Annotated in this window: 49 protein-coding genes and 1 tRNA gene (2 of these 50 running past the window's edge); 34 read left to right on the forward strand and 16 right to left on the reverse strand. The window is 59.0% G+C overall.

From position 1 onward, the window contains the following. The 3 genes from B3527_RS08310 to B3527_RS08320 form a co-directional block, all read left to right on the forward strand. On the forward strand, positions 1-655 hold the 3' portion of the coding sequence (locus B3527_RS08310) for a DUF805 domain-containing protein (protein ID WP_290478978.1). The gene continues 47 nt to the left of window position 1, outside the view; only the last 655 of its 702 coding nucleotides appear in the window; the start codon falls outside the window, past its left edge; it ends in the stop codon at positions 653-655. A gap of 190 nt (positions 656-845) precedes the next feature. Then, positions 846-1,340 carry a MarR family winged helix-turn-helix transcriptional regulator gene (locus B3527_RS08315; RefSeq protein WP_233347660.1) on the forward strand — a complete coding sequence of 165 codons (495 nt, stop codon included), beginning with the start codon at positions 846-848 and terminating at the stop codon, positions 1,338-1,340. A gap of 128 nt (positions 1,341-1,468) precedes the next feature. Beyond that, complete coding sequence (locus B3527_RS08320) at positions 1,469-2,155, forward strand: hypothetical protein (RefSeq protein WP_290478977.1); 687 nt, start codon at positions 1,469-1,471, stop codon at positions 2,153-2,155. A 10-nt stretch (positions 2,156-2,165) separates the two neighbouring features. Here the strand turns inward: B3527_RS08320 and B3527_RS08325 are convergent, their stop codons facing one another. Next, the gene (locus B3527_RS08325) at positions 2,166-2,717 is read right to left on the reverse strand and encodes a c-type cytochrome (protein WP_290478976.1); all 552 of its coding nucleotides are present in this window, start codon (positions 2,715-2,717) and stop codon (positions 2,166-2,168) included. A gap of 176 nt (positions 2,718-2,893) precedes the next feature. Here B3527_RS08325 and mutL point away from each other — a divergent pair, with 176 nt between their 5' ends. Both mutL and B3527_RS08335 read left to right on the forward strand, forming a co-directional pair. Further along, on the forward strand, positions 2,894-4,804 hold the full coding sequence (mutL, locus tag B3527_RS08330; RefSeq protein ID WP_290478975.1) for a DNA mismatch repair endonuclease MutL: 1,911 nt from the start codon (positions 2,894-2,896) through the stop codon (positions 4,802-4,804). 5 nt (positions 4,805-4,809) lie between these two features. Next, entirely contained in the window at positions 4,810-5,469 is a 660-nt protein-coding gene (locus tag B3527_RS08335) for an HAD family hydrolase (protein ID WP_290478974.1), read from the forward strand. A 5-nt stretch (positions 5,470-5,474) separates the two neighbouring features. Here the strand turns inward: B3527_RS08335 and B3527_RS08340 are convergent, their stop codons facing one another. From B3527_RS08340 to B3527_RS08365, 6 genes are all read right to left on the reverse strand, one after another. After that, on the reverse strand, positions 5,475-6,116 hold the full coding sequence (locus B3527_RS08340) for a hypothetical protein (RefSeq protein ID WP_290478973.1): 642 nt from the start codon (positions 6,114-6,116) through the stop codon (positions 5,475-5,477). Positions 6,117-6,143: 27 nt separating this feature from the next. Further along, positions 6,144-6,449, reverse strand: coding sequence for a hypothetical protein (locus B3527_RS08345; RefSeq protein ID WP_290478972.1), 306 nt, complete (start codon positions 6,447-6,449; stop codon positions 6,144-6,146). Positions 6,450-6,514: 65 nt separating this feature from the next. After that, positions 6,515-7,924 carry an FAD-binding oxidoreductase gene (locus tag B3527_RS08350; protein ID WP_290478971.1) on the reverse strand — a complete coding sequence of 470 codons (1,410 nt, stop codon included), beginning with the start codon at positions 7,922-7,924 and terminating at the stop codon, positions 6,515-6,517. 48 nt (positions 7,925-7,972) lie between these two features. Further along, positions 7,973-8,914, reverse strand: a complete 942-nt coding sequence (locus B3527_RS08355) for an L-threonylcarbamoyladenylate synthase (RefSeq protein ID WP_290478970.1) — start codon at positions 8,912-8,914, stop codon at positions 7,973-7,975. A gap of 48 nt (positions 8,915-8,962) precedes the next feature. Further along, positions 8,963-10,162 (reverse strand): cytochrome b/b6 domain-containing protein, encoded by a 1,200-nt coding sequence (locus B3527_RS08360; protein WP_290478969.1) that lies wholly within the window; start codon positions 10,160-10,162, stop codon positions 8,963-8,965. A gap of 18 nt (positions 10,163-10,180) precedes the next feature. Continuing rightward, entirely contained in the window at positions 10,181-10,903 is a 723-nt protein-coding gene (locus B3527_RS08365) for a YceI family protein (RefSeq protein ID WP_206992675.1), read from the reverse strand. Between the two features lie 122 nt (positions 10,904-11,025). On the opposite strand from B3527_RS08365, the gene B3527_RS08370 reads away from it, so the two are divergent. Next, positions 11,026-12,798: an acyl-CoA dehydrogenase gene (locus tag B3527_RS08370; RefSeq protein ID WP_206992676.1), complete on the forward strand. Its 1,773-nt coding sequence runs from the start codon at positions 11,026-11,028 to the stop codon at positions 12,796-12,798. A gap of 7 nt (positions 12,799-12,805) precedes the next feature. Here B3527_RS08370 and B3527_RS08375 read toward each other — a convergent pair whose 3' ends face one another. Then, positions 12,806-13,981, reverse strand: a complete 1,176-nt coding sequence (locus B3527_RS08375; protein WP_206992677.1) for an MFS transporter — start codon at positions 13,979-13,981, stop codon at positions 12,806-12,808. A 126-nt stretch (positions 13,982-14,107) separates the two neighbouring features. Between B3527_RS08375 and B3527_RS08380 the strand changes: the two genes are divergently transcribed. From B3527_RS08380 to B3527_RS08440, 13 genes are all read left to right on the forward strand, one after another. Continuing rightward, on the forward strand, positions 14,108-15,124 hold the full coding sequence (locus tag B3527_RS08380) for a pseudouridine synthase (RefSeq protein ID WP_290478968.1): 1,017 nt from the start codon (positions 14,108-14,110) through the stop codon (positions 15,122-15,124). Next, positions 15,121-15,612: a gluconokinase gene (locus B3527_RS08385; RefSeq protein WP_290478967.1), complete on the forward strand. Its 492-nt coding sequence runs from the start codon at positions 15,121-15,123 to the stop codon at positions 15,610-15,612. Before B3527_RS08380 ends, B3527_RS08385 begins: the two co-directional genes overlap by 4 nt. A 48-nt stretch (positions 15,613-15,660) precedes the next feature. Continuing rightward, positions 15,661-16,725 carry an MBL fold metallo-hydrolase gene (locus tag B3527_RS08390; protein ID WP_206992680.1) on the forward strand — a complete coding sequence of 355 codons (1,065 nt, stop codon included), beginning with the start codon at positions 15,661-15,663 and terminating at the stop codon, positions 16,723-16,725. Positions 16,726-16,833: 108 nt separating this feature from the next. Next, a complete protein-coding gene (lepB, locus tag B3527_RS08395; protein WP_206992681.1) occupies positions 16,834-17,688 on the forward strand; it encodes a signal peptidase I in 855 nt (284 codons plus the stop codon). Positions 17,689-17,814: 126 nt separating this feature from the next. Beyond that, complete coding sequence (locus B3527_RS08400) at positions 17,815-18,417, forward strand: histidine phosphatase family protein (protein ID WP_233347658.1); 603 nt, start codon at positions 17,815-17,817, stop codon at positions 18,415-18,417. A 78-nt stretch (positions 18,418-18,495) separates the two neighbouring features. Next, positions 18,496-18,741 carry an exodeoxyribonuclease VII small subunit gene (locus B3527_RS08405; protein WP_034813920.1) on the forward strand — a complete coding sequence of 82 codons (246 nt, stop codon included), beginning with the start codon at positions 18,496-18,498 and terminating at the stop codon, positions 18,739-18,741. A gap of 12 nt (positions 18,742-18,753) precedes the next feature. Continuing rightward, positions 18,754-19,650, forward strand: a complete 897-nt coding sequence (locus B3527_RS08410) for a polyprenyl synthetase family protein (protein WP_290478966.1) — start codon at positions 18,754-18,756, stop codon at positions 19,648-19,650. Positions 19,651-19,693: 43 nt separating this feature from the next. After that, positions 19,694-21,616 carry a 1-deoxy-D-xylulose-5-phosphate synthase gene (gene dxs / locus B3527_RS08415; protein WP_206992683.1) on the forward strand — a complete coding sequence of 641 codons (1,923 nt, stop codon included), beginning with the start codon at positions 19,694-19,696 and terminating at the stop codon, positions 21,614-21,616. Positions 21,617-21,671: 55 nt separating this feature from the next. Continuing rightward, positions 21,672-22,283, forward strand: coding sequence for a hypothetical protein (locus B3527_RS08420; RefSeq protein WP_290478965.1), 612 nt, complete (start codon positions 21,672-21,674; stop codon positions 22,281-22,283). Positions 22,284-22,381: 98 nt separating this feature from the next. Then, a complete protein-coding gene (locus B3527_RS08425) occupies positions 22,382-23,035 on the forward strand; it encodes a hypothetical protein (protein ID WP_290478964.1) in 654 nt (217 codons plus the stop codon). Between the two features lie 199 nt (positions 23,036-23,234). After that, positions 23,235-24,977 (forward strand): class I adenylate-forming enzyme family protein, encoded by a 1,743-nt coding sequence (locus tag B3527_RS08430; protein ID WP_290478963.1) that lies wholly within the window; start codon positions 23,235-23,237, stop codon positions 24,975-24,977. Between the two features lie 11 nt (positions 24,978-24,988). Continuing rightward, entirely contained in the window at positions 24,989-25,999 is a 1,011-nt protein-coding gene (locus tag B3527_RS08435) for an aldo/keto reductase (protein ID WP_206992687.1), read from the forward strand. Then, entirely contained in the window at positions 25,996-26,688 is a 693-nt protein-coding gene (locus tag B3527_RS08440) for a DUF938 domain-containing protein (RefSeq protein WP_290478962.1), read from the forward strand. The genes B3527_RS08435 and B3527_RS08440 overlap by 4 nt, the downstream gene beginning before the upstream one ends. Here the strand turns inward: B3527_RS08440 and metG are convergent. Beyond that, complete coding sequence (gene metG, locus B3527_RS08445) at positions 26,679-28,409, reverse strand: methionine--tRNA ligase (RefSeq protein WP_290478961.1); 1,731 nt, start codon at positions 28,407-28,409, stop codon at positions 26,679-26,681. The two genes, B3527_RS08440 and metG, sit on opposite strands and share 10 nt — an antisense overlap. A 225-nt stretch (positions 28,410-28,634) precedes the next feature. Beyond that, positions 28,635-29,108, reverse strand: coding sequence for a hypothetical protein (locus B3527_RS08450; protein WP_290478960.1), 474 nt, complete (start codon positions 29,106-29,108; stop codon positions 28,635-28,637). A gap of 241 nt (positions 29,109-29,349) precedes the next feature. On the opposite strand from B3527_RS08450, the gene B3527_RS08455 reads away from it, so the two are divergent. Continuing rightward, a tRNA-Thr gene (locus B3527_RS08455) sits at positions 29,350-29,425 on the forward strand. A gap of 358 nt (positions 29,426-29,783) precedes the next feature. Next, a complete protein-coding gene (locus B3527_RS08460; RefSeq protein ID WP_290478959.1) occupies positions 29,784-30,314 on the forward strand; it encodes a redoxin domain-containing protein in 531 nt (176 codons plus the stop codon). A gap of 10 nt (positions 30,315-30,324) precedes the next feature. Here the strand turns inward: B3527_RS08460 and B3527_RS08465 are convergent, their stop codons facing one another. Continuing rightward, the gene (locus B3527_RS08465) at positions 30,325-31,188 is read right to left on the reverse strand and encodes an enoyl-CoA hydratase-related protein (RefSeq protein WP_290478958.1); all 864 of its coding nucleotides are present in this window, start codon (positions 31,186-31,188) and stop codon (positions 30,325-30,327) included. A gap of 290 nt (positions 31,189-31,478) precedes the next feature. Here B3527_RS08465 and B3527_RS08470 point away from each other — a divergent pair, with 290 nt between their 5' ends. Next, on the forward strand, positions 31,479-33,926 hold the full coding sequence (locus B3527_RS08470) for a TonB-dependent receptor (RefSeq protein ID WP_290478957.1): 2,448 nt from the start codon (positions 31,479-31,481) through the stop codon (positions 33,924-33,926). 27 nt (positions 33,927-33,953) lie between these two features. Beyond that, complete coding sequence (locus B3527_RS08475; protein ID WP_051607714.1) at positions 33,954-34,367, forward strand: nuclear transport factor 2 family protein; 414 nt, start codon at positions 33,954-33,956, stop codon at positions 34,365-34,367. Positions 34,368-34,395: 28 nt separating this feature from the next. Here B3527_RS08475 and B3527_RS08480 read toward each other — a convergent pair whose 3' ends face one another. Further along, positions 34,396-34,935, reverse strand: a complete 540-nt coding sequence (locus B3527_RS08480) for a MarR family winged helix-turn-helix transcriptional regulator (RefSeq protein ID WP_290478956.1) — start codon at positions 34,933-34,935, stop codon at positions 34,396-34,398. 224 nt (positions 34,936-35,159) lie between these two features. Between B3527_RS08480 and B3527_RS08485 the strand changes: the two genes are divergently transcribed. Next, positions 35,160-36,407, forward strand: coding sequence for a cytochrome P450 (locus B3527_RS08485; protein WP_290478955.1), 1,248 nt, complete (start codon positions 35,160-35,162; stop codon positions 36,405-36,407). 416 nt (positions 36,408-36,823) lie between these two features. Then, positions 36,824-37,813 carry a LysR family transcriptional regulator gene (locus tag B3527_RS08490; protein ID WP_290478954.1) on the forward strand — a complete coding sequence of 330 codons (990 nt, stop codon included), beginning with the start codon at positions 36,824-36,826 and terminating at the stop codon, positions 37,811-37,813. A gap of 12 nt (positions 37,814-37,825) precedes the next feature. On the opposite strand, the gene B3527_RS08495 is transcribed toward B3527_RS08490, so the two are convergent. The 3 genes from B3527_RS08495 to B3527_RS08505 all read right to left on the reverse strand — a co-directional run bounded on the left by B3527_RS08495 (position 37,826) and on the right by B3527_RS08505 (position 44,388). Beyond that, positions 37,826-38,194 (reverse strand): helix-turn-helix domain-containing protein, encoded by a 369-nt coding sequence (locus B3527_RS08495; protein ID WP_206992697.1) that lies wholly within the window; start codon positions 38,192-38,194, stop codon positions 37,826-37,828. A gap of 246 nt (positions 38,195-38,440) precedes the next feature. Next, entirely contained in the window at positions 38,441-42,553 is a 4,113-nt protein-coding gene (locus B3527_RS08500) for a translocation/assembly module TamB domain-containing protein (RefSeq protein ID WP_290484266.1), read from the reverse strand. Then, on the reverse strand, positions 42,553-44,388 hold the full coding sequence (locus B3527_RS08505; RefSeq protein WP_290478952.1) for an autotransporter assembly complex protein TamA: 1,836 nt from the start codon (positions 44,386-44,388) through the stop codon (positions 42,553-42,555). The genes B3527_RS08500 and B3527_RS08505 overlap by 1 nt, the downstream gene beginning before the upstream one ends. 220 nt (positions 44,389-44,608) lie before the next feature. Here B3527_RS08505 and B3527_RS08510 point away from each other — a divergent pair, with 220 nt between their 5' ends. Together B3527_RS08510 and queF are read left to right on the forward strand one after the other, a co-directional pair. Further along, positions 44,609-45,631 (forward strand): calcium/sodium antiporter, encoded by a 1,023-nt coding sequence (locus tag B3527_RS08510; protein ID WP_206992700.1) that lies wholly within the window; start codon positions 44,609-44,611, stop codon positions 45,629-45,631. Position 45,632: 1 nt separating this feature from the next. Beyond that, positions 45,633-46,100: a preQ(1) synthase gene (queF, locus tag B3527_RS08515; RefSeq protein ID WP_290478951.1), complete on the forward strand. Its 468-nt coding sequence runs from the start codon at positions 45,633-45,635 to the stop codon at positions 46,098-46,100. On the opposite strand, the gene B3527_RS08520 is transcribed toward queF, so the two are convergent. After that, the gene (locus tag B3527_RS08520; protein ID WP_242517504.1) at positions 46,097-46,684 is read right to left on the reverse strand and encodes a nitroreductase family protein; all 588 of its coding nucleotides are present in this window, start codon (positions 46,682-46,684) and stop codon (positions 46,097-46,099) included. The genes queF and B3527_RS08520 overlap by 4 nt on opposite strands. A gap of 177 nt (positions 46,685-46,861) precedes the next feature. Here B3527_RS08520 and B3527_RS08525 point away from each other — a divergent pair, with 177 nt between their 5' ends. The 7 genes from B3527_RS08525 to B3527_RS08555 all read left to right on the forward strand — a co-directional run. Beyond that, positions 46,862-47,572 carry a TetR/AcrR family transcriptional regulator gene (locus B3527_RS08525; protein WP_206992703.1) on the forward strand — a complete coding sequence of 237 codons (711 nt, stop codon included), beginning with the start codon at positions 46,862-46,864 and terminating at the stop codon, positions 47,570-47,572. Next, positions 47,569-48,753, forward strand: a complete 1,185-nt coding sequence (locus tag B3527_RS08530) for an efflux RND transporter periplasmic adaptor subunit (RefSeq protein ID WP_290478950.1) — start codon at positions 47,569-47,571, stop codon at positions 48,751-48,753. Before B3527_RS08525 ends, B3527_RS08530 begins: the two co-directional genes overlap by 4 nt. A 5-nt stretch (positions 48,754-48,758) precedes the next feature. Continuing rightward, positions 48,759-51,878 carry an efflux RND transporter permease subunit gene (locus tag B3527_RS08535; RefSeq protein WP_290478949.1) on the forward strand — a complete coding sequence of 1,040 codons (3,120 nt, stop codon included), beginning with the start codon at positions 48,759-48,761 and terminating at the stop codon, positions 51,876-51,878. A 70-nt stretch (positions 51,879-51,948) separates the two neighbouring features. Further along, positions 51,949-52,761, forward strand: coding sequence for a serine O-acetyltransferase (cysE, locus tag B3527_RS08540; protein WP_206992706.1), 813 nt, complete (start codon positions 51,949-51,951; stop codon positions 52,759-52,761). 204 nt (positions 52,762-52,965) lie between these two features. Further along, on the forward strand, positions 52,966-54,111 hold the full coding sequence (locus B3527_RS08545) for an OmpA family protein (protein WP_290478948.1): 1,146 nt from the start codon (positions 52,966-52,968) through the stop codon (positions 54,109-54,111). A 30-nt stretch (positions 54,112-54,141) separates the two neighbouring features. Then, positions 54,142-55,899 (forward strand): hypothetical protein, encoded by a 1,758-nt coding sequence (locus tag B3527_RS08550; protein WP_290478947.1) that lies wholly within the window; start codon positions 54,142-54,144, stop codon positions 55,897-55,899. Positions 55,900-56,014: 115 nt separating this feature from the next. Continuing rightward, positions 56,015-57,671, forward strand: partial view of an SUMF1/EgtB/PvdO family nonheme iron enzyme gene (locus B3527_RS08555; RefSeq protein WP_290478946.1) — the 5' portion only. The gene runs 74 nt beyond the window's last position; the window shows 1,657 of its 1,731 coding nt (coding positions 1-1,657); the start codon lies at positions 56,015-56,017; its stop codon lies off the right edge, out of view.

The raw sequence follows: 57,671 nt of genomic DNA on the forward strand, positions 1-57,671 counted from the left end.
CATCCTCGGAGACGATGGTGTGCGCTACAATTTCTCTCAGGCACAGGTGCGGGACAACAATCGGCTCGTCCAGGGGCATGTTGTCGATTTCGTCGGTATGGGTGACGAGGCGCGCGATATCTATTTGCTCCAGGCTACCGGACAACCCTCTACACAGCCAGTTCCGCCGCAGCCCGTTCGTCAGGGGTATGCGGGGGCTGCACCCTATGCGCAGCCCATGGCAGTCAAGAGTGACGGTATCTGGACGTACTTTCTCAGATGTCTGTCATCCAGCTATTTCAAGTTCAATGGCCGCGCACGCCGCCAAGAGTATTGGGGATACATATTGTTTTCGATACTTGCGCTCATCTTGGCGTTTGTTGTCGACACGATCCTTACCCTATCAATATTTGGCGTCGACGACTCCGAGGGATACTTTCTCCCTCTCTTCACCGCGCTTTGGATACTTTATACCATCATTCCGGGTATAGCTGTCACCGTACGGCGCTTCCATGATCAGGATCTGTCCGGCTGGATGTACCTGCTGAACTTGATTCCCTATGTCGGCGGCCTGATCGTTTTCGTATTCATGCTGATCGACAGTCGTGCAGAGCCGAACGTGCATGGGCCTAGTCCGAAATACGGCATTCGCGGCACGGTCGACACGTTCGCTTGAGCGAATACTTTCATGATATCCAAACCTGACAGGCCCAAATCGTTACGTAATAGTAACGGTTAATGTATTCGCGTGGATATTAACCTTCTACTCTTGAGAAAAGGGCATGCTTATCAATTCATTAGGATTGCTCGTGTATTTCTACTCAAACTACAACAAAAGTTGAGTGAATAGTTGAGTGGTGATGAAAATGATGATTGCAGAAGCGCAGGATACTGCGAACAATTCGTTGGGCGAGTCTTTCCTGAAGTCTTTGTCTTTGCTTGAGCAGGCGCACCGTCGTCTTCATGATGTTGTGAAGGACGATCTGGAGCGCGGCGGCGAGCGGTCGCTGACCGGCGTTCAGGCATTGTTGCTTTATGAAATTGGCGAAGGCGAAGCCCCCGCATCTGTTCTTCGGGCTCGTGGCGCCTTTGCTGGCACCAGCCTCTCCTACAACGTCAAGAAACTCCAGGAAGGCGGCTATCTGATCCAGACCCGCTCCGAAGATGACAAGCGCACCGTCACGCTCAGCCTGACCGAGCGCGGTCTAAAGGTTCGCAAACGGGTCGAGGCCCTGTTCGAGAAGCAGGCCGGCGCGCTTGAGCCAACGGCCAGCGTGCGTCCGGATGACCTGTCGCAACTGAACAAGACCATCTCGCGCCTTGAGCGCTTCTGGTCCGACCAGATCCGGTTCCGCCTCTAAGCGCGCGGATTACATGGACGACTAAAAAAGCCCTCGCGAATTTGGCGGGGGCTTTTTCATTTTCATGGATTCCACGCGAGACAGAAAATGGTTTTCAACCCCAGATTTCTTCACTAGGTTTCTCTGCGATGAGGGAATTTGGGGTTCTTTTTCTCGGGCTGGCATGGGCCGCACCCGCTTCGGCAGGGCCTTGGTCCCAACCGCATGAAGGTTGGTATGCCGAGGCCGTCGGCACTGAAGAGGAGCTGGAAGGCGTCCGTGGAAACCGCGTTTCGCTCTACGGCGAGTATGGCTTCGCACCGAATTGGACGGTTACCGCAAAATCAGAGGCGGTGGCCTATGAGGTCGGCAGCCAGTTCAACAAGGAGTTCTGGCGCGCCACGCTGCGGCGGCAACTGGTCACCCACAAGGGGTGGGCCGTCGGCGTTGAAGGCGGCCTGGTTCATGGCAGCTCCCTGGCCGGCGTATTCGGATGCGACGAGTGGGGCGCCGAAGCCCGCCTCAGCGGCGGCCTGTCTGGCCTGCGGGGCGGTCGTAACTTCTATGTCTTCGCGGATGCCGCTGTGATCCGTCATGAAGATGGCTGTGTCCGCCAGCGCGCCGAGTTCGGCTATGGCGTCGATATCTGGCAGGACTTCTTTATAAGCCAGCAGCTTTGGGTCGAGCGCGGGAACGAAACGGCGGATTCAAACAAGTATGAGACCAAGCTTGGCTATCATTTCGGATGGGCCGATGTGGCGATCGGGTATCGAGAGGAATTTGCCGGAGAGTTTGACGAGCATGCTGTGCTGCTCGCCCTTATCCTCCGGCATTAATCACACCAGTCTATTCCGCAGGGACGTCTTCCGGGGTAGCTTCGGCGGTGAAGCCGGTCTCACTCATCAGATAGGCGACAACCGCCAGGCGGTCGTCCGGTTTGCGTACACCCGCAAACGTCATGCGGTTGCCAGGCAGGAAAGTGCGCGGGTTCTCCAGCCAGTGATCGACCTTGTCGGGCGTCCAGATGAAGTCGGCTTCTTGCAGGGCAGGGGAATAGGCAAAGCCCTCCAGTGTGCCGGCCTCACGACCGAACAGCCCATGCAGGTTCGGCCCAACGAGATTACCGCCGCCTTCCGCCGTGATGTGGCAGGATTGGCAGAGCTTCCAGGTGCGACGACCGCGCGCATAATCGGCGGTATTGTACGGAGCGGGCAGGGCCGCGAACGGTGATACCGCATCAACCGCCGCTTCAGCGGGGGCAGCGGCGGGCGCCGCTTCTGCAGGGGCCTTCGCCGGAGGTGCTTCTGCGGCCGGGGTATCAGTTTCGGGCGCATCGGAGCCACCACAAGCGGTGAGCAACACTATTGCGGCGACGGCGAGGGAAGAAGTCAACTTCATGGAATTTCAGGCTCCGGAATGTTCCGGCGCACTTTGTGGGGTAACCGCACGGAAGGCAACCGGCCTGCGTCAACTGGACGCCGGGCGCGGGCCGGACATACCCGCCTTGGCTGGTCCCTGTTGAAACCGTGCGGGCAGGCGGGGACAAAGCGCGTCAGCCGGGGTATTGTAACCAGATGCCTGATTCCGTCCGCCCTCGCCCCGAGATTCGCAAGCTGCCACCTGATGTCGTGAACCGGATCGCGGCGGGCGAAGTGGTCGAGCGCCCGGCGGCCGCCGTCAAGGAATTGGTCGAGAATGCTCTGGACGCTGGCGCTCGCCGTATTTCTGTCTCCATCGAAGCGGGGGGCCTGAAACGGATCATCATCGAAGATGATGGCTGTGGCATGTCTGCCGACGATCTGCTCGTCGCGCTGGAACGCCATGCAACCTCCAAACTCGTGCCGGATGCCGGCGGGCGGGTGGATTTGCTGAACATCCACACGATGGGCTTCCGGGGTGAAGCGTTGCCGTCGATTGCCTCGGTCAGCCGCTGCAGCATTTCATCCCGCGCGACCGGCGAAGACGCAGCCGAAGTCTTTGTTGAGGCGGGACGGATGGAAGGCCCTCGCCCGGCGGCGTTTACCGGGCGCGGCGAGACTGGCACCCGCATCGAAGTGCGCGACCTGTTCTATGCGACTCCCGCCCGGTTGAAGTTCATGAAAGGCGAGCGCGCCGAAAGCATGGCTGTGACTGACACGATCAAGCGTCTCGCCATGGCCAATCCGCATGTTGCTTTCTCGCTGGAAAATAATGGCCGGAACTCGCTGCGCTATGCCGCTGAAGCCGAAGGCGCCTCCGGCCAACTGGCCCGGCTCGGCGCAATCATGGGGCGTGATTTCCGTGAGAACGCGCTGGAGATTGATGCCGAGCGCGAAGATGTTCGCCTTACTGGCTTTGCCGGCCTGCCGACGCTCAATCGCGGCAACGCCCAGATGCAATTCCTGTTCGTCAATGGCCGGCCCGTGAAGGACCGTATGCTGAATGGCGTAATCCGCGCCGCCTATCAGGATTTCCTGGCGCGCGACCGGCACCCGTTGGCGGCGCTGTTTGTTGATCTTGACCCGGAATATGTCGATGTGAACGTGCACCCCGCCAAGACCGAGGTGCGCTTCCGCGATGCGGGGAATGTAAGAGGTTTGATGATTGGCGCACTGCGTCATGCGCTGGCCGCGGCGGGACACAGAGCGTCGACCACGGTCGCGAATTCTGCGCTCGGCAAGGTTCGGATCGAAGAGGCCACGTCAGCCAATCTCTGGTCGTTGCCATCTGCGCCAGAGCGACAGGCTTCCCCCTCTTCCTATTATCGCCAGCCATCGGGCATTGATTTCGATCAGCCTCTTCCGCCCTCTGGCGATGTGATGGCGGGGCTGCAAGAAGCACCACCGCCTGCCTATCGACATGATGCCGCTCCGTCCGCACGGGTGGAGCCGGAAGCCGCGCCCGCGCAAGGTATGCCTTCTGACTTTCCGCTCGGCGTCGCCCGCGCTCAGTTGCACGAAACCTATGTCGTCGCGCAGACAGCGGATGGCATCGTTATCGTGGATCAGCATGCCGCTCATGAGCGGCTGGTCTACGAGGACATGAAACGCCAAATGGCTGCGGGCGGGGTAAGGCGTCAGGCGCTGCTGATCCCGGATGTGGTGGAGCTTACTGAGGACGAGGCGACCCGCGTGCTCGAGCGCGCCGACGAGTTGGCTGAGCTGGGTCTGGAAATCGAACCTTTTGGGGCCGGCGCGATCTGTGTACGGGCCACCCCCGCCCTGTTCGGGGAAATGGACGCAATGGGCTTGATCCGTGATCTCGCCGATGACTTCGCCGAATATGATGCGGGCCTCGCGCTCAAGGAGCGGTTCGAGGAAGTCATGGGGAACATGGCGTGCCGCGGTTCAGTGCGAGCCGGACGACGACTGAATGGCGAGGAGATGAATGCGCTGCTCCGCCAGATGGAAGCGACGCCACATTCCGGCCAGTGCAATCATGGGCGGCCGACCTATGTGGAGCTGAAGCTCGCCGACATCGAACGCCTGTTCGGGCGGCGGGGATAGGCTCTGTGGAAGCCTTGATCTTTGATTGCGATGGGGTGTTGGTCGACTCCGAAACAATCTCCATCGCCACTGAACGGGAAATGCTCTCTGGCTGGGGGCTCGACTATCCGTTCGAGATTTTCGTTTCGCGTTTTGTCGGCCTGCACAATCGGGACTTCCATGCGGCTCTCGCGGCGGATGCCATTGAGCGTGGACGCCCCTTGCCTCCGGATTTTGCCGACCAGTTGCAGGCGCGCATCTGGCAACACTTCGAAACGGATCTGCGCGCGATTGAAGGTGTGTTGGACATTTCCGCCGCGTTCTCTGGGGCGCAGGCAGTGGCGTCGTCTTCCGAGGCACCAAAGCTCGTCCGTAAACTTCGTCTCACTGGCCTGTACGATACTTTTGCGCCGCACATATATTCCTCAGACCTCGTGACCAATGGAAAGCCTGCGCCTGACCTGTTTCTGCACGCAGCCGAACAGATCAGTGCCCGGCCCGACAAATGTGTCGTACTCGAAGACAGCGTGAATGGTGTGACAGCCGCGCGCGCCGCCGGGATGACAGCGTGGGGCTTTACGGGCGGTGGTCATGCCGATGCGGGGCTTGGCGACCGGCTCAGGGCGGCGGGCGCGCAGGATGTGTTTGCGTCGCATGCGGAGATATCTGCAGCGCTTGCCAGCTGACCCTTTCAGGCTTTCGGGAAAACGTCACGCAGGGATGCCCACTCCGCTTCGTGTGAGCCGTGAAAATTCGGCTTACTCTCATCTGTCAGCCGACCACGCGGCGGGGTATAGCTGTCGATCTGGCGAACCGGATTTTCGCGCCACTGAATGTTCACGGCCCAGAGTTTCGGGAAGAAGTATAGCGTTGAATAAGGCAAATGGTCGTGGATCCACCAGGCCAGTTTCTGCCAGTCCCCTTCTGCGTGGAAAGCATCGTAGAAGGCTGGAATGACGACGCAGGCGGTTGCACCCATGTTTCCTTCGGCATCCCGCCGGTCCCAGATATGATGGCCGTAATTGCTTTCGTTCGAGGCGCAATTGTAGCCCTTCTTCTTGTCCCGCTGCATCTGGTTGCCAAATCCATTCACTTCAGCAGAGCGATAGGCGGACCGGATGGCGATGCGCCCGAAAACGTCCTGCAAGGGTTCCAGCAATTCCGTGCAGAGCTTCGTGCCGGCGGTAATGGCAAGGTCCGGATCATCGGGAACGTTCGAGAAGCCGTGAAGCGCGGCGATATCCGAATACAGGAAGTCGCGCATGAAGAAAGAGCGTGACAAGCGCGCACGTCCAAACTCCGCAAGTGCATCGACGCTGGACGGCCTTCTCATGGTCGTTTCCAGTCGCCGCTCGGGACGTTAGTCCTCGTCGCTGACATCGGCTGCGACCACTTCGTACATTTCCGGCGTGCATGTGCCCTGGGTGATCTGATCGCGTTTCAGCGTGAGTGTCTCTCCGACTTCCGGCAGCGTGCCCAAGTAGGAGGCCGGGACCCACAATTCTCCCTCGGGCCCATCGAACAAAGCGCCGTCTTCATCGACTTCGGTCACCGTTGCCGAGATGATTGTGGTTTCATAGCTGCACGGTCCGCCTACGATTGGAGGCGTAGGCTCACAGGCGATCAGCGGCGCGATGAGCGCGATGGCGGCAAGGTGTGTACGCATTTATGTCTCCCGCATTGGTCTGTGGACGCTACAGCGATCTGGCGGGAAGGCAACTGGGAACCCGATCAGGAATTGATGACGCGACCGGGGTTCATGATCTTGTTTGGGTCTAGCGCATGTTTGATGGCACGCATCATTTCGGTGGCTGCCTTCGGACGAATGCGTTCCAGTTCATCACGTTTCAGCCGCCCAACACCGTGTTCGGCGCTAATGGATCCGTCGAAGCTCATGACCTGATCATAGATGATACGAAAGATTGCTTCATCCTGACCACGTAGAACTGGGCGCTCTGCGCTGGCTGGCTCGCAAACAGAATAATGGAGATTGCCATCGCCGACATGACCGAAGATCACAAACTCCGCTGAAGGCACCTTTTCCAGAACAGCCGCGTTGCAAGCATCGATAAATTCGGGAATGCGGCTGACCGGTACGGAGATGTCCTGGTTCAGCGCGGTGCCATATGCTCGTTTCGACAGGGGGATTGTCTCGCGGATGTGCCAGAAGCTTTCGGCTTGCGCGACGCTTTCGGCAATGACGGCATCCTGCACAAGTTCGCTCTCATATGCTGAGGCGAGTGCGCCTTCCAGAACGTCGCGGGCATGTTCGGCGCGCGACATGGAAACTTCGATCAGCACGCGCCAAGGCAAATCAGATGGAAGTGGGTCGCGCGTGTCCGGCACGTCTGCCTGTACCATTGCGACGGCATTGGCGGGGATGATCTCGAAGCTCGTAACCGTATCGCCGGCATGGTCGCGAACCATTGCGAGCAGTTTCACGACGTCGCTTGCTGTTGTGCAGGTGACCCAGGCGCTCGCGCGCTGAACCTTGGGAAACAGTTTCAGGGTCGCAGCCGTGATGATACCGAGCGTACCTTCTGCGCCAGCAAACAAGTGTTTCAGATCGTAGCCCGTATTGTTCTTGCGCAGGCCCGACAGGCCGTTCCAGATATCTCCATTCGGCAGCACGACTTCGAGGCCAAGGATCAGGTCGCGCATCATGCCATAGCGCAGCACGGCGACCCCGCCAGCATTGGTCGATATCAGGCCGCCAATCGTGGCAGTGCCTTCCGAGCCGAGTGAAAGCGGGAACAAGCGCTGGGCGTCGTCGGCCGCTTGCTGCGCCACGACAAGGGGGGCGCCAGCCTCGATCACGAGCGAATTGTTGAACGCATCGAGTGCACGTATCGCATTCATCCGTTGCATCGACACACAGATTTCGCCATGCGGCGTGCCCGCATCAACCAGGCCGGTATTGCCGCCCTGAGGTGTGATCGCGACGCCATATTCATTGCAAAGTCGCACCAGTGCAGCGGTCTCTTCCGTTGTGGCGGGCTTTGCGAGGAAAGGCGTCTCGCCCTTGTAGGTGCCGCGCCAGGGCGACGACACTTTGGCGAGTTCTTCCGCCGCCATGCTCCACCCCCTCGGGCCGAGCAGGTTTTGGGCGGCGGTCAGGAAGTCCGGGCTAAGCTCTGTCATTGGGTAAACCTACTCATTTCCTGCGCGATTTCGAGTTTGTTGCTTCCATCAGTCATCTCGGTGCGCGGCCCGAGCGAGACGATCACTGATGGCTTCGCCAAGCCCCTCATTCGGAATGTGCGCGACGGCGATGCGGTCGGCCTCTGCATCCAGTTGCCTCAGCATGGCGAACAGGTTTGCAGCAGCCTCGGTCAGGTTGCCAGATGGCGAGAGGTTGAGCCCATTTGCCTCATCCGGGCCGAAACCCAGCCAGGCTTCCCCTGCTTCGGGGGCGCTCGCATTGAGACGCAACCGGGCATTGGGTGCATAGTGGCTTTTCAGTTGCCCAGGGGCAGAGATGCCATCGCCCTCATCTGCACGAGCGAGTGACGTGCCAAGGACTGCTTCGAGGGCGGAGGTTTCGACCGTGCCGGCTCGCAGGAGTGTTGGCTGGTCACCGATAAATGAGACAATGGTGGATTCGATGCCCTGCGTGCACGGCCCACCGTCGAGGATCAGGTCGACCTTGCCGTCGAGATCGGCTTTGACGTGTTCGGCCAGTGTCGGGCTGATATGTCCGGACCGGTTGGCTGACGGTGCGACAACCGGACGACCGAAACCCGCGATCAGGCTACGCGCGCCGGGGTGGGCAGGCATGCGTAGTGCAATCGTGTCGAGGCCGGACCGGGCCAGGTCGCAAACCGTCCCGGTCGACGCCACAGGCAAGACCAAGGTAAGCGGACCAGGCCAGAACGCATGTGCGAGTTTGAACGCTGCGTCACAAAATACGGCTTCGGCTTGCGCCATTTCCAGTGAAGCAACATGCGCGATCAGGGGGTTGAAGCTGGGACGCCCCTTGGCTGCGTATAGTCGTGCCACCGCGTCAGGGTTTGATGCATCGCAGGCGAGCCCGTAGACGGTCTCGGTCGGCATGGCGACGAGCCCGCCCTTGCGCAGGAAGCTGGCAGCCAGTTGGAGTGTGCTGGATTCGATAGGAGCGATGGCAGTCATGCGCGCGGGCTTAGCATTCGCGTCGCGGCCCCGGAAGCCATCAGCGCATTATTTGCGCGTGGCGGTTCCCGTTACGGAGATTGTGATTTCATCGCCAACCCAGCTTCCGGAGGGATCAGAGTCCTGGCCGAGATTGAAGGCTTTGCGACTCATGACCGCTTTTCCAGCCAGCATCGCGGTGTCGCCATCGATTTCAAGCGTGAAGTCGAGCGGCACCGTGACCAGCTCGGACTTCAGCGATATTGCAGCATCTGCGCTATAGCCGGTGTCTGTTTCGCTGAAGTTGCTCAGGCTGATCTGGGCGTCAGGATAGGTGGTCGTGTCGAACCATTCCGGGCCCTTCAGGCTGTCATTGTAGAGCTTCTTGCCAGCATCGGCAGTAGCTGTCCGGACCGTTACGAGCACACGAGACTCATCGAGCGCTTCAGGATGGAATTCCACATCTGCTGACCAATCGTCAAAGGTGCCGGTGAATTCGGCTCCATCATAATTACCCGTGAACCGAATTTCAGAAGCGTCGTAATCGACATCCCAATTCGCTTCGATGGTTTCGTCTGCGGGGGCGACGGCCTCGTCAGTTTGCGGTGTGGCGCTGCTGGATTGACCTGAGCCCGCAATCGGTATGATCGCGATGAGGGCAAAGGCAATGATCGCCGTTCCGAAGGCGCGGACATATCCTCGTGCGGTGGGAGGTGTCGCAGGCTTTCCGAACAAGCCAGGCAACATCTTCTTCAATACTCCGTCTTCAGCAGCGAATTCATGCTTCACCGCGCCGGCCACATGCAGGCCTAGCAGGATGATCAGAACCCAAGCGCCTTTGGAATGGATGTTCTCGATGATGACGTGCGCAATATCTCCGCGCAGAAAATCCGGCGCAGGCAAGTGGGGCCAGCTGACCGTCTCAAACAGGACGGACGGCACCTTGAATTTGGAAGTGGAGACAAGCAGCCATCCTGCCAGGGGCAGAATGATCATCAGTCCATAGAATGCCATGTGGACAAGATGAGACGCCAGCTTTTCATGGGCTGGCATCTCTTCCGGAAGTGGCGGTGGCGGGTTCATGACTCGCCAGATCACCCGGACCAAGGTGAGGAACAGAAGCAGGATCCCGATCGATTTGTGAAGCTGAAAGCGTACTTCGTTGTCGTCCATGTTCCAGCCGAGCCAGATCATGAACAGAAGAAGGGCTGCCATCACCCAGTGAAGGGTGATGGCGACGATCGTGTAACGAGACGTTTCAGTCTTCATGTCGAGGATGTTCCTGTCTTATTCGGCAGCTTTGGCGAATTCCGCCTCTATGGTCAGGTGGATCGTGTCACCCAGGTTTGGCACCATTTTCGACAGGCCGAATTCGGAACGATTGAGTGAGCCGGTGGCGGAGAAGCCGATTTTTGGCTGTTCCGGGGCCCAAGGGAAGGTCGCGGTGCCGTTGTAAGTAACATCCAGCGTCACTGGCTTGGTCACGCCAAGGAAGGTCAGATCGCCTGTGACAGTACCGGTGGTCGGGCCGGTTGTTGTGATTTCTGTCGAGGTGAAGGTGATCTCGGGGTATTCGCCTGCGTTGAAATAGGTTGGATCCTGCGCGATTTCTTCATCGAACGTGTCGTACGGCGAATCGGCGTGCGTCGCTTTGAAGTCGCCCGGATAGTCTGTTTCGACCGATGTCGGGTCGACCGTGACGGTCAGCGATGTGGCGGACGCGTCATCAGGATTGAACTCCAGTGTGGCATCCATCTTGGTGAAGCGGGCGGTATAGTTGGACAGGCCGAAATGATTCACCGTCCAGACAAGCGACGCATGCGTCGGATCGAGCACATACGTGCCTGCCGGAGCCATTTCCGGAGCCGGTGCGGTCTCTTCTGCAGCCGGAGCAGCTGTTTCACTTGTCTCAGTGGCGGGCGTCTGGGCCTCGGCTGCTGGGGCGGTGGTCTCGGCGGCACCGCAGGCGGCGAGCGCGAGGACGGAAGCGGAAAGTAGGATTTTGCGCATATTCGTGTCTCCTGGACATCTATGGGTTCGGTTCAGGTGATTATAGGGCGCAGTTGGCGTGGCACCATCCCCGCGCTAAATGCTCTTCGGGATATAACCTATTCGGATTCTGGGAGAAATACATGGCCTATGACGCTCCGCTCAACGATATGGCGTTCGCGCTCCAGTCCGTTGCGGGCCTGTCCCGATTGGAAGGGCTGGAGGCATTCGGCAATTATGACCCCGAGTTGATCACGCCGATCCTGGAAGAAGCCAACAAGCTGGCACGTGATGTATTGGCGCCGCTCAATGCATCTGGCGACGCGCACGGTGCCGTACTGACCGAGGATGGGGTGAGGGCCGCGCCGGGATTTGCTGATGCCTACGCCCAATTCCGGGAGGGTGGATGGATGGGCCTGTCGGCGCCAGAGGAATGGGGCGGGCAGGGCCTGCCGAAGGCGCTCGCCTTGGCGGTCATGGAAATGTTCCACGCGGCCAACATGTCGTTCGGGCTCTGCCCTATGCTCAGCTTCGGCGCAGTTGAGGCCCTGCTGGCGCACGGCACAGATGACCAGAAGCAGGCATATCTTCCCAACCTCGTGGCCGGCAATTGGACCGGCACCATGAATTTGACGGAGCCGCAGGCCGGTTCGGATGTTGGCGCGCTCAAGACAAGAGCCGTGCCGAAGGAAGATGGCAGCTACGCCATCAGTGGGCAGAAGATATTCATCACATGGGGCGATCATGATGTCGCCGAGAACATCATACACCTGGTCCTGGCGCGCTTGCCGGATGCGCCCGCAGGTTCGCGCGGCATCTCTCTTTTCATCGTGCCGAAGTTTATGGTTGAAGCGGATGGTAGCCTTGGCGCACGCAATGCCGTCAAATGTATCGGTCTTGAAAAGAAGATGGGCATCCACGCCTCGCCGACCTGTGTGATGGAATATGATGGCGCGACCGGATGGCTGATCGGTCAGGAGAACAAGGGCTTGGCCTGCATGTTCACCATGATGAATTCCGCACGCCTGAATGTCGGCCTTGAGGGAGTTGCTGTGGGCGAGGCGGCCTACCAGACGGCACTCGAATATGCGCAGGAGCGCAAGCAAGGCAAGGCACCAGGCATTGAGGGCCCCGCTCCAATCCTGCACCATGCGGACGTGCGCCGTACCCTGACGACCATGCGCGCTCGCGTCGCTGCAGCGCGTTCGATCTGTTATGCCTGTGGGGTCGCCGCAGACCTCGCCGAGGCGTCCCCGGATCAAACCACACGCGCTGCTGCAAAGATGCGGGAAGACCTGCTGACGCCAATTGCCAAGGCATGGTGCACGGATATGGGCGTCGATGTGGCGAGCCTTGGTGTGCAAATACATGGCGGCATGGGCTTTATGGGTGAGACACTCGCAGGCCAACTTTATCGCGACTCCCGGATTGCCCCGATCTATGAAGGCACGAATGGCATTCAGGCCATCGACCTTGTCGGGCGTAAACTGACCGGCACGAATGGTGAGTCCATGCGAGTGATGCTGGGTGAGGTCGAGGCGACGGCGGCAGATGCCCGCGCGACCAATGACCCACAGCTTGTGCAGATTGCAGACCGGTTGCGCGCTGGCGCCGAAGCCCTGCGCGAAGCCAGCGACTGGATGCTGGAAGCGATGAAGGATCGCGATCAGGACAAGGCGCTTGCGGGCGCGACGGCCTATCTCGCGCTGGCGGGAGACGTGATTGGCGGGCACTTCCTGACGCGGGCAGCTGTTGCTGCACGCGGTGAGGAAGGCAGCTTCCGGGCACGCCAACTGGCACTTGCGGGCTTCTTTTCCGAGACTGTTCTGGCCACCGCGCCGGGCCGTGTCTCCGGCATCACCGAAGGCGGTTCCCCTTTCCTCGACAATAGCGAAGCTCTGTTCGGTATCGCGTGAGTTCGGCTCAGGCTCTGAGCTTCGGCAAGGCGATCAGGCACAGGACCGAGGCGCAGGAGACTGCTGTCCCAATCGCCGCAAGTGGTACCATGCCAAATGTGACGAACGGCGCGGCGATGGCGGTGCCGGCAGCCGTCGTGGAAAGGATGGCCACGAGGACGAGTGCCGACCCGCGCGCATCATCTCCGCGCGCAGCGACAACCGCGCGATAGAAACCGGGAGGTCCCCGAAAGCCGAGGCCGAGATTGACCGGCACAAACAGGGCGGCGAGCATCAGTGGTGCTGTCCCACCCAACAGTGCGTAAATCAGAATACCAGCCAGGCCTGCGGCGGACATAGTCGATCCGAACAGGATCATCGGTTCAGGTTCGAACCGTGCGGACAGCTTGCCGGCAAAGTTCGATCCTGCAATGAAGAACGCAATCCCTGTAACCTGCATGATGATGAAGTCGCCCAGGTCGCCGCCAAGGCCCTTGGTGATCATGGCCGGTGCGCCGAACACAAAGATAAGCAGTCCGGCGAGTGTGAAGGCCTGACTCAGGGCATAGCGCAGGAAGACCGGATTGATCACGTGGCGCAGATAGCTACCCGGCGCCCGCGTCGACGGCGGCGCGGGCAGGCGATGACGCAGCATGGCGACGAGCGCCGCAACGCCTAGACTCAAGATGCCCAGGGCGAGAAAAGAGCTTTTCCAGCCGAATGCCAGCAGCAGCCAGACGCCGAGCACGGGGGCGAGGGCAGGGATCAAGGATTCTATGCTCGCCATGAAGCCAAGTGCGCCAACGGCTTTCTCCTCGGAAAACATGGCGCGGATCATGCCTGGAGCAAACACAGCTGCGGCAGATCCGGTCAGACCTTGCAAGAACCGCAGTCCAACCAGAACGGACAGGGACGGCGCGGCCATGCAGGCGAACGAGACCAGCGCATAGGCCGCAAGCGAGATGACCAACAAATTGCGCTGGTCGATCCGTGCGCCGAGTTCACCGAAGGCCAGCAGACCGATACAACCACCTGCCACGAAGGCGGCCAGCACCAGCTGCGCCATTGCCTGCGAGCCCCCCAAGGTTTCCGGCAAGGACGGAACGGCAGGTAGGACCAAATCCGTCCCGGCAAGGCCGAGAATGGTCCCGAGGACTAACAGGCCAAAGGCGAGCAGGGGCGCTGCGGTGCGGCGGTCCGTCATTATTCAATCATCTCCGTGCGGGGCGCCCGCCTATGCCGGAAATGCCCCACAATGTCGACTGAATGTTGCGAGGAACGGCCAGCGCCGATATGACGGGCCGCACTATATCAGGAGGCGCGACACGCCATGGCTTGGACCAAAACCTATTCCGGCGACGAGCCCTTGCGGATCAACAAATGGCTGGCGCTGGAAGGCGTGTGCTCACGCCGCGAGGCGGACTCCCTGATTGAGCAGGGTCTGGTGAAAGTCGACGGCGAGAAAGCGATTTCGGGCCAGAAGATCGAGACCGGTCAGACGTTGGATCTGGCGCAGAAGGCTGCACGTCGGCTCGATAATCAGCTTTCCATCCTGTTCCACAAACCGATCGGTATTGTTTCGGGCACGCCGGAGGGCGATGAAATTCCCGCTGTGCGGCTCATCTCAGGCGATAGCCTTTCGGGAAAAAGTCATGCCATTCCGGGGCGCTACAACAAGCTCGCGCCCCTCGGGCGTCTGGACAAGGATTCCCGCGGTTTGTTGATCATGTCTGAAGACGGCGTGTTGGCAAAGGCCGTGATTGGGCCGGAGAGTCAGCTCGACAAGGAATATCTGGTCAAGGTGAAGGGCGATGTTACGCCCGACAAGCTGGGCAAGTTGCGTCATGGTCTCGAGCTGGATGGTCGCCAGCTGAAACCTGCCATCGTCGAACAAGTGAAACAGCAGGAGTTGAAGTTTATCCTGAACGAAGGCCGCAACCGCCAGATCCGGCGTATGTGCCAACTGGTAGAGCTGCATGTTGTGGACCTGATGCGTGTGCGTGTCGGGCCGCTGGAGCTTGCAGGTTTGCCGGAAGGCAAGTGGCGTCCGATCAGTGGCCGTGAACGCGAAGCCTTGCTGAGAGGTGACATGCCCCGTCCCCGCAAGCCGCGACCGGAGCGGCCGGAGCGCTCAGATCGGGCAGAACGGAGTGGGCGTCCGGATCGTCCCGCGCGGGCTGAACGTCCCGAACGGTCAAGCAAGCCAGACCGGCGCCCTGACAGGACCGCCCCCCGCTCAGGCGGGAAGCCGGGACCGGCCTCTGGAGAGAAAACAGTCTCCCCGCTGAAAGGCGAGAAGTTCAAGCGCACCAAGCTCAAGCCTCGCAAGCGAACACCCATCAAGTGAGGGACCTGGTCATCATCATGGGCGTGGCGGGCAGTGGAAAAACGTCCATTGCCGAAGCCCTCTCCAAGGCCGAGGGTTGGCCGTTTGTGGAAGCGGATGACTACCACTCCGCCGCCAACAAGGAGAAGATGGCCTCCGGCACACCCCTGACCGATGCAGATCGCGCCGACTGGGTGCGCAGCCTGTGCAAAACCCTGACCGACATGCCGGAGGACCGGGTGGTCCTGGCCTGTTCGGCGCTTACGCCCTTTGTCCAGACAGGTCTGCGCGAGCAGAGCGGCCGGACATGCCTGTTCGTCCTGCTGGACGTGCCCAAAGATGAGCTTGCGCGGCGGATTTCCTCGCGCGCCGACCATTTCATGCCGGTCTCCCTGCTCGACAGCCAACTGGCCGCGCTGGTCCCGCCGGAAGACGTTATCCGGGTCGACGGTATGGCAGCTCCAATCGCTCTGGTTGAGGATATTCGCACGCGTCTTGCTGTGGCATGACCTTGCGGTACGGCTCGACGGACGCAAGAAGCTGCGTATCCTTCTGACATGGATGGTACAGAAATCAGCAAGCCGACACGGCCGCGCCTTGATTATCCGCATGGACAATCGGCGCCCGCTCCCGGCGAAATCAGGGAGATAGCGCCCGGCCTGTTCTGGCTGGCTATGCCTCTGCATTTCTCTCTCAAATTCATCAATGTCTGGCTGATCGACGATGGCGATAGCTGGACTATTGTTGACACCGGGATTCCGTATGACGAGACGCGTGACGTCTGGCGAAAGTTGTTGGCTGATCGGGTCAGTGAGCAGAAGCCTCTCAAGCGGGTTATCGTCACCCACATGCACCCCGATCATATCGGAACGGCTGGATGGCTCTGTCACAAATGGGGCGCTGAGCTGTGGATGACTCGTCTGGAATATACAACGTGCCGGATGCTGGTATCTGACACCGGGCGCAGTGCGCCAAAGGCTGGCTTGGACTTCTATTTGCGTGCCGGCTGGAACAAGACCCAGCTCGACCAGTACAAGGAAAAGTTCGGCGGGTTTGGAAAAGGTGTCATGCCGTTGCCGGATTCCTACCGCCGCCTTGTTGACGGCGATACTTTCGAAATGGGCTGTCAGGAATGGGAAGTCATCACCGGCAGTGGGCATTCGCCCGAGCATGCATGTCTTTATAGTCGCGATCTCAATATTCTAATCTCAGGTGACCAGATTCTGCCGCGGATCTCTTCCAACATATCCGTCCACCCGACTGAGCCTGCGGCGAATCCATTGCTCGACTGGCTCGAAAGCTGTGAAAAGTTGAAACAGCGGCTGCCGGAAGACGTGCTTGTCCTGCCAGCTCATAATGAGCCCTTTACCGGAGCCCACAAACGGCTGCAGCACTTGATTGACGGTCATCATGTGGGGCTCGCAAGATTGCTTCAGAGGTTGGAGCGTGGGCCCATGAAGGCGGTGGATACGTTCACCACGCTGTTCGGCCGCGCGATTTCCGACGACGAGGTCAGCATGGCCACGGGTGAGGCATTGGCGCATCTCAACTATCTCATTTATCGGGGTGATGTGTCTGTGACACGGAATGAAACCGGAATAGACCTGTACAGCCTGAGCTAAGGCGGGCATTCCCGGCTTTTGCAGCAGAGGAGGCGTTTTCGTCTTCGCAATCAGGACTTCTTTCGTCTAAACAGATCAAACGTCACGAAGACGATGGATGAGGTCCCCATGGCATCAGATGGTAACACTGCGGCGAACGATGAGGTCGCCGAGGCGCCAGGCCTTGGCGCCAAGCTCAAACAAGAGCTTCGTGAATGGGGCGCTACGCTCGCCGTCTTTGTACCCGTGTTCCTGCTGTTCTCGGGGCTCGCCTACGAGCAGCGCGTGATTCCCTCTGAAAGCATGGTCCCGACGCTACAGGTAACCGACCGGGTTGCTGTGGCAAAATTCGCCTATGGCTATGACCGCTATTCTCTGCCGTTTTCTATGGGGCGCTTCATTCCGTTGCCCGAGGGCCGGATTTTTGCCAGCACACCCAAGCGCGGCGATGTGGTTGTGTTCGAGCATCCGCATACGGGCCGCGTCATGATCAAGCGTCTGATTGGTCTGCCAGGCGATCAGATCCAGCTGATTGGCGAGCAGCTCTATCTGAATGGCGAAGCGGTTGAGAGCGAATATCTGCGCACCATCCGTTACGTTCCGCACAATGCCGTGGCGATCGATATCGCGCATGAATGGCAGGAAACGATTGGCGACAAGACGTGGATCACTCACCGGCAGGAAAAAGGTGGACGGGGCGACAATACCGACCTGTTCATCGTGCCGGAAGGGCATGTCTTCATGATGGGTGATAATCGGGACAATTCGCTCGACAGTCGCTTTCCAAGTGGGCATTGCCCGGCCATTGAAGGCGTAATTGACCGGGCAGGCTGTCAGCCGCGCGTGCCGGCGGATGTGGCATCAATTGGTTTCGTGCCGATGGATCACATGATTGGTCGCGCAGAAACGGTCCTCGTCACCTTCCACAAATGCAAGCTGCAGGACGAAGAACCCTGCCGCAAGCGTGTCTGGAAGGGGCTCTGAGCCCTTCGAATTTCACAACCTGACAAGTGAATGGGTGTACAAACGCGCCTTGCCGGGCGGGGGCAACCCCGTTAGGGCAATTTTGGAACAATGGTCACGGGGCCAGCAACAACGAGTATGATTTGTATGGCGATGCCAGACACGACATCGACAGACCGGAAGCGCGGTCCCATCATCATTTCGCGTCACGGTCGCCCGGCCCTCGACCGCACGGCGGGCCCGCGACTGAACTGGAAACAGTATCGCGACTGGTGGGAACGTTACGAGATTGGCCCTCTGGCCGATGACCAGACGCCGCCGGACGGCCTGGTCAAATCGGTGGCCGATGCTGACATTGTATTTGCTTCTGCGCGCCTGCGTGCCCAGCAGACCGCTGCACGTGCGGCGCCGCACATGCAGGCACTGTTTGACCCGGTATTCAATGAGGCGCCATTGCCTCCTCCCCTCCTGCCGGGTGTGCGTTATCTGCCGAAAACGTGGAATATTCTCGCCCGTGCTGCTTGGTTGAACGGACATGCGCTGGATGGCGAAAGCGTGAAGCAGGCACGTCAGCGCGCCGCTGCCGCCGCGTCTAAGCTCGACGAGGCGTCCAGTGAGGGCAAGGTCTATCTGGCGGCCCATGGCTGGTTCAATCGAATGCTACGTCCGGAAATGAAGAAGCTGGGCTGGAAGTGTTCGTATGACGGCGGCGACGCATATTGGAGCTACCGCATCTACGAATACCGGTAAATCTGGTCGGGAAGTGGTTGTGGACCTCAGGTCGCCGCTCTAGTGTCACGGAAATTTCAAGGAAGATGAGGCCGAAGAATGGCTGATGCGAAAGAGAAACCAGTCGACAAGCTTACCTTCGAGGAGGCATTGGCCGAACTCGAAATCATCGTCCGCCAACTGGAAGCAGGCGAAGTCGAGCTGGAGAAATCCATCGCGATTTATGAACGCGGCGCGGCGCTTAAAGCGCACTGCGAATCCCGTCTGAAATCCGCCGAGCTGAAGGTTGAGCAGATTGTCCAAGGGGCCAATGGGCCGACCACAGAGTCCGCCAATTTCGACTAAAGGGGCCTCGATATGGGCGAGGCCCAAGAGTTCGAACAGCGCCTGAAAGAGGTGGCCGACCGGGTTACCGTTGCGCTTGACCAGCTGATCCCGCCTGCAGGCGGCCCGGAAGCCAATTTGATGCGCGCGATGCGCCATGCCGCTCTGGCCAATGGCAAGCGTATGCGGCCTTTCTTCCTGCTGGAAACGGGCGCCATGTTCGATGCGCCCGAGAAGACCTTGCTGCGCGCTGCCGCGGCGCTTGAATGCGTACATTGCTATTCACTCGTCCATGATGACCTTCCCTGCATGGATGATGATGATTTCCGGCGTGGCCAGCCGACTGTTCACAAGGCTTTTGATGAAGCGACTGCGGTGTTGGCCGGAGACGCGCTGCTGACATTGGCCTTCAAGATCCTGGCATCAACCGAGACCCATGATGATGCATCCGTAAGGGCCATGCTGATCGAGCGGCTTGCCGATGCATCCGGCGCGCGCGGCATGGTCGGCGGCCAGATGATCGACATGTTGGAATCTGACAGCCCGCGGGATTTGAACACAATCACACGCATGCAACGCCTCAAAACGGGCGCGCTGATTTCCTACGCGACAGAAGCGGCGGCGATTGTCGGTCGCGCCCGGGAAGCTGAACGCAACGCACTGGCGGGCTTCTCCAATGATCTTGGCTTGGCCTACCAGATTGCTGATGATTTGCTCGATGCGACCGGCAGCGAGGACAGGGCTGGAAAGCCCCTACGCACTGACGAGGCGGCAGGAAAAGCGAATTTCGTGACCATTCTTGGCATTGAGGGTGCACGCCAGCGGGTGCGCATTCTCGCCGCACAGGCGAAGGAACACCTCGCAATCTTCCGCGAAAAGGCCCATATACTGCTGCAATCAGTCGATTTTGTGCTCGATAGAACGCATTAAGGTCTGGTCAGAATAACAATTCAAAGATCGAGCTTAAACTGGAATGACCGACGCCCGCCCCAATCGTTTGCTGGATGCAATCAATTCTCCTGCCGACCTTAAAGGCCGCTCGCGGGCGGAATTGAAACAACTCGCAGATGAAGTGCGCGACGAAGTCATCGATGTGGTTTCGGTCACGGGTGGCCACCTGGGGTCGGGGCTGGGTGTCGTGGAGTTGACGCTCGCGATCCATTCCGTTTTCGATACACCGGCAGACAAGCTGATCTTCGATGTCGGCCACCAATGCTATCCGCACAAGATCCTGACAGAGCGTCGCGACCAGATGCGCACACTGCGACAGCCTGGCGGCCTGTCAGGCTTCACGAAACGCGCCGAGAGCGAATACGACCCGTTTGGCGCTGCGCACGCATCCACCTCCATTTCTGCGGGACATGGCTTTGCGAAGGCGCGCGACCTGCAAGGCGGCGACACGCATGTTGTCTGCGTGATTGGTGACGGATCCATGTCTGCTGGCATGGCCTATGAGGCCATGAACAATGCCGGCGCGGACAAATCCCGCCTGATCGTAATCCTGAACGATAATGACATGTCGATTGCGCCTCCGGTCGGCGCGATGAGCAATTACTTGTCTAAACTCGTATCTTCGCGACCCTATCGCGGTTTGCGTCGGATCGCCAAAAAAGTGGTCACGCCTATCGGGCTGGAAAGTCCGGCCAGGCGCGCGGAGGAGTATTTGCGCGGCTTTGCCATGGGCGGCACGCTGTTCGAGGAACTCGGATTCTATTATGTCGGGCCAATCGATGGTCACGATCTCGATACGCTTCTCCCGGTTCTCGAGAATGTGAAAGCGATGAAGGACGGCCCGATCCTGATCCACGTCGTTACCCAAAAGGGCAAAGGCTATGCGCCGGCCGAAAATTCGGCGGACAAATATCACGGGGTCTCGAAGTTCTCCGTAATCACCGGTGAGCAATCGAAGCCAAAACCCAAGGCGCCAAATTACCAGAAAGTGTTTGGCCAGACCTTGGCGAAACTCGGAGAAACTGACGACAAGATTTGCGCGATCACGGCTGCCATGCCGTCCGGCACATCGACCGACATTTTCGCCAAGAAATTCCCGGACCGCCATTTCGATGTGGGCATTGCCGAACAGCATGCTGTGACGTTCGCCGCCGGCCTTGCGGCAGACGGCATGAAACCGTTCGCGGCGATCTATTCTACCTTCCTGCAGCGCGGCTACGATCAGGTCGTGCATGATGTGGCGATCCAGAAATTGCCGGTCCGGTTTGCGATCGACCGCGCAGGCCTTGTTGGCGCTGATGGCGCAACGCATGCGGGCAGCTTTGATATCGGATATCTTGGTGCATTGCCGGGCATGATATGTATGGCAGCTGCAGACGAAGCAGAACTCGCTCGCATGGTTGTGACCTCGGCGCAGATCGATGATGGCCCATCCGCCTTTCGCTATCCGCGTGGTGAAGGCACCGGCGCGGCTGTTCCGGAGAACCCCGAGCCGCTCGAAATCGGCAAGGGACGGATCGTTCGCGAAGGCACGACGATTGCGATACTGTCTTACGGCACGCGCTTGGGCGAAGCTGAAAAGGCTGCTGAAATGCTGGCTGCGCAGGGCTTGTCTGCCACGGTTGCGGATGCGCGCTTTGCCAAGCCGCTGGACGCCGAACTGGTCGAACGATTGGCGCGCGAGCATGAGGTTCTGGTCACTATCGAAGAAGGTGCGACGGGCGGCTTCGGCAGTTTTGTGCTGGAACACCTGGCCCGCGTAGGCGCGCTCGACAATGGCCTGAAAATCCGCCCAATGACGCTGCCAGATGTCTTCCAAGATCAGGATAGCCCATACCAGATGTATGAAACGGCTGGCCTTAATGCCCGTCACATTGCCGCCAAGGCGATTGAAGCTCTGGGCCGCGGTGACATTGCCGAGATCAACCGGTTGGCCCGGGCCTGATATCTATCTGAAAAGCAATTTGCGGCGCACGGCGAACCGGTCTTATGTGCCGCGCATGAGACGCTTTCCATTCTATACTTCGATCAGCGCCGCGCTATTGCTGGCTGCCTGCGCCACTGCGCCGGAAGCAGCCGATTCAGGGCCGCCACCGGAAACGGTCATTGCGCAGGCATTGGCGGATTCTAACCCGTACGACGCCGAAGCGATGTTAAGCGAATTGCTCGCTCTCAACTCGCTGACGGCCGAGCAACGCGTCCAGGCTTTGTATCATCGGGGCAGCTTGCGCCGACAGGCGGCAGATAATCGGCTGGGCGCGATTGAAGATTTCGAAGCCCTGTTGGAGATCGCGCCGGATCACGCCCTTGCGGCGAATGCGCGAACGGAACTCGATTATGTCCGCACCGATGTAGAGCAAATCAAGGTGTCGATGAACCGGTTCCTTACGCTCGCTCAATGGTTTGACGGAACTTGGACTTTGGGTGGCCATGAAGAGGCCGTTGCGCGCTATCGATCGTCAGGCTTGCCGCCGACCCCTGAGCAGGTCGAAACACTGGTCGCCGCAGGCTATATCTGTGAGGCAGGCGAGTCGGATGTCCGCTTGCACGAGTTCGGTGAAGACCGGGATGATCTCACCGGGCTGGAATGGTGTGCAGACCTGACCAGTTGAAAGGTCACATAAAATCCACATTACCGCCCTGTCAGCGCACGCCTTGAGCGACTACGACTAGGCACTGAATTTCTTCTGTTCCCTGTTGGAGATGTCCCATGATTCGTTCCGGCCTAATCGCTGCTGCTTCCGCTCTGGCACTTGCAGCTTGTTCTTCCACGTCCGGCTCGACCGAGGCAACGGGTGCCACAGTCGCACCAATGACTGAAACCATGTCCAGCTACGCGCTGGCGATGACCACGGTTGAGGGTCTGGAGGAGGCTGGCAACACTCAGACCGCCATCGACCGCCTGACCCAGCTTTCAGGCGATCCAGAACTGTCGCGAGAGCAACTTGCCGAGACACTCCTGCGCCGCGGCGAGCTGCGTGCCAGCCAGTCAGGCTATGATGTGATGGGCGCGATCGAGGATTTCGAAGAAATCGTGAACACGCTCGACGATACAGCGGTGTATGCCAAGGCAGTGCCTGCGCTCGCGACGGCGCGTGGCAAGGCAGATTCGCTGATGACGGCGTTGAACAAGCCCGAAACCACTCGCCAGCAAAAGTTCGATATACTGATGCAACTGGGCCGCCATGAGGATGCTATCGATCTCATGATTGCCAGCGACCTGACGCCTGACAATGAGACACTGATCGCCATGTACCAGATCGGCTATCTCTGTGAGGGCGATGAGCTGACCGGACGCAGCTACGATGCTGTCGAGCCGGATGGCACCAACCACGCGCTGCGTTTCTGCGATTTCGGCAAGTAACCGCTCTTAATCGATCCAGAATTTTTCGCCGTCGATACGACTGTTTCTATTTCGGAACGGGCGTGTCGGCGGCGTACTGCGCTTTGGGACATGATTTTGCCCCCGCTCTCGAAAAATTGTCGGATGAACGGTCAATTTTTCCTTCAATACTTTGGGGTGGCGTGATTGTGTGGACAAAACACACATCCAGAGGAAACCCATGCCCGCAGACACTTTGCCAAACTGGCCCGCCATGTCCATCGCTCAGGCGAATGAGATGCTCGCGGCCGAAGGTTCCCCGCTAGAGCTCATGGACGCTGTCATCAATGGCGTCGAAATGAAGATCTACAAGAATGCGCCGCCGACCATTCCACTGGTGCTTCAACTCGCCAGCATGCAATACGCCGACCGTGACTTCATTGTATATGAAGATGAGCGCGTGACATTTGATGCCCTCGCCCGAGCCGTCGTCAAACTCGCCGCCGTCATGCGCGACACGTATGGTATCGTGAAGGGTGACCGCGTCGCCATCGTCATGCGTAACTATCCGCAATGGCCCGTCGCCTTCTTCGCTGCCTCCATGCTTGGCGCCATTGCCACCCCAATGAACTCCTGGTGGACGAGTGAGGAGCTCGAATACGGTCTGTCTTTCGCCGGCGTGAAGCTCGCCTTCGTTGACCCACAAATCTATGAGCGTGTCAGGACGGAATGGGAAAAGTTGCCGGACCTGAAAAACGTCATCATCGCGCGCGACCCGGAAGGTGAGTATGGCGACCCGCGCGTGTCACGGATGGAAACATATGTTGGCGGGGCCAATGAATGGGCCAATCTGCCAGCAGTGTCGTGGCCAGCTATTGATCTGGAGCCGGAAGACAACGCAACGATCATGTACACGTCGGGAACGACCGGGAAACCAAAGGGCGCATTGGCCACCCATCGCGCGGTTGTTTCCAACATGTTCAATTCCATGACCTGCCAGGCCCGTATGTTCCTGCGCAAGGGCGAACCTGTACCTGAGCCTGATCCAAACGAACAGCGCGCGACCTTGCTGGCGATTCCGTTTTTTCATGCCACAGGGGCTTTCGCGATCCTGATCCCATCCCTGCTGCGCGGCGACAAGATTGTCTCCATGTACAAGTGGGATGCGGGTAAGGCCCTGCCGATCATCGAGGAAGAAAAGGTTACAGCTGTCGGGGGTGTCCCTGCCATTGCTTGGCAATTGCTTGAACATCCGGACAGGGATAAATATGATTTGTCCTCTATCGCCGCTATTTCCTATGGTGGCGCACCGTCGGCGCCGGAGCTTGTCTCGACCATCAAGAAGCGCTTCCCGGATGCGGCCCCTGGCAATGGCTGGGGCATGACGGAAACGTGTGCCACGGCAACGCTGAATATCGGCGAAGACTATGTGAACCGTCCGGGTAGTGCCGGCGCGCCGCCCAAAGCCGTTGAGCTGAAAATCTGCGATCCTGATGGCAATCCTGTGCCACAGGGCGAAGTTGGTGAACTCTGGTGCAAGGGCGCGATGAACTGCAAGGCCTATTGGAACCGACCGGAAGCGACTGCCGAGACTTTCCGCGATGGCTGGGTCGTGACAGGAGACCTTGCGCGTCTGGATGAAGAGGGCTTCCTCTATCTCGTTGACCGGGCCAAGGACATGCTGATCCGCGGTGGTGAGAACGTCTACTGCATCGAAGTCGAGAATGCCCTTTATGAGCACCCGGCTGTGATGGACGCGGCGGTCGTCGGCATCCCACACAAGATTCTTGGGGAGGAAGTCGGCGCTGTCGTGCAACTGAAACCCGGCATGCATGTTACCGAAGATGAGTTGAGAGCGCATGCCGCCAGTCACCTGGCTGCGTTCAAGGTACCCGTGAAGGTCCTCTTCATGACCGAGCCCCTGCCACGCAACGCGAACGGCAAGATCCTCAAGCCCGTCCTCCGGGAACAGTTCGTCTCATAAGGACCCAAAGCATGACTGCGAAACGACGTATTGGAGACCGGGAGGTTTACCCGGTTGGCCTTGGTTGCATGAACATCACGCATGCGTATGGCCCGCCGATGGATGAAGCGGATGCCAAAGGCTTGCTCGTGCGCGCGCTGGACCTCGGCTACGACTTTCTCGACACGGCAACGCTCTACGGCTTCGGGCGCAGCGAGGAGCTGATCGGGCAGGCCCTGAAGGATAGAAGGGACAGTTACTTTCTCGCCAGCAAATGTGTGTTGGGGTTTGACGGTGGCCAGCGGACGCTGGACGCGCGGCCGGAAAGCATAAAGGCCGCCTGCGAGGCCAGCCTGAAGCGCCTGCAGACAGACGTGATTGATCTCTACTACATGCACCGACCGGATCCGAATGTGCCGATCGAGGACTCGGTTGGCGCATTGTCTGACCTGGTACAAGAAGGCAAAATCCGCATGATCGGATTGTCGGAAATGGGCGAAGCCGATTTGCGCCGCGCGCACGCCGTGCATCCGATAGCCGCTATGCAGAGCGAGTACTCCCTCTGGGTTCGCAACCCGGAAATCGCCATCAAGGCGGCGTGTGAAGAACTGGGCGTGGCGCTCGTGGCCTTCTCGCCCGTGGGGCGCGGCTTCCTTGCCGATCCGCCGGTTGATCCGGCGAAATTCCATGAGTCGGATTTGCGGGGATCCATCTTCCCGCGCTTCACGCCAGAAAACTATGCCCGGAACCTGCCCCTGTTGGACGAGGCACGGGCCTGCGCAAAAGAAGTGGACTGTTCAGTGGCGCAATTGGCGCTCGCCTGGACGCTCGCCAAGGGAGATAACATTCTCCCGATCCCGGGTACGACCAACCTCGCTCATCTTGAAGAGAACTGGCAGGCAGGCAGCGTCCAATTGTCGGAAGATATGGTTGCGCGGCTGGATGCATTCTTCTTGCCGGAGAAAGCCGTTGGTCCACGCTATAACCGTTTGGGGCAGGCGGTCGTAACTACGGAAATGTATCCCTTCGAGCAAACCCGATGACAAATGGGACTGATGGGGACTACCCAAAGTCCGAAAGCGGCAAACCAGTCGCTCTGGAGGCCCGTCGCACCGAGGGAGACGGTCGGCGGTACTCGCCATCTGTTGCGCGCAATCGCGACCCGATCCTCAGCGTGTTTCGTGACCATGTCTGTAAAGGCGGGCACGTTCTCGAGGTCGCTTCCGGCACTGGCGAGCATGGGGCTTACCTGACCCAGGCGCTTGGCGACCTCTACTGGACTTATTCCGACATTGATGCGGAGAGCCGCGCCAGCCAGAAGGCATGGAGAGACGCCAGCTCGCATGATCGACTGGCGGGGCCTGTCGTCGTAGACGCTTCCAAAGGTCAGTGGGGAGACGTGGAACGGCCCGGCTATTGGGACGCCATAGTCTCAATCAACATGATTCATATTGCGCCTTTCGAGGCTGCGTTCGGCCTCATTGCGGGCGCTGGAAGACTTTTGAAGCCCGGCGGTAAGCTGTTCCTGTACGGACCCTTTGCGCGGAACGGCGAGATCGCACCGTCCAACGCGGCATTCACCGAGAGCCTGCAATCGCGAGATTCCGCTTGGGGAGTCCGCGACCTGGATCGTCAGATCATCCCGCTGGCCGAAGAAGTCGGTCTGTCCGTCGCGAAAATCATCGAGATGCCGGCCAACAATCTGAGCGTCATATTCCAGCGTCAGGCCTGATCACTCCCGCCAAAACGTTCGGTCCATTCTTCGACCTGGCTGTCTTCGATCTTCTGGAACAACACGTCCGGCGGAGATATCTCCATGCCTGGCGGCAGGCTGTTCAACAGGCCGGGAATGTCGCGGAACCTGAAGCTCCGATGCTCGTCGGGAATACCGAGCGCATCGAGAATTTTCTTGCCCGCGTCAGGAATGATCGGCAGCGCGAGAATGCCAAACAGGGCCGCGAGGTTTAGGCCCGTGCGTACGCCGACAGCAGCCGCATCCACATCTGACTTGTACTTCACCCACGGCTCGGCCTTGGTAAGATACTCATTGCCGGCGGCCCAGATTGCGCGGGTCTCGGCGGCGGCCTTGCGGAACTCCATCGCCTCATAATGTTCGATCAGACGTGGCAGGCGCTCCTGCAGCTCCGCCGTCATCCACGCTTCGGCGTCGCCAGCCTCGCCTGTCTCCGGAACCTTGCCGTCGAACTTTGACACCGTGTACTTGGTGATCCGGTTGACGAAATTACCGAGTACGTTGGCGAGGTCGGAATTCACCGCAGACTGGAAACCTTCCCAGGTGAAGGCAGCATCCGAGCCTTCTGGGGCATTGGCGATCAGATACCACCGCCAGTAATCAGCTGGCAGCAATTCCAGCGCTTGGTCCATGAATACGCCGCGCTTGTTCGACGTTGAGAACTTGCCGCCATACCAAGTGACCCAATTGAAGGCCTTCAGCTTGTCGACCGTCTTCCATGGTTCTCCGGAGCCGAGCAGCGTCACGGGGAAGCTGACCGTGTGGAAGGCGACATTGTCCTTGCCCATGAACTGGACGTACTCAGTTTCGTCGGCGCCCTTGTCGGTGCGCCAGAGGGCTTCCCAATCATTCCCGGTCGCTTCGGCCCATTCCTGCGTGGCCGCGATGTATTCGATAGGCGCGTCGAACCAGACATAGAAGACCTTGTCTTCATAGCCCGGACGCGGATTGCCATCGGCGTCCAGCACCGGCACGCCCCAGCTCAGATCGCGCGTGATGGCGCGGGCGATCAGGCCCTCATCCAGCCATTTGTTGGCGATGGAAACGGCAAGGCCAGGCCATTGGGCGCCCTTGCTGTTCACCCAGTCGCGAATCTTGTCCTGCATCTGCGTTTGCAGCAGGTAGAGATGGTTGGTGTCGCGGATTTCGATATTCTTGCTGCCGGAGACCGAGGAATACGGGTCAATCAGGTCGACCGGGTCCAGGAGCCGTCCGCAATTGTCGCACTGGTCGCCGCGCGCCTTTTCGAAGCCACAGGTCGGGCAGGTGCCCTCGACGTAGCGGTCGGGCAGGAAGCGGCCATCATCGACAGAATAGACCTGTTTGGATGTGCGCTCTTCGATCAGGCCGTTCTGTTCCAGGACTTGCGCGAAATGCTGGGTCAGTGCGCTGTTGGCAGGGCGGGAGGAGCGTCCAAACCAGTCATAGGACAGGTTGAAACCCTCGCCTGCGGCGCGCTGTATCTCGTACTGCTCGTCGCAATAGGCCTGGACGCTCATCTCGGCGGCCTGGGCAGCCAGTTCAGCTGGCGTGCCATGCTCGTCTGTGGCGCAGATATAGGTCACGTCGTGGCCCATCAGTCGCATCACGCGGGAATATACATCCGCCGGCAGCATGGAGCCTGCCAGATTACCGAGATGCTTGATGCCGTTGATATAAGGCAGGGCGGACGTAACGAGAATGCGCCGGGTTTGCGTCATGGAGATGCGGTCTTTCCCAAATAGCGTTGCGGGCAGGTCGGGCCGTGTGCCCGGTTGCCCTGCACCTTTTAGCGATGCGCGCCGGAAAGGAAAGAATTGTGACGCCTTAAATAACAGGGCAGTCCGTCAAAAAGAACGCCCCGAACACGCTGCAAGGCGCTCGGGGCGAGGGGTTCCAGGACGCGGTGAGGAATCCTGGACTTTCCGGGAGGAAAATTTGTAGGCCTACAGGCCGTAGCCGGTGGCGGCTGTCACGGTAAGATCGACGCGGCGCGCCATTGGGAATGTGAGGGCATCTGACGGGTTGGCTTCAGCGGCCGACACAAAGGCCGTGCGAATGTCACGCGCGCGGATTCCACGGGCGTTCAGGGCTTCCAGCACCACGGCGGCGCGGGCTTCAGACAGGCTGGTGGCCGCCATGTCGTCGATAGCATCGGCTGATACGACACTAGCCTCGATGTCCGATACGGCGCATCCGGCAAGCTGGTCGCCAGCCGTGTTGAGCGAGCGAACCGCATAAGAGGAAAGGACTGATTCCTGCTTTGAGAAATAGACGGTGATTTGAGTATCCTGGCAGGTCCTTTCGTAAGGAACATGAACAGGCTCAAGGGGCGGAGCCTTCGGGGCGTCCGACATGGCAGGGAATGCCAAGGCGATTGCGGCGATGCTGAAGCCGGCCAGTATCTGTGCGCGTTTCATTTCCAGTATTCCTTCAGGCTCTCGTGTCGTCTGACACCCATCAACGCCACATCTTGGTGTGTGGTCTCCTGAAGGACTGGATAGACTTCCTTTGAGGCGGAAATATGCGTCCATCAGGGCGAATGGGGCAGAGTTGGGGAATTTGAAAGAAATCGGCTCCGGAGCGAACTGATGACAATTTGACTGGAACACCCGCTTGCGCCGCCGCTCTGATCGAAGTAGTGACACCCATTCCAGCGTGGCCGGCTTAGCTCAGCTGGTAGAGCATCTGATTTGTAATCAGAGGGTCGGGGGTTCGAGTCCCTCAGCCGGCACCAGCAAAAACAAGGGTCTATCCCCTGCTTCGCGGGAAGTGCGATGTGGAATTGGCCCGCAACCGGTAAAAATGAGATTGATCGCGCTGGTCGCCTGCGTGAGGCTGGACTATCCGACACGGGCATCAACTTCGCACACCGGCCATCTTTTCTGGCGAGCAGAGCAAGGCGGTCGGACCGTCATTTCATATCCGGAATGCCTGCTTGTCTCCGTTGAATTTGGAAAGACCGTGGCGCAATTCCAGATACCTTGAGTGATGTGTGCGCGGCTCAAATCTGTGTTTCGTCGCGCGTGAAGCGGAACAAGCTGTTCAGTTGTGAGCTAGTGTAACTGCCCGCAGATACTCATAGGATACAATTCATGCCCAATACTCTGACACCCGCCGCATCGTTTCCTGACATCGAGGTTGCCACACTGGGTGGGGGTGACGCCAAGCTCGGCGTCCCCAACCGGGAGCACGGGAACTGGAGGCTGATTGTAGTCTATCGCGGGAAGCATTGTCCCATCTGCAAGACTTATCTGACAGAGCTGAATCGCATGCTTGATGATTTTGCTGCGATCGACGTTGATGTCATCGCGGTTTCTGCTGATCCGGAAGAGAAGGCGAAAGCCTCTGCCAGCGATATCGGCTACATGGGCACGATCGGTTACGATCTCAGCACTGCGCAGATGACCGAGCTAGGTCTATTCGTTTCTGACCCCCGAAGCCCGGAGGAAACTGACCGCCCCTTTGCAGAGCCGGCGACGTTCGTCGTGAGGAATGATGGCAAGTTGCAGATCGTGGACGTATCGAATGCCCCGTTTGCGCGTCCTGCGCTGAAGGGCTTGCTGGATGGCCTTACCTTTATTCGCAAGAAGGATTATCCGGTACGAGGCACTCACACTGGATAAGGATTAGCATTCAGTCAGGTTGCGGGTCGCCGCCCCCTGGACTGGATGTTGATCCACCCAAAACCGGCTTGGCCAGGAGTGGTTCAAATAACGGAGCAGTGCGCGCTTTTCTGGCACGAAGGGCGGCGAAAATATCATGCGTGCTCCACAATGCCGACTGCGTACGGGCAGACCATTCCAGGGAATCCGCAACAGAATGGTCACGTGCCCATTGCAAGGCGGCTTTTGTCCCTGCGATGGCGACAGGTGCCTTCCTGCACACCTGATCTGCGGCGGCCATGGCCAGTTTGATCGCCGCATCCGGCGTATCCGCAAGGCGGGTCACAAAGCCATGCTGGGCCGCTTCGTCCGCATGCAGTGTCTCGCCCAAAAATGCCATCTCTTTTACAACCGGCTCAGGCAAGATTTTCGGCAGGCGCTGCAATGCCCCGACATCCGCCATGATACCTGTATTGATTTCCTCAATCCGGAAATAGGAGTCGCGGGTCGCGTATCTGAGATCGCATGCTGCGGCCAGCTCCAGGCCGGCACCGAGGCAAGCGCCCTGTATTGCCGCAAAAACGGGGAAGCGTGCGCGCTCCAGGCAAGAGAAAGTCTCCTGCAAGGAAAGAGCGAGATGGTAGAAGCTCTCACGGGCGCCGGGTGAGTCAGGCTCGGGGATACCGCCTGCAAATTCGTCGAGATCCATTCCTGCGCAGAAATTTCGTCCGCCTGATGACAGAACCATGGCGCGTACTTCCCCACTTCGATCGAGCGCGGAGATATCGGGTGCTAGTCCATTCCAGAATCCGGCGCCCAACGCATTCCCTGACTGGGGGCGCTCCAATATGAGGTGGGCGATTCCTGCCTCCAGTCCGATCGTATATCCAGGCATATTTCAGGTCCTTTATATGCAAAAGAGGTCTTAAAGACCCTTTTATTCAATGTGCGAGGTTTGACAATGATTCGGTGTCCGGAATCGCTCTGGTGCATGTGTAATAAAAAAATAAAATTAAAACAACGCAGTAAATTGAGGGGTGATTGAGGCGGAGTGATCCGCAGGCGCGCGATTTTGTGAAGGTGAGTGATCTTGGTTTCAAAAAGGGTCTTGACGGAAACAATTAACGAGGGACATCTTGCAGTATAACAAAAAGAACCCTCGCACCGCGGGGGAGGGAGGGAGCAATGTTGAAACGCGCTCTTGGCGCCACCGTTTCGGTGTGCGCTTTTGCAATGGTCATGCAGTCGGCCGCCGCGCAGGATGTCTCAGGCGAGGCTGAGCCTGAGATGGAGTCCCGTACTCTGAGTACGGTCACGGTTACGGCCACGCGGCGAGAGGAAAATATTCAGAGTACGGGAGCTTCGGTTTCGGCGCTCGACAGCGAGGCATTGCTCGACCGGTCGGTCCAGTCCGTCGAAGATGTCGCAGACATGGTTCCGGGACTTCACGTTTCCAACTATCAGGGAGACACGTCCATTTTTATTCGTGGCATCGGTACGCCGGTCATCGTGGCCGGTGCCGACAGTTCCACGGCGACCTATCTGGACGGAGTCTATTTGTCGCGCGCGGCTGCAATTGGTCCTGGTTTCTTCGACATAGAGCGCGTGGAAGTCTTGCGCGGTCCACAGGGAACCCTCTACGGGCGCAACGCCACCGGTGGCGCCGTCAACATCATCACCAAGCGCCCCACCGATGAATTCGCCGGCGAAGCGCGACTGATCCTTGGCAATTATGATCGCACGCACGCATTCGCCGCCCTGAGCGGCCCTCTCAATGACCGTGTGCGGGCCCGTCTGGCGGTCCAGAAGGAGGATCGCGACGGGTACACGACGGTTCATCTGCCACGTGGGACACTCCCCGCATCCCAGCCCGATCGCACATTCGATGCGGAGGACAAGCACGACATCACCGCCCGCGCCACGGTGGAGGTCGATTTGACGCCCACCGCCATGCTCACCCTGACGGGGGACTATTACAAAGCGGACGATCGCGCCAACGTCTTCCATTTTGCGAGCCTGGGGTACCAGGATGAAGTGTCGGGCTGGCTCGGGACTCGCGAGGGCTCTCAGACGCTGCCCTATTTCGGCATCAAGAATAGTGGCCGTATCTCGGCACCCGCCTCTCGCGACATCTTTTCGGCAGTCGACTATTTCAACGAAACAAGCGTGTGGGGTCTCACAGGGCGGCTCGACTGGGCCCTCGGCGACTATGATGTTCAGGTCATCACCGGCTACAAGAATTCAAATCCTGACTTCCAGAACTCGTTTGATCTCGGAGACACGTTCAATACCTACATCCATCGCGCCGAAGATCATGAGCAATGGAACGCCGATTTCCAGCTATCCTCCCCGTCCGGAGGACGTTTCAGCTGGATTGCCGGGGGCGGATACTTTTCTGAAGAGAATGATATCCAGAACAACATCTTTGGCGACTTCTGGGAGCCGATCCTTACGCAAGGCCTGCTTGATCTGCAGACTGCGGGTGTCCTGCCACCCTTTCCGGTCAGCATTCCGGAAAGCACGCTATGTTGCGAGCTGCACCTGAACGGGCGTCAGGAAACCGAAGCATTCAATATCTTCATTGATACGAGTTTCGATCTGACCGACAGGCTGACATTGAAGGCCGGTCTACGATATTCCGAGGAAGAGCGTGACGGCTTCCAGAATTTCGACCTCGCCTTTCTCCCGTCAGCACCGGGCGGGTCTCTTGTTAGGTTTGCACCGGAAGTTCTATTTTTCCCCAACGCCGTAAGTGAAAGCCGTGATGGTGTCCAGCCAGACCCGTTTGGGTTCGTGGTTGCACCAGTCGAGGGCCCTGCGACCTTTGATGCGACCACGCCGAAGTTCGTCCTTGAATGGACGGCTACGGATGACCTGCTTCTTTATGCGAGCGCCCAGCGTGGCTTCAAGAGTGGCGGATACAATATTGGATCCAGCCAGCGAACCCCATACGAGCCCGAGGAAATCTGGGCCTATGAAGCCGGCCTCAAAGCTGGACTGCTCGACAAGCGACTGCGTCTCAATGCGGCGACATTCATATATGATTACACAAACCTGCAGGCGCAGGACTCGATCGCCAACCAGCCCATCATCCGGAACGTCGGCAAGGCGGAAGTCAGAGGGGCTGAAGTCGAGTTTGCGGCTTTGCTCGGCAGTGTGTTTCAACTCGACGGGTCGGTAACCTATCTCGACGCGGTTTTTACCGAAGGCGAGCTGACTGAACCCTTGCGTCCCGCACCGCTGACGGATGAGCCGGGATCAACTCTGCGCAATCTTGATGGTTTGAGGCTGCCTCGGGCTCCGGAATGGAAAATGAATATCGGCGCTCAGGCAGACTTTGCGGCATTTGGCGGCGATCTGACCCTTCGGGCGGACTATGCTTGGCAGGATCAGGTCTTCTTTACCGTGTTCAATATCAATGTGGCGTCACAGGATAGCTATGGTGTCCTGCGCGCGCGGGCGACATATGCGCCGGGACATGGACAATACAAGGTCGCGTTGTTTGGGGAAAACCTGACAGACGAGACCTATTTCACCAACCAGATTCTTACGGGCACAACCTATGGTGCCGAATTCGTCGGTTCCCTCGGTACGCCGCGTACGTTCGGAATCGAACTCTCCACCCAGTTCTAGAGGCTCAGCCAGAGGAAACCTCACAAGATGATGACCCCATTGGAAACCGCCCAGACCTGGTATGCCGGCGTGCATGAAGGTGACTTCGACAAATTGTTCGGAGTCATGGCCGAGGATTGTACGATCGAATTCTACGGTCCGAGCGTCATCCCCTTTGCAGGAATTTTTCGCGGCAAGGAGAAGTGCAAGATCTTTTTCGGCCATGTTGGCAATGATGTAGACATCGAGACGTTTCGTCAGGACGAGTTCATAGCGGAACGCGACAAGGTGGCGGTGACCGGGCATCTACGCATGGTGCTGAAGGCGACGGGGCGCCTTTACGCGGCTGATTATGCGCACATCCTTACCATTCGGGATGGACAAGTCATCCGCTTCCGGGATTTTCAGGATAGCGCTCAGGCTGTGCATGTCGCGTTCGACCTGACGACGCCGGAACGCTAGGAATGAACGCGCGTCCCGCCCTCGATTATCAGCTCAGCTCTTTGGGCTTTGCCGCGCCGCCCCCGTTCGGTTTTCGCTTTGCGGTCGCCTCCGAGGCCAGCTCATGATGGATTTCGGTTACTCTGGACAGAAAGTGAATGCCGGACCTGATTTCATCGTCGCTGAGACGTTCGACCATTGTTTCCACAAAGGCGGTGCCGTTGCGCATCATGCTTTCGACAAACTGAACGCCGCGGGGCGTCAACACGACAAACTTCTCGCGTCCGTTTTCGGGGTCTTCGACCATTGTGATCAGGTTAAGGGGCGGCTTGGACAGCGCACGGAGGGATTTCGAGATCGCCGAACTCGTTACTTCGTACCAAGACGCCAGCGCATGCGCGATGTCCTTGCGACGCATCTTCTTCCCATCAGTGCCGCGCGTATGGATGGTCCAGAGGAGACAGGCTTGCTGGCGTGTCAGCACGCCGCATTTGAGGGCGTCCTCAATCTGCATTCCGACCAGATAGTGGATCGGGAAAAACAGGTCGAGGAAATCCTTGCTCGATTGTTTGCGCTTCGAAAGGTCCATCCAGTCTCCGGTTCATTGCTGCGCCCTCGCCGATAAGCGAAGTCGAATCTCCCTTCAAATAGCGAGTCTCCAGAATGCCCGACAAGAAGGAACTGCGCCATGTAACAAAAAGGTCCTAAGGACACAATAAACCAGCGCACGCAAATTCGAGCGCGATCCATACCCTCAACAATCATGCCGGTTGCCAGCACCGCGCTGGGCCGCTGCACCCGGGAGAAGACCAGATGACACAAGCCTCCACCAAGCCTTACATTCCTGATGAATTTCACGTGCGGGATCTTTATCACCCGGACGTAATGGCGAACCCCTATCCGTATTACGCGCATCTGCGCGACTTGCCGATCCAGTTTGGCCTTGAAGATTATCCGCCGGGCACCATACCCGGCTTGGACAAGCCGTATCCCGCGTGGGTCGTGCTGAAGCATGCCGATGTCCAGGAAGTTTGCCGGCGCGCAGATGTCTTCTCGTCGCGCGATATCATGCAGGAAGAATCCGAAGCGCCGACCCTGATGCTGGTCAATCATGACGATCCTCGCCACGCGGAGCTTCGCAAGATTGCCCAAATGGCGTTTTCGCCCAAACGGGTCATGAGCGACGTGGCGCCATGGATGGAGACAACGGTTGAAGCGCAGCTCGACATGGTCGGCGGCGGGACGGTAGATTTCATGCAAGACCTGGCGCCGAATTTGCCCGCGCTCGTAATGACCAAACTGATCGGTACGCCGGAGGAGGACTATGTCCTTTTGCGTCGCTGGGCCAATGCCTTCATGGTGACCTCTGACTTCACCCTGGCGGAGCGCCAGCAATGCAATATCGAGCTCTGGAATTACTATCAGTCAGCGGTCGACCAGCGCTACGCCGATATCGAGACAGGCAAACCGGTTCCCGACGACTTGATGTCTGCCTTCATCCAGACGGAGTCGAACGGGAGCCGTCTGACGCGTGAGGAAGTGGTGCGATTTTGCCTGACGCTGGTCGTGGCTGGCGCAGAGACCACGGGCTATCTCCTGGGAAATCTGATCGATGTGCTGGCCGATGATCCCGAGATGTACGCGACGCTCCGGACCGATCGTTCACTCGTGCGGGCCTTCATCGAAGAAAGCCTGCGCCGGGACGGGCCGGTTCAGCGTCTCCACCGGGTATGCACGCAGGACTACGAACTTGGGGGAGCGCAAATCAGAGAAGGAGATTGGGTGGCGATCTTCCACGCCTCTGCCAATCGGGACCCGGCTGTCTTTGAAAGGCCGGATGAGTTTATTCTGAAGCGACCGAACATGATCAAGCAGGCGACATTCGGGCATGGTATCCATCATTGCATGGGGGCAGGGATTGCTCGCAATGAAGCTGCCCAGATGATCAACAGCCTGCTCAACCGCTACAGCCGCCTGGAATCAGCAGGTGAACGTGTGCGCCAAAGAGGCGGTCTGCTCAATTACGGCCTGAAGACGTGCCCTGTGAATCTGGTTGTGTAGCAGATCAATTCCAGGTGACGTGGAAATGGAAAAATGTGCGTGATCGTTGATGCCGCAATCCTGCATGGGGTCGCTCAAACGTGAAAAACCATGTGCTGCAGCATGGGCTTGCCAAGTAGGTTTTCCGCCCGGCCCGAATGAAGCGAACGGGGAGTAGGCCCTGAATTGCATTTCCCAATTCCATGTGGACGAGGGTGCGCATCCGTTTGGCCTCCAGATTGCCTGATAGCATTCTGGCTCGGTCAAATAAGCAAACTCGGATCATAATCTAGTTAAAGTCACGCCACGCCGTTGTATTTCTTGGTATTGAGGATAGTATTTCTCTCAGTATTCATGAAGCTATCTGTGTTCAGGCTAGTCGTTTGACTGACGAACATATTGATTGAACAAGTAGCTTCGAGGCTTCTGGAAACTGTATGACCAACCAACGGATCGACTGGGACAAACTGCGTGTCTTCAAAGTAGTTGCTGAATTGGGCAGCATGACATCGGCCGCGGCGCGGTTGAGGGAGTCGCCTCCGACAGTAAGTCGGAAGATTGATGAGCTCGAAGAATTTCTGAGCAGCAAACTGTTTACCCGGTCAACTCGCGGCATGGAGCTGACGGAGACCGGGAAGACGGTGCTGCGCTATGCGCGGCAGATGGAAGAGTCCGCCAATGAAGTGCTCAGCAAGGCGATCGGCAAGACCGATGGCACCGAAGGCCGGATCACGATTGGATCGGGTGACGGTGTCGGACCGTACTGGATCGCCCCGCGCCTGGCCGAGTTCCAGACAGCGCATCCAAAGGCGCAAGTTCGAATGCACGTTAAGGCAGAGGAGCCGGACCTGCTGAACGACGAGGCGGACATCTCGATCCAGTTTACCGAACCTCGGGACCCGGAGATTATCTCGCACAAACTGGGCACACTTCATTATATTGGTTTCGCATCCAGAGAGTACCTCGACGCGCAAACGAGTCAGCCTTCCAGCATGTTCGAGTATCATCAGTACAGGTGCATTTTGCACGAATCATATGTTCAGCAAGTTGAGCGATGGGCCCCCAAGGCGCATGAGCTGAAGAAAATGATCGATTTTGCGTTCGTCACGAATTCGGCAAGCGCCATGATCACGTTGTGCCGGAGAGGTGGAGGGATCGCGCTGCTGCCGACATACCACCAGGATGTCTACCCGGATCTCGTCGCATTGGACATGTCGGAAGTGGCGCCGATCCAGTTCTGGATAGCGTATACGGAGCAGACGCGGCGGTCACCGCTTGGCAACCTCATGATCGAATGGATCAAGTCGCTATTTGACAAGCAGGTCTCGCCCTGGTTCACGGACGAGTTCTATCACCCAAAGCAGCGGATCGAAGCTGAAGCCGAATTTCACGAAAGCGTGTCGGTGCCAAGAGTCACCGGCACGTAGATCCTTTTGGGATCAGTCGCTCGACATGACCCGCAAGACTTTTGCCATCATCGAAAGGCGCTCTTTGGAGGGCGTACGGTCGATCCAGGAATGGCATTCTGCGCGAACCTTTGCGGACGGATCAGCGTCCTTGTCATCGTCAGCGTTCTCGTCTTCGAAAAGGCTGGCGATTGAGACGCGCAGGACTTCCGCGACATTGGCAAGCATTCCGGCGCTCAATCGATTGGTGCCGGTCTCATACTTCTGAAGCTGTTGATGGCTGATGCCGAGTTCAGAGCCAAGTTCAGCGAGGGTCAGGTTTCGATCCAGACGAAGTTTTCGGATTTTTTCGCCAACCATCTGATCGACTGCCGTAGGGGCTCTGGAAGTAGATTGCTTCATGACCTGCTCGCTCCATATATCCATCAGAGGTAACCAATTTTCCCGCAAAGGGTGTTATGGCAAGGATGCCACTACCCAAGAAAATGGAATGCACACTGAATTTTGCGTTTCATCCTGATTGCTGCCCCAATATTGGACCCGTTTGAAACACTGAAAAACCCATAAAAAGCAGCGTCATCTGCTATTGCTTAACCCAGGTTAAATCGCCCCCGATCCTACTTCAGATGGATTAAACCTCTGCAATTTTTAATAATCTTTTTTCCACTTTATTGAGAGCGTGGCATCGCCATCTGTAGTAGTTTCTGAAGTAACAGAGACCTGTGGTCTTGGCTCCCACTCAACTTCAACGGAGCTGCCTGCCGCGCCCGCCGAGTTTAACTCGAGATATACATCGTCTGCGATGTATTGTCCGACTCCTACTTGCGCCGAGCCTTCATCATTGGTTCCGAATGATAGCCGGTCCACACCAAGGGCGGCTTGAAGCCCGGATGTGGGGTCGAATCCGGAACTGTTACCGCTGAGTCGCGCAATTGAATTGGCCAGTTGAGCGGCTTCCAGCGCTGACAGGTCCACCGAGGACCGCCCGAATAGCAGGCGTGACAGAATTTCATCCTCTGGCAAATCGGGAGAACTTGTTAGCTCAATCGTGGGGCTCGTGGGTGTGCCTGTCAGGGCGACATTCGCTTCAAACCCGTTCACCGTCCGGTCTGCCTCTACCTCCAGGCGGGCCCGCCGCAGAGGACCGTCAAAATAGACGTTACCGCTATCGAATATGAAGGGGCGCCCGGCCAGGTCCAGTGTTCCCCGGCGCATCGTCGCTATGCCGTTGAGGCGAGGATCGGCAGCCGTCCCGGTCAATTTCAGGTCTGCTCCCCATTCGCTTTCCAGTCCGCGACCATCAATGAAGACCCGGCGATCCGCTGTGATCTGCATATCCAGCGCGAGTGAATGCCTGAGTGCGCTTTGGCCGTCACTTGCGTCGCCATCCTCTTTCCAGCGCACGTCGATGGCCTGTGCTTTGGATGATGGCAGGTTGTCGAGATTGAACCGAGCCGATCGTACGTCGACATTTCCGGAAACGGTCCGCTTGTCTGCGCCACCAGCGAGATTGACCTTGCCGTCCACGCGAAGTGAGTCGCCATCCCGATTATAGACCAACAGGTCAGCAAAATCGGTCGTGAGTTTGGTGTCGTCTGCCGAGAGTGTACCGGACACGCTCACCGTACCGCCATCAGCCCCTTTGCCCCTTCCGCGCAAGGTTAGGGCCTGGTCGACATAATCTGTGTCCAGATTCAAATTCACGAGCCTGAGGCTTGTTGCCCCGAACTCATAAATGCCATCCGTCAGCTTTGCTTCAGCGCTGAATGCGGGTGTTGTGAGTGTTCCGGTCAGGTCGGCCGATGCGTCTATGACGCCGCCAATATCATGTCCATATGCCAGGGCGAGCGATCTCAAATCCGACAAGTCGCCCTGAAGATTGGCCGTTCCCTGCACGGGGCGCTCCATGTCCAGGTGCGCGATACCGTCTGGATCGGCAGCGACCGGCAGGCTCGCCGACCCCGCAAGTCGCAAGTCGCCATAATCGCCCGCGCCATCCACAATCAGCGCTCCGTTCCTCAGTCGACCTGCCAGATCAATGGCCAGGGCGCGCTCGAGCCCGGGTAACGGGCCCTCGACATTTATGTCAAACTGGCCTTCCGGATTTGCTCCGAATAACAGGAAGTCTCCATTGCCATTCACCATCACCCGGCGCGTGGCTATACCCGCTGAAGCCAGGACCGGAGCCAGGTCAACACTGTCGACCGTCAGGGTCATGCGGGGCGTACGGGTTCGCTCAGCAATGCGCGCTTCGATATTCCCGCCGAAGATGGCGATGTTTGCCTCGACCGAAGGAGTTTCGCCCAACCGCCAACTGACGGGCTGAACGGAGCGGACAGCCTCACCAAGCAAGGAGCCATCCAGTTCCATCTGGCCGCTAGGATACTCAGCCCCGAAATCCGCCTCACCCAATATGTTCAGCGAAGTGGGTCGGGCAGTATGTTCGCGTTCGACCTGTATTGCGAAATTGTAGCCTTCCGGGGCATTGCGAATTTGTCCGTCTACTGAGTCGAAGCGAAGCGACGGCGAGAGCCAAACATTCTGAACCTGGCCAGAGGCGGTGATCGACATGTCTTCATCCGGGGCCCGGTCCACGCTCAGTTCGACATCAAATGCACCGACATGCCGCGAGCCGAGATCAAATCGGTCTCCGACTATATTGAGTTTGAGGTCGAGCCCGCGCTCGCCGCCATACAAGAGAGACCCTGAAAGCTGGGCCGTCTCATAGTCGGATTGGATATCCCGCAGTGCGAACACACCGTCAGACCAGGATGCCATGGAGGTGATCTCGACAGGGTGGTCGCCGGCAATACCTTGCAAGGCGACCGGACCCGCCCAGCCATCGCCCGACCGTCTGAGATCTACGGACGTTTGCAAATCAGAGATAGCAATGGAGCCACGGCTAAACGCGCCGCCTGAGGATGCTAGGCTTATAGCATCCACGCCTCTTGGGCCGGAGAGTTGGAAGATGCCGGAGCTGAGGTCGATTGCCGAACCCGAGATAGGGATGGCATCGGACTGTGTGAATTGGCCCGACAGGTTCGCGACCCCGCCAGGTGCGTAAGTGCCTGATAGGGACAGGTTCACATTGTCACCATCTATTCTGGCGGTCCGTACACGATAAGAGGAGTCTGTCTTTTGAACTGTGGCGCGCAGCCGCGCGATATTTCCGAAAGCTTTGGCGGCCGTCGCATTCATCTCGTTTATGCCATGCGCGTTGACGTCTGCGACGATTGATGGGGCGGCAAACGGACCCGTCACCGCGAGGCTTCCGGTGGCGGATAAGTCGGGTGCGGATGACAGGAGGCCAGACACCTGTTGAAGCCGCGCCTGAACGTCAAGTGTCTTCTCGCGTATACTGATCGCACCGCTTGCTGCTATGCGTCCTTTGGCAAGACGTGCAGTCGAAGGGTCAAGGGTGACGACCCCGGTGTCCCGGTTGTAGTCGCCTGCGACATCCACCCTCGGTGATTGGCCTGCGATCCGGCGACCCGTCGCATTCGATGCCATGATGCCGGTGCCCGTCAGCGACCCTTTGAAGTTAACATATCGTCCGGTAGATACGATCTCCACTGGTCCTTCGACTTTCTTGAAAGGCAGGTCCGCACCCGCATTGGCGCGTAGTGCAGCATTGCCAGTCAGTCCGGGAGCCTCGCGGGGATCAGTCAGAGAGCCTGAAAAGACCAGATCGGTATCGAGGTTGACCAGTTCCTTGAGACCAGAAAACGTCACATCTAGATTGATCGGACCGTCGAAGTCGCGCTGGCGGCTGCGATATACACCGTTTGCGGACATGGACCCGGATGCAAGTGTGCCGGAAAATTCGAAAGGAATGCTCGCCTTCTCAATATCTCCATCAAGTTTCAGGGCGGCGGAGGGACCTATTAGTGTTCGCAGCTGTTCGGAGATCGGCAGGCGCGATGCGTTGATGTCCGCGCTGGCCAACAAGCCGCCAGCCGTGATCTTGCCCGTCAATTCGGCGACGGTCGCTCCTGAGATCTTCAGCTGAGCAAAGCCATCGCCATCATCCAGCGTTCCGCTGGCGCGGGCGCTGAGCGACGCACTATCGCCGTCGGGGAGATTTGAGAGTGTGGCCAGGGTACCTCCAGCGGGAGCGTCGACTTCTGCGTCTAGCCGGTAGGCACCTGAGGCTGTGCGCTTCAATGTGGCATCCACCCGGTCGCCGACACCTTCGAGCGGAAGCGCTGTCAGGGATAGATCGAACGTGCGCGATTTCGGCAAACGGAATTGGCCATCAATATCAAAAGCAGCGCGTGGACCGGCCACGCCTTCCTGCAACAAAAGCTCTGCGATACTGAGTTGATCGAGGGACACGGCCCAATTGCTGGAAGATTCCGAATTCTCATTCTCATCCCGTTCCAGGACGGGGCGGCGGCGCACATCGATTTTCTCGGCGCTGACAAGGTCAAGTTTCACGGTCTTCGACATCAGCCGCGCAGGTGACCAGGCGATGGCGACATTTTCCATGGTCAGCCACACGCCTTCAGAATCGGTCAGCGTGACGCGTGATGCGCCGAGCCGGTCCAAAGGGTCGCCGCTGAGGCCATCGATCTGGATTGTGCCCAATGGCCCCGCTTCACGGCCATCGATCTGAGACTCCACGAAAGCCCGCCCGCCGTCTGAGGCAATCCAGAGGCGTGCAGCAATGAGCAAGACGACCAGCGCAATGAGTGCCGACAGGATGGCCATCAACCATTTCCGTCTGCGGATCATGCCCAGGAGAGATGTGAGCGCCGCCATCAGAAAGATTGTCCGATGGAAACATAGATTTGAACCGGGTCTTCCCCATCGCGGCGGTCGAGTGGGGTGGCAATGTCAAACCGGACCGGTCCGAAGCCAGGGTAAAAGCGCACACCAAGTCCGAACGATGTCCGCATCTCGCCGAAGGCTTCGTCGATGGAGTCAGCTGCATAGCCGGAGTCGACAAAGGCGACGTAGCCCCACCGCTCGGACTTTCGCCAGCGCAGTTCAAGCGAGGCGGCGAACATGGCGTCGCCGCCAATGATGTTGCCGTCGGAATCTGTCGGTGAAAGAGACTGGTACTCGAAACCTCGTACGGACCCACCACCGCCCGCAAAGAATTTCCGGTCGACCGGCACGCCTTCGTCGCCCAGGAACGTGCCAGCTTCGGCACGCACAGCCGCGACCAGACGGTCGGAGATTTTTCGATAGGTCGAGGCGGAACTGGTAATCCGCGTATACGACGCTTCTCCGTCCCCGAACGAAATACCCGGCTCAACACCAAGAGAAACGCGGTTACCAGCCTGTGGGTCCAGCGGTGCCTTCACCGTATTGTAAGTCGCGCCGAGCGGAAACGAGAGGGTAACCTGCTCGACATAGTCGTCCTCGCCCTGCGCCCGCAGCTCGTAGTCGGTGGAGCGGGTCGCGTCCAGCGTCGTGCCAGCGGACAGCGTAAATTGTTCGTTGAAAGGCTGGGACAGGCTGGCCGAGACGCTCGCGCCTTGTAGGTCGTAGGCGTCGGTTTCTTCTGCGCGCACGCCTGTCTCAGCGGAGAAGTCACGTCCATAGCGACCGATATTCGGCCGCTCATAACTCAGCGTCAGCTCGCTTGTGCGCGTTGCGATCTGGGCATCGACACCGAGTGTGTCGCCAATGCCGGTCAGATTGCGTCTCTCCCAGCTGGCGGTCGTGCCAACACCATCAGATGTCGAGACGCTGACACCGGCGCCAACGGAGCGACGCTTGCCTTCAGATAGCTGGAGTTCGACGGGATGCAGCCCATCGCTGTCGGCTGTCTTATGGATGTTCACGCCGATGCCGTCGAAGAGATTTGTTCCCCTTACGCGCGTTCGCAAGGTTTCCATCTTCTCCGGGGCATAATAGTCGCCAGACTGCCAGTTGCGGAGGATGTTGATGGCGCTGTCTTTGGTTTTCAGCGAGTCTGGAACAACGAGTTCGCCAAGTTTCACGCGAGGGCCTGGAACCAGCTTGTAGGATAGCTCCAGGGTCTTGTCGGCGCGGGATGCGAGCGCATCGATGCCCTCGCTTTCTGCAAACGCGTATCCGGAATCGCGGAGCTGACTGACGAGCTGCTTCTCCAGCGTCTCTATGTCTTCGGTGACCGCCCATGTGCCGATACCCAACTCATCTGTAACGGCGTCGATCTGATTGCTGACATCTGCGGGCAAGTCATCCACGCCGGAAAGGGCCACCGATGCGATCGTGAACCGATCGCCCAAATCCACATCAAGACGCGGGCGCGTGTCCATGTCTTCCACGAGATCCGGGCTGACAATGGCGGTGAAATAGCCTTCGGAAGCGAGGTATTCCTCAAGGGCGCCAGCGGCCTGCGTGGCGCGGCGGCGCACATCCAGAAGGCTGGTCGGCGCTCCGGCGCGAATTTCCACCGCGTCGCGCGCACCCGATTCCAGATTCCTCGGCAACCCCTCGATCGTGACGGGAATTGTGGTCGTGTCGGACGCTTGAGTTTCGTCGTTGCCCGTAAAAGGAAGATAGGCACAGGCGGGTATCAGGCTGAGCGCAAGACAGCAGACAGCAGTCCTGCCAAAGGGCAGGGCACGACTCTCCGCTGGGCGTTCTGCCCGGTTTACCATCCTGTGCTCGATCCTTGCCTATTCATTGAGTTATGTGGGCCTTCTGGCTGAGTGTACGGTGAACAAGTTTGCTGAAATTTGTCACTTCCAAGCCGATAGCTGTTTTTTTGCATATGGGCGATATGTCCCGAGCTCGCAAAAATAGTCTTCACTGGCCTGATTGCGCGATGTCTGGCTGTCCCCCATATTTACAACTTCAATCTTTCCCGTGGGGATTTTCATGACATATCTGATGGTTCTGGGCGGCCTCGTCCTCCTGTTTATTGGAGGGGAGGGGCTGGTTCGCGGATCGGTCAGTGTTGCGCGTAAGCTCAACATTTCCGAACTGGTCATAGGCCTCACTCTGGTCGGTTTCGGTACGTCGGTTCCTGAACTCGTGACCAGTCTGCGCGCGATAAATGAAGGCGCCGTCGGCATAGCGGTTGGCAATGTCGTTGGTTCCAACATCGCCAATATCCTTCTCGTGCTCGGTGTGGCGGCCCTGATCCATCCCATCATTACCAATCCACGCGCCCTGATGCGCGATACATCGATCATGGTCATTGTTACCGCCCTTCTGTGCGTGTTGATCTGGTTCGACCTGTTTTCACGCCTTGCAGGATTTGTGCTGGTCGCATGTTTGCTGGGCTATATTGCCTTCTCCGTGTTTGCCGACCAGGCGGCTGGCGACGAAGTGGCTGAAATGCACGCCGGGGAAGGCGAAACGGTTGAGGCCAATTACGGCGTGGTGAAGGGGGTATTCATTGCTCTGGCGGGCCTGGTGGGCGTGGTGTTCGGCGCGAAGCTGCTTGTCGACGGCGGCGTAGTCATTGCACGAGAGTTTGGCATCAGCGAGACGGTCATCGGGCTCTCTATCGTGGCGGTCGGGACCAGTCTGCCAGAGCTTGCCACGTCTGCCATCGCGGCTTTCCGCGGCAAGGCCGATGTCGCGCTTGGCAACATCATTGGTTCCAACATATTCAATATATTGGGTATTCTCGGCCTGACGGCTCTCGTCCACCCGTTCAGCGTGCGCAGTATGCCGAGTGGAGATGTGACAACGGATGCATTGGCCTCTGGCGCGGGCCACAGCCTGATCAGTGTCGGCGACATGTCCGCGCTCGTCCTGTCGGTTGCGTTGATGGCGCTGTTTGCCATCACGGGCAAGCTGATCGCCCGCTGGGAAGGAGCAGTTCTCCTTTTGGGCTATGCGCTCTATATGGGATTGACCTTCAATCTCATTCCCGTACCGGCGATCCTATAATATGGCTGACAATCCGATCTATCAGGGCCTGGACCAACTCGGCCAGCAGACCCACCAACCGCAAAACCCGGAAGATGCCCAGCTGGAGCGCGTGCCCAACCCGCATGCTGGCACGCTCTATCTGACACGTTTCGTGGCCCCCGAATTCACCTCGCTTTGCCCGGTGACAGGTCAGCCGGATTTCGCACATCTTGTAATCGACTATGCGCCCGGCGAATGGCTGGTGGAATCCAAGAGCCTGAAGCTCTACCTTACCAGTTTCCGCAATCATGGCGCTTTCCATGAGGATTGCACCGTCTCCATCGGCAAGAAGATCTTCGATTTCACGGAAGCGACCTGGTTGCGTATTTCGGGATACTGGTACCCGCGCGGTGGCATCCCGATCGACGTGTTCTGGCAGTCCGGCGAGGTGCCTGCCGGACTTCACGTTCCGGATACAGGCGTTGCGTCCTATCGTGGTCGCGGTTAGCGCGTCCAGCGGGTCACGAGTTTGGACATATCCGCCCGTCCGCGTTCTGGTGGGGATATTTTTGAGGTTCCGAGATAGATGAAGCCGGCGACCCGTTCGGTCTCGGACAGGCCAAGACGTCCCGCAACCTGCTTATCGAAGGCTGGCCATTCGCTTAGCCAGGCCCCGGCCCATCCGCTCGCATTCGCAGCGAGCAGCAGATTGTAGCAAACCGCTCCGGCGGAGAGTTCCTGTTCCCAGACGGGCGTGCGACCGTCATCCGTTGGAGCAGATATCACTGCGACAACCACGGGCGCGCGCAGAAAAAGACCGGCGGCTTCCAGCAAATCCCGGGATTCAGCGCCTTCAAGCGTTTCCCCCCGAATGCGCGCCAGCTCCTGTCCGAAATCTTCGCGGGATTTTCCTTCAAATACGATGAACCGCCAAGGGGTCATCCGGCGGTGGTCTGGTACCCGCGCGGCAATTTCGAGCAATTCATCCAGCGCCTCAGGAGACGGCCCCGGCTCACCAATGAAATGTTTTCCGGCAGAGCGCCGCAAGGCGAGCAGCTGCCGCGCCTCGGCGCTTGGACGTGTTGCCAGCATGGGTGTCGCAATGGCTGGGGCGGGAGGGAATCGCTTTGTCATTGCGGCAACATAGGAGGGTGAGACTCGTTCTTAAAGGCGGTCTTTAACGATTGCAGGCTTGAGCATTTGCGTGGGGAGGCGTACAAGAGTGAACAGTGTTCACTTTCTGAACGGTTTGCGCGAGTAATGTGCCATATGCAGACAGATAACGCTTCCGAAGCGACGCCAGCCGATCGTCGTCGCTTGCGCGTGCGGGAATCGATTATTTCCGCTGCAGAGCGCGTTTTCGCCAGGGAAGGCGAAAACGGCTTGTCAATTCGACGGCTCGCCGATGAGATCGATTACTCACCCTCCGCAATCTACAAGTATTTCGGCTCGAAGGACGAATTGATTGATGAGTTGAAGGAGGCGTTTTTCGAGCGGCTCCTTCAGAAGGTTGATCGCAGCTCCAGTGCAGACCGTCCTTTCCTGCAACGCGCCAAGGCGTGCGTGGCAACTTATGTGGAGACGGCAGTAACTCGCCCCTTCCACTACGCCGCAGCCTTTTCCAGTATCCAGAGCACCGTCCCGGAAGGCTGTGCCGCACCATTATCCTGGGACGGATTTGTGGCGTCTCAGAAAGGACAGGCCTTTGGTGTGCTGATCAGTATGGTCACTGAAGGGCAGGAGCTTGAGGTTTTTGATCCCTCGCTTGATCCCGTCATGGCGGCCAAATCAATCTGGGCCGCCTCTCACGGGCTCGCGCAATTGCTCATCCACATGCCGCAATTCCATCAGCTCGTCCCGAACCAACAGCCGATGACCGCAACAGACTTCATTGAATTCCATGCCGATCTTCAGATCCGTGGGCTGCTAAAGCCTGCTGCCGGGACTGGAAGTGGCCGCCTGTCAGGACAAAACCCATGACCGACATTGATCACACCGCCGGAGATACCGCACGTGACAAACGGCCGACGGCCCTGAAGGGGCTGTTCTTCTTCATTATCCTGTTGCTCGTTTGCGGCGGCCTTGTGCTGGCTGCGACGCAGTTGCGCAGCAAGGAGGGGCCCAAAGTGGCTACGGTCGCGCCTGAGCCAATGGCGGTGCAGGTCGCGCCAGTCGAGTTGACCACGGCCTTCACGCTGAACGAAACCTATTCCGGCCTTGCCGAAGCGCGACGCAATTCTGCGCTGGGCTTTTCCACTGGTGGCCGTATCGAGACCATTGCCGTTGATGTGGGCGACCGCGTCAAGCGGGGCAGCATTCTGGCAAGCCTCGACACGCGCGGCCTGCGCGCCCAGCTCGCGTCTGCCACCGCTGTGGTCGAAGAGGCGCGCGCTGCGCACTCTCTCGCTCTGAGCACGGTCGAGCGACAACGTACCCTCAAGATGCAAGGCCATGTATCCCAGCAGGCGGTCGATGAAGCCGAAGCCCAGGCGAATACTGCGCTGGCCCGAGTCGAAGCGGCCAAGGCGCAAGCCGATATTTTCCGTGTCCAGATTGACCTGTCCCGCATCCCGGCGCCGTTCGATGGCGTAGTCACGGCGCGCAGGTCGGATGAAGGCGCGATTGCCGGCGCGGGCCAGCCGATTCTGGACTTGGTCGAAGCGGCGCATCTTGAAGCGCGCATCGGGCTACCCGCCAACAGCGCGGCGCGTCTGATACCTGGAGATGCGTATACTTTGCAGGCCGATACAGGGGCGGTTGAGGCCGTCTTGCGTAGCGTGACCGGCGTGATCGACCCGGCGCAGCGCACGGTCGCAGCTGTGTTCGAGATCAATGATGCCGAAATCGTCGCTTCCGGCGCTGTGGTCCGTCTGACCATGGAGCGGGATATAGACGAGCCGGGCTTCTGGGTTCCGGTGAAAGCATTGTCGACGGCCTCTCGCGGCCTCTGGACTATCTATGTGGCGGAGCCGGTCGGCTCAGGCTGGCAGGTTGCAACGCGCCCGGTCGAAATGGTGCATACTGATGGTGACCGCGCTTTCGTGCGCGGCGCGGTGACGGATGGCGAGCGCGTCATCACCAATGGCCTGCAGCGTATTGTGCCTGGCTTGCCGGTTGAGCCGCGGGATGTTCACCGCGCCTCCACCGTGAATGGTGGCTAGACCCGATGTCGACACTCTTCTTCAAATTGCCGCGCCTGGCGATCCTTGCCATTCTCGTAGTCCTGATTGGCGGACTGGGCGCGATGCTGACTTTGGGGCGTCAGGAAGACCCGACCCTGATTGAACGCTATGGCTATGTGCTGACGCCATTCCCCGGCGCAGATGCTGAGCGGATCGAGGCGCTGATAACAGAACCGGTTGAAGCGGCGCTGATGGAATTGCCCGAAATCGAAGATGTAACCTCGACCAGCAGGTCGGGCTTCTCGCAGGTCCGGGTCGAAATTCGGGAAGACCTGTCCGAAGCCGAAGTCGATGATACCTGGACTCTGATCCGAGGGCAGGTTGAGGAGGCCCGTGCGCAGTTCCCCTCAGGCGTCGGCACGCCCGAAGTCGAACGCCTCTATGTCGGCGCCGCGACGCTTGTGGTGGGCCTGACATGGACCGGCGAGGGAGATCCACCGCTCACTGTCATGCGGCGTCTCGCGCTTGATCTCGAAGACCAGTTTCAACGCCTGCCCGGAACAGAAGAAACCGAAACCTATGGCATGCCCGTCGAGGAAGTGCGCGTTGTCGTCGACCCACAAGCGCTTTCGGCATCCGGCCTGTCTTTCCGGCAGGCCGCGGCATTGATCGCCTCGGCTGACAGCAAGACACCAGCGGGCCGCTTGCGCGGTGAAGGCGGCACGATCGGCTTTGAGGTCGGGGGTGAATTCGATGGCATATCCCGTGTTCGCCAGGTTCCGCTCTTGCAACGTGCCGACGGATCGGCTGTTCGCGTGGCCGATGTGGCCCGGGTTGAGAAGGGCTTTGCCGATCCGTCCACTCAGCAGGCCTATGAGAACAATCTCCGCACGGTCATGGTCGGCGTCTATATTTCGCCCGGCCAGCGCGTCGATAAATGGGCTGAAGGTGCGCGTGAGATATCTGAAAATTTTGCGGCATCCGCGCCGCCAGGACTCAAGGTCGAGACAATCTTCGACCAGAGTCTCTACACCAATGACCGCCTTAATGGTCTTGCGCAGAGCCTGTTGTTTTCCGCCTTCATCGTCGTCCTCGTCCTGTTCGTCACGATGGGGTGGCGTTCGGCCATCGTGGTCGGCATGGCCATCCCGTTGACGGTTAGCCTCGTGCTGATCCTGTTCAGCCTTTTTGGTCACCCGCTGCACCAGATGTCGGTGACGGGGCTTGTCATTTCACTTGGCCTGTTGATCGACAATGCGATCGTTGTGGTGGACGAATTCGACCAGTTGCGCGCCAAGGGGCAGAACCGTTTCGAAGCGATCCGCAAGAGCCTGAATCATCTGGCAGCACCGCTCGCGGCCTCCACCCTGACAACGGCGCTTGCTTTCGCGCCCATCGCCATGCTGCCCGGCGGGGCAGGAGAGTTCGTCGGCATGATCGGCCTGTCAGTCGTGTTCTCGATTACAGCCTCCTTCGTGGTATCCATTACCGTCATCCCGGCCATGGCCGGTTGGTTTGACCGCAAGCGGGGCTGGGAGACGGGGCATGCAAAGCGGCCGCGTCGATGGTGGCGCGACGGCTTCACCAATGATTTCATTTCCGATGGTTATCGCGCCTCTATTGAGATGGTGCTGCGCTATCCGCCGCTTGGTATTCTGGCCGGTGTCGCCCCTGCGGTGTTCGGCTTCTGGCTCGTTGGTCAATTGCCATCACAATTCTTTCCGCAAACGGAACGTGACCAGTTTCAAGTGTCGCTGCAACTCTCGCCCGAGGCCGACATCCACGATACGGTTGATTTGGTCCATCGCGCGACCGAGATGATCAGTGGCATCGAGGGGGTCGAGGATGTGACATGGGTGCTCGGCCAGCCCTCTCCGCGCGTCTATTACAATATCATCAACAATACTGAAGGCGTTGAAGGCTTTGCGTCTGGCTGGGTCCAGCTGGATTCGAATGAGCGGACGCATGAAATCGTCGGAGAAGTCCAGCGCAGGGTGCGCGAAGAATTTCCGAGCGCCCGTTTCCTGGCACTGCCATTCGAACAGGGCCCGCCTGCGGATGCGCCGATTGAGTTCCGCATCATGGGGAATGACTTTGACACGTTGAACATGATTGGGGACCAGACACGCGCCGTGCTCGGACAAACCCCCGGAGTTACCTACACCGTGGCTTCGCTGGAGCTTGGCGCGCCGACCATGCGCTTGCAGGCCGATGAAGCCGCCTCTGCAATGGCGGGCGAGCGCCTGACTGATATTGCGGCAGACCTTAGCGCAGAGCTCGAAGGTGTCCGGGCTGGATCGGTCCTTGAAGGCACCGAGGAATTGCCCGTGAAAGTCATCGCGCCGATGTCGCGCCGGTCCGGCATGTCAGATTTGCGCTCGGCAACGGTTGGCAATGGTTCAGGCACACCGATCTCCGCATTGGGCGAGGTGACGCTCGTTCCGGAGACAGCGGTCATCACGCGCCGGAACGGCCAGCGGATGAATCAGATCCTGGCCTATCTGGACCCCTACACACTGCCGGCACCGGTGCTGGAAGACTATCAGGCCCGTTTCGCGGAAACCGGCTTTCATGTGCCAGCAGGGTATGAAGTCGTCGTCGGTGGCGAGGCAGAAAACTCCAGCGATGCGGTTGGCAATCTTGCCGCCGTAGGTGTGCCGCTTGTCATGGTGATGGCGGGCGCGATCATGCTTGTGTTCAACTCGTTCCGCATGATGCTGCTTGTGCTTGCCTCCGGTTTCTTGTCGCTCGGTTTCGCCTTCTTCGGCGTCTGGCTGTTCAATCTGCCATTTGGTTTCAACGCCATCATTGGCGGGCTTGGCTTGTTCGGGATCGCGATCAACGGCTCGATTGTGGTCTTGTCCCTGTTGAGAGCCAATCCCGCAGCGATGGCCGACGATGTGATTGCCCAGCGCGAAGTGGTCGTGGATGCCACCCGGCACATCGTGGCAACGACGCTGACGACCATGGGTGGTTTTGTGCCGATCCTGCTGACTGGGGACTCTTTCTGGATGCCGCTGGCAGCGGGAATTTCAGGCGGAGTTGGTGGGTCGGCGCTGCTGGCGCTGTATTTCACGCCCGCAATATTCCGCATCACGACAGCAAAACCCGTTCGCACCGCGATGCGTCATGTGTTTAACCGCTCGGAAATGCCGGCTGAGTAATTGGCTGCCAACACTTGCACTCGGGCAAAAATCGCCCATCTCGTTTAGTCAGGGACTGGAAGGAAGAGACATGCCAGAGAACCCGGATATCGGCGCCCCGGCGCCCGCCTGGAACCGCCTGCGTTTTGAAGCGCGCGCTGCTGCTGCGGATGAGCCGACCCTGTCGAGCTATCTGAACTCCGCGATCCTGGCGCATTCGACCCTGTGTCAGGCGCTGTCATTTCATCTGGCTGAGAAGCTCAAGAGCCCGGTCATGAGCACCCAGCAGGTGCGCCATATCCTTAGTGATACTTATGATACACACCGCTCTCTGGTGACTGCGGCGGAAGCCGACATGCAGGCCGTTCTCGAGCGTGATCCGGCTTGCCGGGGCATGCTTCAACCCTTCCTCTACTTCAAAGGGTTCCTCGCGCTTCAGACCTATCGCGTCGCCAATCATCTTTGGCGCGAAGGCCGTGAAACGCTGGCCTTCCATTTCCAGAGCCGCGCTTCGGAACTGTTCGGCGTCGACATTCACCCCGCCGCCCGCATCGGTACCGGCGTCATGCTGGACCATGCGTCCGGCATCACGATTGGTGAAACAGCGATTGTTGGCGACGACTGTTCGCTCCTGCACGGTGTGACATTGGGCGGTACAGGCAAGGAAGTCGGCGACCGCCATCCGAAGATCGGCAAGGGTGTCCTGCTTTCGGTCGGAGCCAAGGTTCTGGGCAATATCCATATCGGTGACGAAGCCAAGGTTGCGGCCGGCAGTGTCGTGCTGAAAGATGTGCCCGCCAAGTGCACCGTTGCGGGCGTTCCGGCCCGGATTGTCAGCGGCCCGTCCTGCTGTCATCCGGCTCAGACCATGGACCAGACGATTCCCGACGAGATGGGCAAGTAATCCCAAGTTTCGCCTGACAGGCGTTCGCGGTGAATACAACTCTCGTCACGGCTGAATTGTAGCAAGTTTTGGCAGCTTTATTGTCTCTACCAGCGTTTCATTTCGGGATCGGAATGTTGTTGCACGCCTCTGTTTCAGATAATGTTTAGCGCAATGCCCGGTATCGGGTGGGGCGTTGATTGCATGTGAATCGAGGGCGGCAGTTTGAGTGAGAACACCAGCACCGAAGGCCGGCTTCTGCGCACGCGCAAGGTGCGTCGGGCACAGAGCGACCGGCTGCCATTTGTCCCGTATGGTGGCGCGCCAATTATCGCGCTGGGCTTGCTCATGGCGTTTGCACTCTGGCCATTTGCGTTTGGTGTCATTCAGCTTTCAACCGAACGCGCTGCTGCTCAGGCACTTGCTGATATTGATGCGGCCTGGGCCCGGCCGCGTGTGTCCGGCCAGTGGGTGACATTGGAAGGCCGCCCGCCAAGTCGGCAGGCCGCCGAAGGAGCCCTCGCCGCGGTGCGCGAGGCGCGTGCTTCGACCCTGCTCGGAATGGCAAGGCCCGTCACACGCGTGCGCGACGGATTCGACTGGGCTGGTTTGGGCGAGACGGCCTCCGCCAGCAGCATCAACTGGTCGTTCCGGGTCGCGAATGGAGTGCTGACGCTGGACGGCGACATGCCAAACAATACGGTTCGGGAGCAGGTAGTCGCGGCGGCCCGTACGGAAATCGATCCGCCGCGCATCGTGTCCGTGCAGGACAGCTTGTCTATCACCAATGACCCGTCACCCGACGGCTTCCTCGAAATTGCCCTGCGCGGCGTGGACACGGTTTCGCGTTGCGATCGCGGTGTGTCGGGCTTCAATACCAACCGCTTCTCGCTCAGCTGTGAACTGCCTGCCGCAGATGCGGCGACGGTCCGCGACATTGCGCTGGCACCTGTCCCCATGGGCGAAGTCGGGGCGGTCGATATCATTTCACGTGAGGCCGTGGATTCCTGCGAGTCCTCGCTGTCCGACCTGTTGGGTGATGCGCGGATCGAGTTCCAATCCTCCAGCGCAGTCATCGGAGCCGGAAGCGCCAGTCTGCTGGATGATGTGGCGGAAGCCGTTCGAGCATGTCCCGGTTCGCTCCGCATTGCGGGCTACACGGACAGCACGGGTCTGCCTGAAACCAACCGCCAGTTGAGCCAGGCGCGTGCCGAGGCAGTCCGCAACGCGCTGATCGCGCGGGGAGTACCGCAGAACCGGCTGGTCGCGACCGGCTATGGCGATGCCAGCCCCGTCGCGCCGAACACGACCGCTCAGGGTCGCGCCCTGAACCGCCGAATAGAGATACGGGTGATCCGTGTTTCCGAATGATTTCCTCCTGATACGTCGAAAGTAAACATCATGTGGTTTCTTCTCATCCAGATCTTGCTGCTCATGTTGTTCGCCGCATTGGCGGGCGCAATGCTGGCCTATTGGTGGATGCGCAATCGCTATGAGGATGTCACCGAGAGCTATGAAGAGCTGATGGAGACCAGCGCGCTTTCGGAAATGCGGTCAGGTGTGACCCGCGATGACCTGCTCGCGCATTTTGCGGCTATCGAGGAGCGGCTTTCGAGTTTGCCCGCGCCTGTCACGCGAGATGAGTTCCACGCCAATATTCACAGTCTTGGCGACCGTCTGACGGCTTTGCCCATCCCTGACGTATCTCCGATCAATTCCCGCCTTGAATCTATCGAGACCCGGCTCACCGATAGCGGGTCCAGCTTTGACCCCGTCATTTCGCGGCTGGCGGATCTCGACATGGCCGTGGGGCAGTTGAAGAACACTGACCTCGAAAGCCTGGAGGCACGCCTGTCGAGGATCGAGGACAATGTGAACGTTCTGGTCAATTCAGAGCCACAGGAAATGCCGGCATTTCCTGAAGTGCCGGAAGTTGATCTGGGACCGATCCATAGCGGTCTTGCCCGGCTTGAACTGGCACTCGAAAATCTCGACGTGCCGATGACGGATCTTGAGCCGATTCGCAGTGATTTTGGCCAGATGGAGGCGCGCCTCGCCGAATTTGCGGAAGGGCTGGATGCCCAGCGCAAGGCAGACAACGAAAGCATGACCATCCGTCTGCAGACCTTGTCGTCGTCGCTCGCGTCGCTGCGCGTGCCGGATGTCGACAGCCTGCGTGACCGGTTGGCCCGTCTTGAAACCGCCATTGGTGAGCTGTCCCAGACCGAAGTTGACCTGGGTCCGGTTACTGAAACGCTTCGCCAGATCGAGCGTGATATGAAGAGCGCACCTGACCATGTGCGGATCACCCATAACAAACTTGCCGATCTTGAGGGGGGCACCGCAGCGCTGCATTCGAAACTGGCGGCGCTCGAAGCCCATGTGTCGGTGATGGACCGTACGCCCGTAGACCTGACGCCAATCCAGGCGCGTCTCGCCAACTTCGAATCGTCGATGGCAGCGCTCCGCATCGACATGCAGTCGCTTCCCGATGTTGCGCCGCTGGAACGTCGTCTCGCTGCGCTTCAGGAATCTGTCCTCAACTTGCAGGATCCTGACCTGTCCAGCGTCACCAATTCGCTGCGCAAGATGGAGGCCCGCTTGAACATGGGCGCCGTCGAGGATCGGTTGACCTCCATCGAATATGGCATGGCCGCGATGCACCATATGGTGCGCACCCTGCAGGAAACGGCCTATTCGCGCACCGAAATCGACTATAGCCAGCGCGTGCCGCTGTCTCAGGCGCATTTCACGCCCAAAGCCGAAATGCCTCCGGCTGCGCCACCACCGCCGCCTCCACCCCCTCCTCCTCCGGCTGCAGCCGAAACCGTCCGCACAGTTGAGGTTCGCCGAGGCGTCGATCCCATCGCGGCGGCCCGTCGGCCGGATGACAAGGCGAACTTGCTAGTCAGCGCCGCTTTCGGTCAGGATGACGATCTTGAGCGCATCAACGGGATTGGCCCGATGCTGGCCGAATTGCTCAATGAAATCGGCGTGTTCTATTTCTGGCAGATTGCCGAATGGGGCCCGGACGAGATCAAGTGGGTCGATGACAAGCTCGAGCATTTCAAGGGCCGTATCCAGCGCGATGACTGGGTCGGACAGGCAAAATTGCTGGCGGTACAGCCGGAAGCTGCCCAACGTCCCGGCAAGGCCTGATCCGGCTTTTGGCAAATCGGTCCAGCTGACCCCTTTTCTCAAACCGGGAATTGGGGTTAGTTAACACTGCGCGCTCGGGGGACGATGTAGCGACCAGCGGAAGGGGACGCCCGCAATGCTTCGGACCGTACTGACAGCTTTCCTATGCCTGATACTGGGCCCATTTGCCTTGGCCGAAAGCGGCGATCCCCCTCGATACGCCCTGATCATAGGGAATTCAGGCTACCAGCAGACCGGGTGGCAGCTCGCCAATCCGTCAAGAGACGCCCGGCTCATGGCGGACACGCTCGGCAAGGTCGGCTTTTCCGTCGATCTCGTGCTGGATGGCACTGAAGAAGAAATGGAGCAGGCCTTTGCCAGTCATGGCGCGCGGCTCAAAGCTGGCGGACCGGCCTCCGTCGGCCTGATCTATTATGCCGGGCATGGCGTGCAGTCGCAGGGGCTGAACTATCTTGTTCCGGTGGACGCCAATGCCCGTTCAGAGCAGGACATATGGCGACAGGCGCCACGTCTTGGGGATGCACTGCGCTATGTTGAGCATGCCGGCAATGCGGTGAATTTCGTCATTCTCGATGCCTGTCGCGACAATCCGTTGCCCAGCGCAACGCGCAGCGCTGCCGGCGGACTGGCCGAGGTGAAGCCTGCGCGCGGCCTGCTCATTTCCTATTCCACGGCGCCCGGCTATGTCGCCTATGATGGCGAGGGCGGAAATTCGACCTTTGCTCTGGCGCTGGCCGAGACAATTGGTCAGCAGAATCTGATCGCTGAACAGGTTTTCAAACGTGTCGCGGATCGCGTGAACCAGTCCACCAACGGCCTGCAGACTCCTTTCTACAATTCCGGCCTTACAGGCGCTGATTTCTGCTTTGCTGGATGTGATGGCGGCGCAGCGCCCGAGCCGGCGCCGATCAGCAACTCGCCCCGCCTGCCACCGCATGGCGCGCGCAACTCGTCCGCGCGTAGCGCAGGCGGTGCCACGGCAGAGACAGGCGGCGGCGCTTCAACGCCCGCCTTCACGGAAGTTTCCAGCCTGCTTCGCGCAGCGGCTTTCAATGCGGCCACACTGGGCGGGGACATTTCCGAACGCAAGTTCCGGGACTGCCCCGATTGCCCGGAAATGGTGGCCATTCCGGGTGGCGAATTCCTGATGGGCTCACCTGACGGAGAGAAAGAGCGCAAGGATAATGAAGGCCCGCAATGGCGCGCCACGATTGAACCCTTTGCGGCTTCCGCAACCGAGATCACCTGGGGGCAGATCAATACGTGCATCGCGGCCGGAGGGTGCGTTGGCAATGAAGCGAGCGACGAAACACGCAGCGATCAGTGGCAGCAACCAGCAATCCCGGTGATCAATATCACCTGGGTTGAGGCGATGGCCTATATCGACTGGCTGAACACTCGCGTGGAGGGCGAGCCTTATCGCCTGTTGAGCGAGGCCGAGTGGGAATATGCGGCGCGGGCGGGCACAACCACGCCTTTCCATACCGGCGAGACGCTCAGCGACTCACAAGCAAATTTCAACGCATCACGGGTCTATAATGGCAGCCCCAAAGGCACATGGCCACGCCGTCCGATGCCTGCGGGCTATTATCCCCCGAATGCTTTCGGCCTGCACGAGATGCATGGCAATGTCGCCGAATGGATCGCCGATTGCAGCGTGCGGTCGTATCTGGGGCGGTTCGGCACGGCGACCATTTATGACGAACCGGGATGCCGCACCCGAGCGGTACGGGGTGGCAGTTGGGAGAAGGTGCCCTCCTACGTGCGCTCAG

Source organism: Hyphomonas sp. UBA4505 (genome assembly GCF_002388685.1).
Taxonomy (GTDB): domain Bacteria; phylum Pseudomonadota; class Alphaproteobacteria; order Caulobacterales; family Hyphomonadaceae; genus Hyphomonas.

What these genes read in the sequence shown, in the direction of transcription:
- B3527_RS08500 (WP_290484266.1), bottom strand. Translation starts at nt 42,553, where the DNA reads ATGGCGGCGCTCACATCTCTCCTGGGCATGATCCGCAGACGGAAATGG.
- B3527_RS08465 (WP_290478958.1), bottom strand. Translation starts at nt 31,188, where the DNA reads ATGCCTGGATATACGATCGGACTGGAGGCAGGAATCGCCCACCTCATA.
- queF (WP_290478951.1), top strand. Translation starts at nt 45,633, where the DNA reads ATGGCTGACAATCCGATCTATCAGGGCCTGGACCAACTCGGCCAGCAG.
- B3527_RS08495 (WP_206992697.1), bottom strand. Translation starts at nt 38,194, where the DNA reads ATGAAGCAATCTACTTCCAGAGCCCCTACGGCAGTCGATCAGATGGTT.
- B3527_RS08510 (WP_206992700.1), top strand. Translation starts at nt 44,609, where the DNA reads ATGACATATCTGATGGTTCTGGGCGGCCTCGTCCTCCTGTTTATTGGA.
- B3527_RS08520 (WP_242517504.1), bottom strand. Translation starts at nt 46,684, where the DNA reads ATGCTGGCAACACGTCCAAGCGCCGAGGCGCGGCAGCTGCTCGCCTTG.
- B3527_RS08435 (WP_206992687.1), top strand. Translation starts at nt 24,989, where the DNA reads ATGACTGCGAAACGACGTATTGGAGACCGGGAGGTTTACCCGGTTGGC.
- B3527_RS08420 (WP_290478965.1), top strand. Translation starts at nt 21,672, where the DNA reads ATGAGACGCTTTCCATTCTATACTTCGATCAGCGCCGCGCTATTGCTG.
- B3527_RS08505 (WP_290478952.1), bottom strand. Translation starts at nt 44,388, where the DNA reads ATGGTAAACCGGGCAGAACGCCCAGCGGAGAGTCGTGCCCTGCCCTTT.
- B3527_RS08460 (WP_290478959.1), top strand. Translation starts at nt 29,784, where the DNA reads ATGCCCAATACTCTGACACCCGCCGCATCGTTTCCTGACATCGAGGTT.
- B3527_RS08350 (WP_290478971.1), bottom strand. Translation starts at nt 7,924, where the DNA reads ATGACAGAGCTTAGCCCGGACTTCCTGACCGCCGCCCAAAACCTGCTC.
- B3527_RS08345 (WP_290478972.1), bottom strand. Translation starts at nt 6,449, where the DNA reads ATGCGTACACACCTTGCCGCCATCGCGCTCATCGCGCCGCTGATCGCC.
- mutL (WP_290478975.1), top strand. Translation starts at nt 2,894, where the DNA reads ATGCCTGATTCCGTCCGCCCTCGCCCCGAGATTCGCAAGCTGCCACCT.
- B3527_RS08365 (WP_206992675.1), bottom strand. Translation starts at nt 10,903, where the DNA reads ATGCGCAAAATCCTACTTTCCGCTTCCGTCCTCGCGCTCGCCGCCTGC.
- B3527_RS08370 (WP_206992676.1), top strand. Translation starts at nt 11,026, where the DNA reads ATGGCCTATGACGCTCCGCTCAACGATATGGCGTTCGCGCTCCAGTCC.
- B3527_RS08535 (WP_290478949.1), top strand. Translation starts at nt 48,759, where the DNA reads ATGTCGACACTCTTCTTCAAATTGCCGCGCCTGGCGATCCTTGCCATT.
- B3527_RS08380 (WP_290478968.1), top strand. Translation starts at nt 14,108, where the DNA reads ATGGCTTGGACCAAAACCTATTCCGGCGACGAGCCCTTGCGGATCAAC.
- B3527_RS08525 (WP_206992703.1), top strand. Translation starts at nt 46,862, where the DNA reads ATGCAGACAGATAACGCTTCCGAAGCGACGCCAGCCGATCGTCGTCGC.
- B3527_RS08430 (WP_290478963.1), top strand. Translation starts at nt 23,235, where the DNA reads ATGCCCGCAGACACTTTGCCAAACTGGCCCGCCATGTCCATCGCTCAG.
- B3527_RS08470 (WP_290478957.1), top strand. Translation starts at nt 31,479, where the DNA reads ATGTTGAAACGCGCTCTTGGCGCCACCGTTTCGGTGTGCGCTTTTGCA.
- B3527_RS08390 (WP_206992680.1), top strand. Translation starts at nt 15,661, where the DNA reads ATGGATGGTACAGAAATCAGCAAGCCGACACGGCCGCGCCTTGATTAT.
- B3527_RS08360 (WP_290478969.1), bottom strand. Translation starts at nt 10,162, where the DNA reads ATGAAGACTGAAACGTCTCGTTACACGATCGTCGCCATCACCCTTCAC.
- B3527_RS08475 (WP_051607714.1), top strand. Translation starts at nt 33,954, where the DNA reads ATGATGACCCCATTGGAAACCGCCCAGACCTGGTATGCCGGCGTGCAT.
- cysE (WP_206992706.1), top strand. Translation starts at nt 51,949, where the DNA reads ATGCCAGAGAACCCGGATATCGGCGCCCCGGCGCCCGCCTGGAACCGC.
- B3527_RS08340 (WP_290478973.1), bottom strand. Translation starts at nt 6,116, where the DNA reads ATGAGAAGGCCGTCCAGCGTCGATGCACTTGCGGAGTTTGGACGTGCG.
- B3527_RS08490 (WP_290478954.1), top strand. Translation starts at nt 36,824, where the DNA reads ATGACCAACCAACGGATCGACTGGGACAAACTGCGTGTCTTCAAAGTA.
- B3527_RS08530 (WP_290478950.1), top strand. Translation starts at nt 47,569, where the DNA reads ATGACCGACATTGATCACACCGCCGGAGATACCGCACGTGACAAACGG.
- lepB (WP_206992681.1), top strand. Translation starts at nt 16,834, where the DNA reads ATGGCATCAGATGGTAACACTGCGGCGAACGATGAGGTCGCCGAGGCG.
- B3527_RS08400 (WP_233347658.1), top strand. Translation starts at nt 17,815, where the DNA reads ATGGCGATGCCAGACACGACATCGACAGACCGGAAGCGCGGTCCCATC.
- B3527_RS08320 (WP_290478977.1), top strand. Translation starts at nt 1,469, where the DNA reads ATGAGGGAATTTGGGGTTCTTTTTCTCGGGCTGGCATGGGCCGCACCC.
- B3527_RS08550 (WP_290478947.1), top strand. Translation starts at nt 54,142, where the DNA reads ATGTGGTTTCTTCTCATCCAGATCTTGCTGCTCATGTTGTTCGCCGCA.
- B3527_RS08440 (WP_290478962.1), top strand. Translation starts at nt 25,996, where the DNA reads ATGACAAATGGGACTGATGGGGACTACCCAAAGTCCGAAAGCGGCAAA.
- B3527_RS08315 (WP_233347660.1), top strand. Translation starts at nt 846, where the DNA reads ATGATGATTGCAGAAGCGCAGGATACTGCGAACAATTCGTTGGGCGAG.
- B3527_RS08450 (WP_290478960.1), bottom strand. Translation starts at nt 29,108, where the DNA reads ATGAAACGCGCACAGATACTGGCCGGCTTCAGCATCGCCGCAATCGCC.
- B3527_RS08425 (WP_290478964.1), top strand. Translation starts at nt 22,382, where the DNA reads ATGATTCGTTCCGGCCTAATCGCTGCTGCTTCCGCTCTGGCACTTGCA.
- B3527_RS08480 (WP_290478956.1), bottom strand. Translation starts at nt 34,935, where the DNA reads ATGGACCTTTCGAAGCGCAAACAATCGAGCAAGGATTTCCTCGACCTG.
- B3527_RS08325 (WP_290478976.1), bottom strand. Translation starts at nt 2,717, where the DNA reads ATGAAGTTGACTTCTTCCCTCGCCGTCGCCGCAATAGTGTTGCTCACC.
- B3527_RS08410 (WP_290478966.1), top strand. Translation starts at nt 18,754, where the DNA reads ATGGGCGAGGCCCAAGAGTTCGAACAGCGCCTGAAAGAGGTGGCCGAC.
- B3527_RS08355 (WP_290478970.1), bottom strand. Translation starts at nt 8,914, where the DNA reads ATGACTGCCATCGCTCCTATCGAATCCAGCACACTCCAACTGGCTGCC.
- metG (WP_290478961.1), bottom strand. Translation starts at nt 28,409, where the DNA reads ATGACGCAAACCCGGCGCATTCTCGTTACGTCCGCCCTGCCTTATATC.
- dxs (WP_206992683.1), top strand. Translation starts at nt 19,694, where the DNA reads ATGACCGACGCCCGCCCCAATCGTTTGCTGGATGCAATCAATTCTCCT.
- B3527_RS08375 (WP_206992677.1), bottom strand. Translation starts at nt 13,981, where the DNA reads ATGACGGACCGCCGCACCGCAGCGCCCCTGCTCGCCTTTGGCCTGTTA.
- B3527_RS08405 (WP_034813920.1), top strand. Translation starts at nt 18,496, where the DNA reads ATGGCTGATGCGAAAGAGAAACCAGTCGACAAGCTTACCTTCGAGGAG.
- B3527_RS08485 (WP_290478955.1), top strand. Translation starts at nt 35,160, where the DNA reads ATGACACAAGCCTCCACCAAGCCTTACATTCCTGATGAATTTCACGTG.